Source organism: Pirellulales bacterium (assembly GCA_036267355.1).
GTDB lineage: Bacteria > Planctomycetota > Planctomycetia > Pirellulales > DATAWG01 > DATAWG01.
Map to the genome: position 1 here is coordinate 1 of DATAWG010000043.1, position 57,671 is coordinate 57,671.

The following is a 57,671-nucleotide window of genomic DNA, read 5'->3' on the forward strand; positions in this document are numbered from 1 at the left end:
CGGCGATTTCATCGGACGGAAGCACGGTGGTGTTCACGTCGGCGTCGGGCCGTGATTTCACGATCAAACGCCTGGACAGGCAGACCGAAGTTGCGTGGCCCACCGGGCACGGCACGGCCGTCAAGCGAATTGCCTTGTCGCCGGATGGGCGAACGCTTGCATCCGTGGGCGAAGATTTGACGCTCCGCATTGCAACCATCGAAAGCCGAAAACTGATCCGAGTGGTGGAGCGGCCCAGTGGCGACGACGTACCCGGCAAAATGTGGTTCTCCCCGGACGGCACCAGGCTTTTCACGGTTGCCGCACCACACGCGATATCCATCCGAGTGTGGGGAGCCGCGGACGGCAATTCCCGCGGCGGCTCCGAATCGATACCTGCCGACCCCGACGCCCGTTTGATCGCCGTCTCCATGAACGCCCGGTTATACGCAACGAGGCTCGACTTCTCGGTGGATGTCGTTGACGCTAAGACGGGGGCAAGCATCGTGGGACTGGTGGGCAACACAGGTGCGATCTCCGCGCTATCGCTCTCCCCGGATGGCAAATTTGCCGCATCTGCGAACCCTTATTTCTCTGCGCAGTTACGTGTGTGGAACGTGGCAACGAACAGGCAAATCTGGAGCACACCGTTAGGTGCCTTGTCGCTCGCATTTGCGCCTGATGGACTGATGCTTGCCGCAAAGGACGGGCAGGGACATCTGAAATTTTTCGAGACGACGCGGGCCGCGAAATGCATCCGTTGGAAAACGCCGGGGGCCCGATTGGCCCGTTCGCATTCGCGCCGCGTAGCAAACGCCTCGCCACGGTCGTGCGCTCCGAACTCGTGCTCTGGGACATATGCAACGGTAATCGCGTTTGGTCGAAGGATCTGTCGGACACTGGCTTCAAGCACTTGGCGTTCGCACCTGACGAATCTGCGATCGTATTGTTCGGCACCAAGTGGTTATCAGCTGACGTCGGCGCGTCTGGTGGGGATCGGGGACAGCGAGGTGCCGGATTCGAGTGGGCTGGCCCGTTTTTCAGCGGGATCGGAAGGAGCGAATTCTGGATACAAGTGTGCGCCGGCAGCGATGGTTCGCTCAGACGCAGGGTTGGATGCGATGCGCTGAAATGGATCGGGTTCTCGGGCGACGGCACGCGGTTGTTCGGCGTCGGGACAACGGTCACTGGATGGCAATTCCCGACCGTCGCGTCTCCTGAGACGAGGCAGTTGGGCACGAAGTTCAAAGCGGTCGCCGTCTCGCCGGGTGGTGGGCTTATCGCAACGACCGCCGCAAATGACAGAATTGAGCTGCGCCGGCTCGCCCCGACCGGCGCCGCGATCGCCAGCCTCGGCCGCGGGACGGGGGATCTTTCATTCTCGACAGGCGGGGAACGGCTGGCCGTAGTCGATGATAACGCAATCGTTGTCTGGGACACCCGAGCGTGGCGGGGCAAGTAACGACAGTCACTCGTTGATAATTGGGGCATAATTGATTAATTCGGTCGCGGCGAGAGCCGCTAATTCAAACGGGGATCGTTCCATGAACACGATCTCCTTCATGGGAAGAAACCGCCCCGTGCGGAGGCGGTCGTGTGTGAACAACACAACCGCCCCTGCCACACGGCTGGGGCGAAATAGAAAACGTGGATGGCGAATCGACTACAGTACCGCAGTTGGTTAGGTAAGACCGCGCACCAACTCAGCAATCGCGGCCAGCCACCGCCAGACTTCACCATCGGAGTCTTGTTCCGCCAGCAATTCTGGCGTCATGCGGGCCGCGGCAGCGCGATTGAGCCATTGCTTGGCCTGATTTCGCAACCGCCGCCGGGCTCGCGCTGAAATGGAGAGCCAATCGCGATCGGAGCCTGGAATCAGAAACCGCCTTTGAACGACCACCTCGGCGACGTCGTCGCTGCCGCCAAACTCGGTCTGGATGCCGCTGGCCTCGAAAATGGCTCGCGGGTGAAGATAGTTCTCCCTGAATCTTTTGTCGGTGACGAAGGCGCGGCATCCAAAGCGCTCGACGTCATCATCCGATCGAGCGATGCGGCTCATTGTGCCGCCATCACCGTGATTCCAACGACACGCGCGCCAATGTCGGCCGACCAAGGGCGCCCATTGACCGACGATCGATCCGCAAACTAACGTAGCGATTGGCTAAAGCGAAATTGTTGCTGGGAAGGTTGGTCATGCGTGTAATGCAGTTGGCACGACCGCCAATGGTCGCGCGCATCAAGCTGCTGATCGGCACGGTCTTGATGGGTGCTGCGCTGATGGGTGCTGCGCTGACACCCATGCCGACAGAGCCGCTACTAGCCGACCAGCCGGCCGCTCCTCGCCCAGCTCCAGCGAGCGGCTCCGCATCTGCTGCATCAGCCGGCGACAATCGCCCGTTCGTCCATCCTGGCCTGTTGCACAACGACGACGATTTTCGCCGGATGGCGGCCGCGGTGCATGTCGGGCGGGAACCGTGGATGTCGGGCTGGAACAAGCTCACGGCCAACAAGCATGCGCAGCTGTCGTATCGGCCGCGCCCCGTGGCGATCATCGTTCGCGGCCGTTCCTCGGAACCGGAGAATTATCCCGCGCTTTATAACGACATTGCCGCGGCTTATGCGTGCGCCCTGCGATGGCGAATCTCCGGCGATCGGGCGTATGCCTTCAAGGCGGTCGAAATCCTCAATGCTTGGTCTTCCACATTGACGGAGGTCCGCGGCAGCTCCGACCGTTTTCTGGCCGCCGGCATTTACGGCTACGAGTTGGCTAACGCCGGAGAAATCATGCGCACGTTTGAGGGCTGGAAGCCCGACGACTTTCACCGCTTTCAGCAGATGATGCTCCGCGTCTTTTACCCGCTGAACACGGATTTTCTGGCGCGGCACAACGGCACCGCGGTCGACCACTATTGGGCGAATTGGGACTTGTGCAACATGGCGTCGGAGATGGCCATCGGCGTGCTCTGCGACAAGCGGTCGATCTACAACGAGGCTGTCGAGTATTTCAAAAAGGGCGCCGGCAATGGCGCAATCAAGCACGCAGTGGTTTGCCTTCATCCAGGCGGTCTCGGCCAGTGGCAGGAAGCGGGGCGCGACCAAGGCCACTCGACGATGGGCATCGGACTGATGGGCACCCTTTGCGAAATGGCATGGAAGCAAGGGGACGATCTCTACGGCTACGACGACAATCGCTTTCTCGCAGGCTGCGAATACGTGGCGAAATACAATCTCGGAGAGAACGTGCCGTTCCAAGCGGTGCTCGTCTCTAAAAAGCACTACACGGCCGTTAGCCCGACTGCCCGCGGCATCGTTCGCCCCGTGTGGGCATTGGTTTATAACCACTACGTGAAGCGCGAGGGTCGATCGGCGCCGTATACGACGAAGATGATGCAGCATGTGGCGCCGGAAGGAGGCGGCGGAGATTACGGGCCCAACAGCGGCAGCTTCGATCAACTCGGCTACGGCACGTTGACATGCACGTTGCCCTAATCCAGCCATACCGGTCGCTCGAAAGATCCCTACCTGAAACGTGTGCTGGCGGCGGCGCTTCGGAGTCGCCGCATTGTGCCGCATACGGGGCTTACCTCGGATGCCGACGACGGATGGCACCACGTTGGCACCACGGTGGCACCGCCGTTCGCACGACCAGCCGTCCACGCCACCTGGTTGTTGCGTCCTGAAGCTGTGTCGTACAATAAGCGTTCGCCGTATCAACAGCAGGTCGGGCATAGCGAAGGGTCGACAATGCCGAGCGCCATCGCTTCGCAAGCGATTCGAGCCCTGAGCCTGTTCCAGATCGCGGCCAGCTGGATCGTGGCGCTGGCCGCTCCTGCTCGGGCAGCCGATCAATCTTTCGACGTGATCGTCACGGCGACCTCGGCACGCGTCATGGCCGGCGAGAAGCCGATCGGCGAAGTTCCGACGGACACGCGGCTCACGGTCAGCCAAACCAACGGCGATTGGTATCTGATCAACCTGCCGAGCACGAACCCGCCGCAGCAGGGCTGGATTCGCAAGGGCGACGTTCGCCTGGCAACGGCGGCCGCGGCCGGCACGCAACTCACGCCCGAGGAACAGGAGCAGCTCAAGCTGCGCGACAGGCTGGACCACGAAACGGACCAACTTCGCATTGCCGAAAAGTTCGACGAAGCCATTGTCGCGGCCGAGAAAATGTCGGCCATCGAGCGGACGGTGCCGAGTGGGTTCCTTTCGGGCGTTAGCGGGTCGGTGCGTGCGGGGTGACGCGATCCTGCGGTTCGGTACGAACGAGGGGATAACGATGAATCCGTTCTCCGTTAGATCGCCGATTGGTGCGCCGAGCGGCTGGCTTCCGGCCGGTTTTGCCGCGGCGCTGCTCGGCGCGGCGTGCGGTTTCGCCGCTTTGGGTGTCGGAGGCGCATTCGGCGCGAACGGGTTGCCCGATCCGCCGAAGCGCGTTCGCCCGGCGCCGACGGCCGACCATCCGACGAACCCCGCGGTTCGCGCCCGGCTGAAGTTGGCTGGGCCGCCGGAAAAAGTCGTCGAGCTCGATTTGAGCAACGCCGATCTCAGCGATGCTGACCTCCGGCAGGCACAGCTATGGCTGCTGCATGAAGGCCTGAAGCGAACCGACGAGATGCATGGCTTGGAACTGGCCGCTGAGCCGGGCGAAGCGGTGCCGCAAGTGAACGAACTCTCCCCGCGCTTTTGGGCCGCCTTTGAATTGAGCGGCGATTGGCGCTGACTTGGCCGCCCAGCATCATGCGTCGGTCTCTCGTGTCGGAGGAGGCGGCGATTGCGGCGGCTAGCGATCGGGTTAGGTTTGATACACCCATGCTATGCATGGGCAGTCTCCGCTTGGCGACGACGATCCGCACGCAGCTTGACAAACCAGTCGTGGTTGAACAGATTCAGGAAGCGAACGAACCGACGGCAGCGAGGTTCGACGAACTGCGATTGCGTTTGACGCGTCCTTGGCGCCGCGAGTTTCCGCTCCCACCGCTTTCCCCCCTTCCAGGGCGCATTTGCGCCCTGCCGGCCTGCCCCAGGATCTCGTGCCATGAAGTGCCTTCTCGGCGTCCTGCTCTCTTTCTGGTTCGCTGGCGCGGCTTACGCTGCCGATTATGTATGGTTGGAAGGAGAGAATCCGACTTCCAAGAACTTTCCCTGCGGCCCGGCCGGCGTGGAACGGCCCCAGTTGCTCTCCGGCGAAAAGTGGCTCGCCCTAAGCCTGGATGCCGCCAGAATCGAAAAGGAGTATCCCAAAGAAGGCATCCTCCTCGGCTACAACTTTCAAGCGCCGTCGGCGGGCAACTATGAAATCTGGAACCGGGTCGGCATGGAGTCGTCGCGGACCACGTTTGATTGGCGGATCGATCGCGGCGCATGGCAAACCGTCGGATCGCAAGAACTGAGCAGCGACTTGACGGAAGTCGGATTTTGGAACGACGTCGGTTGGCTTGAGATGGGTCGGGATGAGTTATCGGCGGGCAAACATTCGCTCGAAATCCGGCTGACGCCGAGCTTCAAGGAGGACGGCCGCAAGAAGGTCGCCGACAAGATTCTTTACTACTCCGACGCAATTTGCATTTCAAAGGGCCCTTTTCGGCCGAACGGCAAATTCAAGCCGGACGACGACTGGCAAACGGAATCCGACAAGGAGGCAGCGCGGCACGTGTTCAAGCTCGCTTCCGCTGCATCGGCGGCAGGCGAACGCGTCGATCTACCACTCGATGGCCTCTGGCAAGTGTGCCGCTTCGACGAGCAACAGATCGTCGATCGGGCCGGACCGACGAAAAATCTTCCCGACATGGCCACGGCCCGTTGGATGTCGATTCCCGTGCCGGGCAATAAGTTCGAGGTGCGGCCCGAATTGCGGTTTTGCCATCGTTTTGTTTACCGCACGCGCGTCGACGTTCCGGCCGACTTGAAGCGACGCTCGTTCGTCTTGCGGTTTCCATCCCAGAGCCTGATCAGCAGTGTCATTGTGAATGGAGAGTTTTGCGGTTGGACGAAGGCCCCGTTTGCCACATGGAACTGCGACATTACTCGTGCCGTCCGGCCGGGCCAGATCAATGAAATTGCCGTTGCCGTCAAAGATTCGTACTACGCCTTCAGCGAAAAAAAGGCCGGCAAAAACCCTCGCCTGTTGTTCAACGAGCCCGTGGCCTGGATGGGCGCGCAGAACTGGGTCAACCAGTATTTTGATTTCCCGATCGGGAGCGCCGACTACGGCGGGAAGTCGGGCATCTTAGCCACGCCTCGTCTGATCGTCGCCGGCGAAGTGTATGCCGCCGACGTGTTTGCAAAGCCGTCGGTTCGCAAGAAACAACTCGGCTTGGAGTTGACGCTGGTCAATAATTCGTCGGAGGACCGCACGGTCGATATTGCAAACGTTGCCCGATTGCTTGCCGGCGAACATTCGACGAAGTCGTTTCCAATCCACACGGTCACGATTCCTGCCGGGCGGGAACAGGTCGTCGAGATCGACGAACCGTGGGCAGATCCGCGATTGTGGTGGCCGGATGATCCGGCGATTTACGCCTTGACCACCCGCATCGAAATTCGCGGCCGGGCCATCGACGTTCGGCGAACCAACTTCGGCTTTCGCGAATGGCAGTGGAGCGGCCAGCAGTTCAAGCTCAACGGGGTGCCGTGGCAGCTTTGGGCGGATTGCACCCTCAGCGATGGCGGAAAGAATCCGGAGGGGGCCATCGCCGTGTGGAAATCGCACGGCCAGAACACGTGGCGATTCTGGGGCCGGCAATTCGGCGGCCTCGACGAGCAACAAGCGCTCGATCTCATGGACCAACGCGGCATCATCGTTCGCCGCAGCGGCATCTTCGACGGCGAGGGGGCCAACTATCTCCATCAACTGGCCAACGGCACGGAACTGTTCGACAACTGGATCGACCAGCTTAAGGCAATGGTCAAAGAGGAACGCAATCACCCGTCGATTCTCATCTGGTCGATCGAAAACGAGATCACGTTCATCAATTCCCGCAACCTCGGCTTGCAGCAACAAGTCGAGCCGCAGATCGAGCGAGGCGCCCGAGCAGTGATGGCGCTCGATCCGACCCGTCCGGCAATGACCGACGGCGGCAATTGCCTCGTGGATGAATCGCTGCCGGTCAACGGCGTCCACTATCAGGAGAGCTTCTGGCGCGACTATCCCGACGAAGCATACACCTTGGCAAAGGCCACCATCGCGCATGAAAGGCCCGTGATTGCCTGGGGCAAAGTGCTGTGGCGGCTTGTGCCGGATCGCCCGATTTTCATGGGCGAGTCGTATTTCGTGCGCGGCAATACGCCCGGGGCGTTCAGTCAGTTCGGCGGGGAAGGTTGCTTCGCAGGCTGGGGACCAGCGACGCAACAAGGCGCCGGTCTGTTGGCGAAGATGCTCGCCGAGGGCTACCGCTGGCACGGCGTCGCGGCGCAGCATTTTTGGTTCGGCGCCGACGAAGCCTCGCTCCACTACAACTCTTGGAAGCCGGTGTGCGTGCTCTGTCGCGAATGGAACTGGACATTCGGCGGCGGCAACACCGTTTCCCGCACCCTCAAAGTGTTCAATGACACGCATTACAGCGATCCGATCGAAATGGACTGGGAATTGCGTCTCGACGGAAAACGTGCGGCCGGCGAGACGAAGATATTCAAGCTCGAGCCGGGACAGCATCAAGAAGAGACGATCGCGGTCGCCATTCCCAAGCTGGCCCATCGAACGGCAGGCGAATTCGTGCTCACTTGCCGCCGCAAAGGGGAACAAGTTTTCCGCGAGGTGAAAACCGTGGCTGTGCTGGTTCCCGACGAGGGACCGAAGCCGGCGATCGCTGCCCAAGATTTGGTCGTGATCGATCCCTCGGGTACGGCAAAGGCGCGGCTGCGAAACCGCGGCATCGCATTCACGGAAGCCCAGGGAATTGCCGACGTGCCCGACCACGCGCGTGTGGTGCTGGTCGGCCACGATGCAATTTCTGCGCGCGATGCGACCGACCCGCGTTGGCTTGCTCTCGCGGCGCGCGGAGTCCGGCTGCTTGTGCTCGAACAGGAACATCCGCTTCGGTTCCAAGCGCTGCCCGCCGATCTGACGCCGACCGACTATGTGGGCCGCATCGCGTTCATGGAAAATCCCGAGCATCCCGCGTTCGCCGGTTTGGCGCCGGCCGACTTCATGACATGGTCTGGCGATCATGTGGTTTATCGGAATGTCTACAAGAAGGCCAGTCGCGGCGCCGTGTCACTGGCTCATTGCGATGAGCAGCTTGGTTTCTCGGCAATCGCCGAATGCCCGGTGAATGCGGGGCTGATGGTGCTGTGCCAAATGGTGGTGGGCGAGAAGCTGGCCACGGATCCGGTTGCTCAGCGCTTGTTCGACAACCTGTTGGCGTATTGCGACGGCTACCGGCTCGTGGAGAAAAGCACCGCCGTGGCGATGGAACCGAAAAGTCCGGCCGCGAAAATGTTGGCCGATTCGGGCCTGAAGTTCGATCTCGCCGACGATCCGCTTGCCGCGATGGCCGACGGCAAGCATCAAATCGTCGTCTTTGATGCCACGCCGAAGCATCTCGAGTCGCTGGCGGCGGCGGCCGACCGTGTGCGTGATTTCACGACTCGAGGCGGTTGGCTGATGGCCTGGGGCCTGACGCCCGACGGGCTCGCGGGCTTCAACCGGCTTGTGGGCGTCAAGCATTTGATCCGACCCTTTGAATTGGAACGCGTCAATCTGCCGGCGGTCCGCGATTCGATTTTGTCGGGTGTTACGTCCCGCGATGTGACGATGGAATCGGGCGAACAGATGTTTCCTTGGGCCGGCGACAAATACCTGGTCGACGACGAATTCACGAACATCGTCGATTTGGACGACATCGCTCCCTTCTGCGAAATCCCCGGAGAGAAGGCCGGGGACTTGGCGGCCGCTCGCGCCGCCGGACCCGGCTGGGCTCGCAACGCCGTCAACGGCTTTACCAGTGCCGATAGTTGGAAATTGATCCACTACATGGACACGAAGAATCCATCGATCATGTTGAACCTCCCTCGCGAGGAAACGATCAAACAGTTGCGTATCGTGCTCAACATTCACTATGCGGTGGCCACCAAGCTGCACCTGTTGTTTGACGACGATCCACGGCCGGTCGTGCTGGCGACAAAGCCGACCGCCGAACTGCAGGAGTTCTCGATCGAGCCGCGGAAGTGCCGCCGGCTTGTCGTGCGGTTGGCCGAATTCAACAAAGCGGAAAAGGTCACCGGCATCGACAACCTATGGCTTCGCGTCGAGCGGCCATCGGATTGGCCGCGGCGCGTGCGGCCGCTGTTGAATATCGGCGGCTTGATCAAATATCCAATGGGGCAAGGCGGGATCGTACTCAATCAACTGCGAATCAAGCCATCGGAGGCGGTGCCGGTCAATGCCGAGAAAAAGCAAGCCATCGTGGTCACGCTGCTGCGCAACCTGCACGCAAAATTCGCCGGCGGCCGCATCCTCACCACCGCCAATCTGAAGTTCAATCCGCTCCCGCTGGAAGAGCAATGCAATCAATATCTCACCAAAGATCGCGGCTGGTTTGAGGGCGGGCGCGACATCGCGCATCTTGCCGTCGGAAAGCAGGAGTTTTGCGGAGTGTCGTACCTGATCCGCGACTTTCGCACCTCGCCCGCGCCGGCGTGCGTGATGTTGGCTGGCCCAGGCACCCGCGGACAGCTTCCGCAGCTCGTTCGCGGACTTAAGGCCGATTGCAAGGCCGATGTGCTGTATTTCCTGCACACATTCAATCGCACGGCCGATTGGCATCGTGATCGCCCGGATCAGCCGGCGCCGATGCTTTTCAAATACGTCGTCCACTACAGCGACGGCACGACGGCCGACGTGCCGGTGAGATACGGCGAGGGGGCCGATCACTGGATTTCGCGCGAGCCGACGGGCCTCAGCGCCGCCGCAATCGCGTGGGCGGCGCCGTTTCCCGGCGACAAGTCGGGCGAGCAGGCCGTGGTGTATCAGTTCGCCTGGGCCAATCCCCATCCGCAATCGACAATTTCGAGCATCGATCTTTCGTATGGCCCAGAGGGCAGCCGCTTCGGCGCGCCCGCCTTGCTCGCAATAACCGCCGCTACGGAAGTTAAGTGACCGCTTGGAGCCGACGATCTTTGCGGCGCCCCCCTGTTTTGATCTCGACGATTGAGGAGAGGTTTCGTGAGCTTGCCTGCATCATCCCGTCGTCTCGCTTGGGCCGCTACTTTCTGCCTGATCTTGCTGCTACCCGCCGTTGCGGCAGCCGAAGAGAAATTCGTGCAGTTGGAGCCGATGCAGGCGCGATTCGGCATTGCCGTGGATGCCGAGGGAAAACGCATCACACTCATCGGCAACGACTACCTCGTCTTCGATGCGAACGGGCATCAGCAGAAAACGCTCGGCATTTTTCATTGGGGCACCGGCATCATCAGGTTGGTGCCGCTGGCAGATGGCAGAGCGATTAGCTGCACAAGAGGTCTAAGGCCGAGCGTCGACATGCTCCGCCCCGACGGTTCGACGCAATCGAATCTCGTTTCCGGTGGAGGGGATGATAAATCGCTGCATGGCGATATCAATTGGTCGAGCCCGCACGATATGGCTGTCGACGTAAAGGAGGGCCGCATTTTCGTCGTCGAGGAAACCCATCCCGACAATTCGGGCGGCGGCAAAACACCCGACCCTCAATGGGCGCGCGTGGGGATGTGGGATTTCGCTGGAAAATATCTCGGTGATATTTATCGCTACGACGCCAAATCGCCCCGCGCCGCGCAGGAGGACGATAAGCGTGCGGATCTCGTCAATATGGCCGTCGATCCGCAGCGCCAGCGCGTGTTTCTGACATGCGCGGATAACGCTCACAAGAAGGGCGTGTCGCTACTGGCATTCGACTATTCGGGGCGTCTGTTGGGGCAGGCTCCGGTCCTCAATTTTGCGAACGATAACGGCAGCATGGCCGTTTTGAACAACGGCAATGTGATTTATTCCTATGGCGGAGATAAGCAGATCCACGTTCTTTCACCGGACCTGAAGCCGCTGCCGCCAATCGCATTCCCCGCCAAAGCGATGCGGAAAGACGGCTACGGCCCGGGCGTTCGACAATTCGCCGTCGATGGCGCAGGCCGGCTCTACGCAAGCGTTGCCGCGCCGGAGATCGTCTTCATCCGCTGGTCGCCCGATTTCCAATCCGGCGACGTCTTCTCGATCAAACATCTCCAGATCGACGCATCCTTTCCTGAGACGGCCGAGGCGGGCAAACCATTTTCGATCGCTGCCGACGCAAGCGGCGACCCAAAACCGAGCGGAAACGATTGGACCGTGCTGGCCCGGCCGTGCGATGGCCATGATCTCGACTGGCGGCATCTGGCCGCCCGATACAACGGCAAGGAATTGAGTGTCGAAGCGCCGGCCGCTTTTTCTGGCTTCTACGATGTGGTCGTCCGCTACGGCAAAGGCGAAATCGCTCGCACCAATCGCGAGAACGATCCATTCGTGCAACGGCGCCTCTTGTTCGTCCCGCAGCATGCCGCAGGCTCGGTCGCGGCATTCACTCCCAACGGACGCCGCGCTTTTCGCCAAGGAGAAACCATTCCTTTGCAAATCGTCTGCCGCGGCGCAAAGAATGGCGATCGGAGGGTCGCACTGCGCCTGATCGACGGCAAGGGCGCGGAAATCAAAATTGCCCAGGTCAAAGTCGCGCAATCGGACACCGAGGCGAAACCGGCAAACGCGCATGCCGATCGCCTGAGGGCCGTGGAAATGCCCGCGCCGTTCACGCGGCGATTGCTTCCAGGCACCTACACTCTCGCGCCGCAGTCCGACGGCCTGGCAAGCTATCCTTTGCAACTCGATATTGCCGCCGGCTATGCCGATTCTCCGATGCAGCGCATCCTCTACCACGAATACGGCTTTTCCGCCGTGGCCGGCGCAAGGAGTTATCAGGATACGCCGGAGCGGATGAACTATCTGCGCGACTACGTCAAGGCAGTTCACGATTGGGGCTTCACGCGCGAGACCGATCGCATGGCGGAATCGAAGAAAGGGCAACTCGACGCCTGGCGACGCGACGCACACGGAAACATGAACGATCCATCGCTCGCGCCGCCGGAATACTACGACGTTCTGCCGCAAGGCGGCACGCCCGAAAACGATTACTATCTCGACCGGGCCGTCGCCGCCGGAATCGTTCACGACAGCCATCTTTCCCACCATTGCGAAGCGCTTCGCTTCCGCGACTTCTGGCTGAACCGCTACGACACCGATCTGCAGCGCTTCGTGCAATGGGCTGGGCGGTATCCATCTCATCTCGGCCTGAACTATCACGACGAAGACTTTTGGGGCGATTGGGACAGCTCTTGGACGAGCGATGACAAAGCGTGGCTGGACAATGCCGCGCAAAGGCTTGGTTCGAAAAATGCCGCTTGGGTCGCCGCCTTGCGAACGATGTACGACAGCTACAACGCCGCGGTCCATGCCGCCAATCCAAATTCGCACGTGACCTGCACTCCCATGTGGCAAGGCGGACTCGACGACGGAACCTATCCGCCGCAGAATTTCAAGAACATGTCGGAATCGTTCACGCACTATCTCACCGAGGGCGTGCAGCAGCCGTGGTATGTGCTCCATTCGCTGGAATCGTTCCGCCGGCCAAACCTGCCGCTGATGGGCGTGGTCGACGATGCCCATAACGGCGCGGGCGGCGAAATCGTCATGAAAAACGAAATGCTTTCGCTTTGCCGCGGGGTGCAAGGCGTGGGCATCTCCTTCACCGCGCCGCTGGACGCCCCGGGCTCGAATAACGATGCCCGAGGGGCCGATGTCTACCGCACGATCAATCGGCTGGCAAAGTGGTATGGCCCGATCTTCGCCGAAACCACGCCCGTGAATGAAGCGGCGGTGCTCTATTCCACTACGCAAGCCGGCACCGAGAGGAATCAAAGTTGGGATGGCCACCACTGGGGATCCGTCTATGGCACGCTCGGTGCTCTGATGATGGCCGGCGTTCAGGCGAATATCGTCTACGAAGAAGATGCGATGGCGGGCTGGCTGCTTGCCGACGGGCGGCCGCGTTATCCAATGCTCTTTCTCGTGGACCAAAAAGCCGAGTTGCCCCCAGCGGTCCGGCATGCGATCGATGCTTTCGTGAGCGCCGGCGGCCGGGTGTTCGTCGATTCGGACAGCTCCGATTTTCCGCATGCGACTCGGCTCTCTTTTCCGTGCTTTATTCCGGCGGGTGCAGGATTCGCAAACGATTCGTGCTACGTCACCATGTCGCCGAAGTTCGAGTCGCTGGCGGCCAAGCTGAAACAGGCCGTCGCGCGGTTCCGGAAATTTCCCCTCGACACCGACGATCCGTGGATCGAACGCGGCTTGTTCGATGGAGCAGGGATCCGCTATATCGCCCTGGCAGCCGAAACCCGCCCGTTCCCCTGGTACGGCGGAATGACCTACGATTTCTCCGCGAATTACACGCGCATCGTGCAGCCGCGCACGGTTGATCTCGCATTTCCTGCCCAAGCGGCGAGCGACGCCGGCGGAGGCAAGCCCACGCTCTATGACGTGTTCGATCACGAAATCGTGCAACCGGAAACAGAAGGCGACAAACTTCACCTGAACGTAAACCTGCGGCAGTTTTCCGGCCGATTGTATGCAATCGCGCCGCGGCCGCTTGCGGCGCCCCTGGTGCAGCCGATTCTGCATGGCGACCGGCTGAATCTAAACGTGCGGCTGATGGACCAATCGGGCCCATTGGCAGCGCAAGCGCCGCTACGAATTCGGATTTATAACGAGCGTTCGCGAGCGGTCGACGAATATCGCGGCACGTCGCGCGACGGCACGTTCCACGAGGCCATCTATGTTCCTGCCGGAAATTGGACGCTGACGGTAACCGAGTTGCTTGGCGGCCGAGCCGCCAGCGGCGCATTCACGGTCCGCGAGCCGCTAGCGGAGATGATCGTCGCTCGGCCGGATGTCGAAACATTCCGGGCAAGCCAATTGACAAGCCTGCTCGCTGGCGCGAAATCGGACCGCATCACGCTTTTGCTTCCGTCGAAAGAGCTGCTAAGCGAAAAGCAAGTGGCCGCGCTCTCGGCCGCGCTCGAATCCCGCGGCATTGCGTTGGCTGTCAATTCCCCGCTCGATAAACCGCTGCCGAGTGAACCCCAACGAGGCCTGTTTCTCACGGCTGGAATTGCCGGGAGCAACATGGGGCCATTGTTGAACAATGCGCGTGACGGTGGCTTGGCGCCGCTCTTGATTTCGCGAAACGTTCCCGGCGCCGGCCGAGGGTTCATCACCCCGCTCTATGCCCCGCGTGGGTACGGCGAAAATGCCATCGCCCTTGTCGGAGGCGACGCTGCGGGACTGGGTAAGACAGTCGATGCGTTTTGCGAACAACTCGCGAAAGAAGATTTTGCAGCGCCGGAAGCCATACGGGATTCTGATAAAATTCCCGAGCCCGGGGTTGTGATCAACTGCGAGCCGGATGCCAAGGCGGCGTCGTTGCCCCGGCTCGCCGATATGGTCGGTCCGCGTTTGAGCCGCATCGCGACTTCGAACAACAGTCCGAATATCGCCGTGGCGGCGACGGGTTTCGGCAAGAACCTGGCGGTCGTCAAGGATCTGGGCACAAGCGGGCAGCTCGTTTTCGCGAAGCGAATCGGAGCAAGTGAGACAAACGACAGCCTGTTCGTCAGTCCCGACGGCCGTTACGCGGGCCTTTCGGCACGCGAATTGACGCGCTGCGGAGAGGCGTTTCACCTGGTTGACGCGAATGATCAATCCGAACAGATCTTCGCGGCATTTGGCGATATGGCCTCACGGCACCATCACTTCGCTGCGTCGAGCGATGGCAAGTTCGTCCTCGCGGTCGGCACCTACGGCGTCGTCTGTTGGAAGCGCGGCGCGGGCGAGTGGAAAGAAGCCTGGGCCGACGACTACTGGAAATCGTTCAACAAGCTCTCCTGGCCGATCTCCGACACGGACGAACGAATTCCGACATTTCATGCTTACATTCCCGAAGGGGCAAACTACGCGCTGGTGGTGTTCAGCGAGACCGGCGACAACGGCTGGGTGACTCCCGACCATCACTACAAGGCCTCGCTCGCGGCCTACAACTTGGCCGACGGCCGCAAGCGATGGCAATTCGACATTCCGATTCCCGATGCACAACTCTTCCCGACGCTCTACGCGAGCCCCGACGGCCGGCATCTGCTGGTCAAGATTCAAAACGGAAGTTGGAATGCCGTGTCGTACGCGTTTTACCTCCTGAATCCGGACAGCGGCGCGCAAGGCGCGTCGTGGACCAAGCAAGCCAGCCCGCAGGTGATCGCCGTGGGCAACGACGCCGGAATGATTGCCCAGCTCTTTTCCGGGCGGCAACTGGAATTGCGTGCAAACGACGGAAGCGTGAAATTCGATCAGCTTTGGAGCGGCGCGGATCCGGTAAGCCTGGTGTTTTCGAGCGACGGCAGAGAACTCTACGTCGCCGACGATGCGGACCGCCTGTCGTGCATCTCGCTCGACGGTGAATTGAAGTGGCAGGTCGCCGTGGGTGCGGTGTCGCAGCTTGCCGTCAGCGGCTCGCGGATCTATGCCGCGGGGTGGGATGGGCGGGTACGCGCGGTTTCCGCGGAAGGCAAGCTTTTGTGGACTCTCGACTGCACCCCCGGAATGGATTCGGTCGATCCACTCGGCGAGATTGTTCGAGCCGGCGAAAATAGCCGGGCCGCCGTCTGCGCAGCCGAGCGGCCCTCCACCAGCACCGCCGAAACTCCGCCGGGACAAGATCTCGTCGCCGCGGGATTGGTGAATTTCAGCGGCGAAAAGGTCGAAGGGGATGCGATCGAGGCGCTCCGGAATCGCAAGGCAACGAAGTCCGAAAAGCCGTTGGTTTCCATTAACCAACTCCGGCAAGACATGCTCACCGGTCAACAAGCCCAAATCATTCTCGAATTTGCCAAACCCACCGACGTCGGCACGCTCACGGTGCGCGAAAATCGGCATCATCCCGAGGCGTATCCGACCGATTCGTTCATCGGTGTCTGGAATGAATCGAACAAACGGTGGGAAACGGCAAAACGCGGCGTGTTTCTTCGCGGGCCGGTGAATACCTACGCATTGAACTTAAAGGGCGTAACCAAGCTGCTCTATTGTCCCTGGAACAGCTACGGACACAACTTCTACACCACACACATCGAAGTTCGTCTACCCGACGCTAAAGATGGCTACCAACAAAATTTCGATCGGCTTGCCGCCGGGCCAATTTCGGGGCAAGATTTTTGGAAAGCCGACCCGCGCGATCGCGTGGTCGCCAACCCATCCGGCGGCCAGATGTTGAAAGTGCTCAAAGGCGCCGAACGGCCGATGGCCTTCAACACCGATCCGGCATTCACCAAACAGTCGGTGTCGTTCGATTTCATGTTCAATCGCACGATCAATGATCCCACGTTTGCAGTGAGCAGCGGGGTGCGGCAACTCTTCCACGGGTTCACTCTTTGCGGGCCCGATCCCGAGCAAACGTTCCGCTTCGGCTACGAAGGGGCCAGAAATCCAAAAGAAGCGTGGATCAACAGCCTCCGCCTGGGCAATACCTCCAGCCCGAACACGATCCTTCCGCACGTCTGGTATCGGGCCGAGATCACTCTGGACCGCCAGGCGGGCTCATTCGATTTCAAGGTCACCGAGAAGGACACCGGCAAACTCTACTGGCACCCAAACCCGACGCCGTGCGGTAAATGGCGGCCCGACGGTCGCGGGATGAACGTCATCCAATTCAACGCGCAAGACCATGAGTCGGACGAGGGCGGTTTTTTTATCGACAACATCGAGCTGCGGCCGGTTAAAACGACATCCGCCAAATAATCCCGGGCAGCTTTGCTCCGGTTGCGGTAACGTCTGTCGCTCGGTACTCCGCAGCAGATGAAGATTCCATTCTTGCGAGGATCATCGAATATCACCTCGCGGCCTTGCCGCGACCAAAGTAGCAGGCACACTCCGTGTGCCGTCTGCCCCGCACTTGTGCGTGGCGCACCGCGGAGCGCCGACGGCACACGGAGTGTGCCTGCTACGATGGAGCGGTCTCGGCGCGCATTGCAAAGAATTTGAACCTTAGCAGTATGGGGAGCACGCAAACGAATAAGCAACGCGGCCTTTGGCCGCGACCAAAGTAGCAGGCACACTCCGTGTGCCGTCTGCCCCGCACTTGTGCATGGCGCACCGCGGAGCGCCGACGGCACACGGAGTGTGCCTGCTACGATGGAACAGTCTCGGCGCGCATTGCAAAGAATTTGAACCTTATCAATATAGGGAGCACGCAAACGAATGTGGAAACATGCGAAGTTCGTGATGGGCATTTTGGCTAGCGTGCTGCTCTTCGCCGCCACCGCGTTTGCGGCCGAGCCGACGGCAAAACCGCCCTCTCCGGCCGGCCAATGGGATGCGATGCGGTCGATCGTGCCGCAGCAATATCTTTGCCATTTCACGCGTGAACCGATCGCCGTCGATGGCCGAGCGCGGGAGGCGGCTTGGCGCTCGGCCCCGTGGACGGCAGATTTCGTCGATATCGAAGCCTCCGCGCGTCCACGACCGCGCTTTCGCACCCGGGCCAAAATGCTCTGGGACGAAAAGTGTTTCTACGTCTACGCCGAGCTCGATGAGCCGCATGTCTGGGCGACGATCACCAAGAGGAACGATGTCATGTTTCAGGACAACGATTTCGAAGTGTTCATCGACCCGGAAGGGACAAACCATCACTACCACGAATTCGAGATCAACGCGCTCGGCACGATTTGGGAATTGAGCCTGGACAAACCGTATCGCGACGGAGGCCCGATCCACAATCCCGACAATTTGCCCGGCCTGCGCTCGGCCGTGCACGTGCGCGGCACGCTCAACAATCCTTCGGATACAGATCAAGGCTGGTCGGTCGAAATCGCGTTTCCATGGGCAGAACTCAAGAAATTCGCTCCGCATGCGGCCAGTCCGCCACGCGAAGGCGACACCTGGCGAGTCGATTTCTCGCGCGTCGAATGGATGGCCGATATTATCGACGGCACATATCGGAAGGTTCCAAAACGGGCGGAAGACAATTGGGTTTGGTCGCCGCCGGGTATCATCAACATGCATGCGCCCGAGCGATGGGGCCGGGTGCAGTTTACACGGCTGCCGCCGCGGCAAGGCACCTTCCAACCCGATCCGACGGCGGCCGCTCGCGACCTGCTGATGGAAGTCTACTATCGGCAACACGTTTTCCACGATCAGCATAAACGCTACGCCGCGACGCTCGCCGAGCTACGATATTCTCCAGCGAACGAACCGGGTATTGCCGCCGGCTCGTTGCGAATCGAACCGAGCGCAAGCGGCTTCGTCGCAACCGTAGCCGCAAAGCTGCCCGATAGCTCGACCGTGACGCTGCACATGCGCGACGACTCGCTATTGTGGAGCGATACGGCGGCGTCGAGCAATGGCGCGGTCCACCGATGATGGCCTAAATCAACGTGCTGCAGCCAGCGCGGTGCAGGCGCGGGCGCCGGCGTAAGATCGCCGTCGCCAAATTAGGGTTGTCCGGCAGGTTTGCCGATTTTGATGAGAACCGCGCCGTGGCGAGGCACTGTCGCGGTGTAGGAGTCGGCGAATTCTCCGACGTCCTTTTGCCGCCACAGATCGCGGATCGGCTGCTTGCCGTGCGCGCCGATCTCGTCCCAGCGGACGGTTACCTCCGCCGGGTTGCTGCCGCGATTGAACAGGCCGACGGCGATCGTGCCGTCGGACAACGCTCGGGACCACACTTCGTTCGAGCCCTGCTTCGCCTTGCGGCCGGCCGGCTTGCCGAGCGGGTCTTGATCGATCGACAAGACTTCGTCGTTGCTCAACAGGGCGATCGTGAACGGATCGAGTTTCGACAGATCGCATCCCATTAGCAGCGGCGCGGAAAGAAGCGACCAAAGCGTGATATGCGTCTGCTGCTCGGTCGGAGTCAGTCGCGAAGGATGCGTGTTCCCCCAGCCGACAACGCCAACCACGAGCATGTCGGGATCGTTCCAGTGGCCCGGACCGGCATACTTTTCATGCCCATCCTGCGAGAAACCGATGTTGGCCATGCTGTTCCAGGTGTCTTGAATATCGCCCGTGGTCCGCCAGCAATTGCCCCCGACGCTTTGCCCCCAAGTCCAAACGTCTTCGTCGCCATACTGGCACATACTGTAGGCAATATCGCGGCTCGACCGATCGAGCGCGGCTCGCATGAGCGCGTAGGGAGCGCGGCGGTCTTTGCTTTGGCATGAGCACCAATCGTATTTGAGGTAATCGACGCCCCAGTCGCCGTAGGTCTTGGCGTCTTGTTCCTCGTGGCCGAAACTGGCGGGAAAATTCGCGCAAGTCGTCGGGCCGGGCGACGAATAGAGGCCGAGCTTGAGGCCTTTCGAGTGGACATAGTCGGCCAGGGCTTTCATGTCTCCGAATTTTTCGTTGCCGTGGATTTCGCCTTTGGCGTCGCGCTTGCCTTCCCAGGTGTCGTCGATATTGATGAATTGGAAGCCGTGCCTTGCCAAGCCGCTGGAGACCATGCCGTCGGCCGCCGCGCGGACTTTGGCCGCATCGACCCGGCCGCCCCAGACGTTCCAGGAGTTCCAGCCCATTGGCGGCGTTAGTGCGAGCTGATGCTCGCCGCCGACGATCGTGAGGACCGACGACGTCGCGCCAGCCGAACCTTCGACCGTCAGGCGAACGTCTGTCTTGCCGGCGGTGGCCAGCGATCCGCTGATGATCCCGGTTTTGCCATCGAGCGCGAGTCCAGCGGGAAGATTTTGGGCCGTAAAGGTCAGCGATCCGTCGCCGGTGGCTGGAATCAGGAATAGCAGCGGCCGTCCCGGCGTCGAGCCGACAATATGCGGATTGTGAATTGCCGGCTTCGATTCGTGCGGACCGCCGACCACCGGCACCGGCGGCTTCGGCAAATCGATGGTCTGCGGTTTCGCCTCGGCATCGGGCTTCAAGATCAGCACCGCGCCGGCCCAATCGGCATGGTCGTGTTCGATGCCGTCGTCGGCGTCGTCGATCCACAGACGCAATTGCTTCGCGCCGGCCAAATCGGCGGATAAGAACTTGGGCTCGTCGCCACCGTGCAAGATCGGCGTCGTCGCCACATTCTTGCCATCGACGATTACATGAAAGCGGACCGAGCCCATTCCTTTTTTATCGTCGTCGACGCCCGCAACGGCGGCAAAACGCAACGCGGAGCCGTGCAAGTCGATGAGCACGTCGCTCGAAGCGTGCGTTCCGATGCCATGCCGATAGACGACGCCGTGCAGGGAAATCGGGCCATTGCCGACCGACCGTCCGGCATGAACTTCGCCCCATTCTTGCTTCAGCTTCGAAAGGTCGAGCGAATCGAGCCAGATTCCGTCGTGCGGCGGCTTGTCGCCGCGCAACTCGGCCTCGCTCTGAGCAAAAGCGGGTGCTGCCAACAGACGACATGCCGACAAAGGCACTGCAACAGCGAACGCCACCGAAAACAGAAACATGCTGCGGATCATGGAATGCCTCTTTTTGTTCGATAAGCCCAGCCGGATCAGACTCGCACGGACAAGCATTGTTCAACCGTTGTTGAAAAATGCGTTTGTGCCGCACTGTAGCATAAATACTATCAGGCGATCAGTCGAGCGCCGGCGAACCTGGGTGCGGCAGCTTCGACCGAAAGAGCGCCGGTGCCTAAGACCAAGGATTGCTCCGGATGCCGTCCCACGCGAGGCTGCCGGACCGGAATTTGGGGCGGGGCGACCGCCTTCGCATCATCCGCAATAAATACTTCGCTGGCGAGCGGCGAGAAGCAGCAACAATCCTCAATCACGGCAATGTCGCTTCGACCTTCTCGCGGCAGAATCCCCTACCCTCGCAGTTGCGCAAAACTCGAATCCGAGCCGCGAACCAAAGCACCTCCCTGAGAATACCAACGGACTGCCTTGACGGTAACAAAAATGCTGGTCAGAATCTCGACATTACAGGTGAGTCACTTGTCAACACAGGCACTCGCATGCGGACGCAACCTCGCTCGTTTCGCCGCGGCTTACGACGGTGCAGCAACCGAGCCGGAGCATCGGCGAAGTCGCATTCCGAGCGATGGCCGAACGCATCGCCCAACCCAGCCTCCCCAGCCGAACCCTGACCTTGGCGCCGACACTCGTCGTGCGCGAATCGTGCGGCGCCTATCTAGAACGAAGCTGAGGCGAGCAAGAACAGACAAGCCAGCGGGGGCACCCGACCCACCAGAAAATGGATGGCGCAAAACGATGCCCGGGGCCGCCAAATATGATCGCCCTCCCGCAGGCAAAAGTTTTTGGAGGCATCGCCTCGTTTGGATCGGGGGCGCGATTGTCGGTCTGCTGGCCTTTGTTGCGATCGCAGCGCCTGCGCTGACGCGCGCCGGCTTGCTTCGTCCACCGGACGAACAGGCGTTAGCCGGCCTTGATGAAGATGGGATGCCGGCCCCGCCATCGCGTGCCTTCCCGCTCGGCGCCGATCAAATGGGCCGGGATATCCTCTCCCGTGTCGTCTACGGCGCACGGGTTTCGCTCACCGTCGGCATTGCCGCGATGCTTGTCGCCACGCTCATCGGCGTCGCGATTGGCTTGCTCGCTGGATTCTATGGCGGGTTGCTGGAAACCGGTCTGCTGCGCTTCACGGATATGAACCTGTCGCTGCCCGCGATTCTACTGGCAATTGCCTTTGCGGCCGTGATGGATGGCCGAATCGTTCATCTCCATCCGGCAGCGCTCCCGTGGCATTTCCTGGATATTCGCCTGGAACGCGGAGTCTTCAGCTTGCTGCTAATTATCGGATTCGTCTCCTGGCCGGGCATGGTTCGAGTCGTTCGCGGCCAAGTGCTGGAAATGAAGGAGCGACCGTTCGTGGAGGCGGCCCGGGCGCTCGGAGCGTCGAACGCGCGTCTCATCTGGCGGCACATCCTGCCCAATATCTTGTCCACGATCATCGTGCTGGCCGCGATGAACACCGCCAACACGATCTTGCTGGAGGCGGGCTTGGGCTACCTGGGAATCGGCGTGCCGGAGCCCGCGCCGACCTGGGGCGGCATGATCGCCGACGGCCAGCCCTACTTCGTCACCGCACCGCATATTGTGATCGTGCCGGGGATTGCAATCCTGGTGACAGTGCTGGCGCTGAATCTACTGGGGCAGGGCTTGCAGGAAGCGATGGAGGCGCGGCGCCGATGATCCCCAAATTCGCGATCGTTCCGCTCGCCGTGCTTCTCTGTGCTTCGATCGCCCGCGGCGCCGGCGAGCCGAAAATCGTGCCGCAGCCGGCTCCGAAGCGCGGCGGCGTGTTGCGATTGGACACTTCCTCGGATATCCATTCGCTCGATCCGACGGCGATTTATAGTGCCTTCGAAGGGATCGCGGGTTACATGGTGTATCGATCGCTGCTCGATTTCGATCAGAACGAAAGACTTATTCCCATGATGGCCGAAACGCTGCCGCAGATTTCGCCGGATCGCTTGACCTACACGTTTCCGCTGCGGCACGGCGTGCGTTTCTCGAACGCGCGCGAGGTTGTGGCAAGCGACTGGGTCTACTCGATCGAGCGTCATCTCGATCCGCGGAACAATTCAAGCTATTCGAACTATTACATCAATATTAGCGGCGCGACTGCTTTCACGGCGGCCAGAGAGAAGGAGCAGGCGGCGGGAGCGGCGGCGGCAACCGCGCCGCGAACCATCGAGCCCAAAACGGTGTCGGGGCTGCGGGCCGTCGATCGCTACACTTTGCAGATTCATCTGGAAAAGCCCGACCCGATCTTTTCCGACGTTTTGGCGACGCCCGTGTCGTTCGTCGTCCCGCGGGAAGAAGTCGAACGGCTTGGGCCGGCGTTTGCCGCGCATCCGGTCGGCTGCGGACCTTTCGTGCTGGCCCAATGGTCGCCCGGAATCAAGCTTCGACTCGATCGCAATCCGAACTATTTCCGGCCCGCCGAGCCTTATCTCGATCATGTCGAAATTGCGATCGGACCGGATGCCGCAACGGAAATCATGATGTTCGAGCGGGGAGAATTGGATTATGTCTCGATGGTCTCATCGGCCGACTACTTGCGTCTCAAGCGCAGTCCGGCGCTGCGGCGCTGCATGTATCCTGTCACGGGCGGCGATGTGATTTTCATCTCTCTGAATTGCGAGTTGCCACCGTTCAACGATCCCCGCGTGCGGCGAGCGATGAACTACGCCGTCGATAAGCGCCGCATTCTCAAAGTGATGCTCGATCGAGGATCGATTGCCCACGGGCTGCTGACGCCCGTCAACAGGGCCTACAACGAAAAGATGCTGCCGTATCCTTATGACCCCGATCGGGCCCGGGCGCTCTTGGCCGAGGCTGGATATCCGCAGGGTTTCGACACCGAGTTGGTCGTCGCTTCCGATAGCGAGCTATTCATGAAGGCCGCTCTGGTCGTCGAGCGCGATCTGGCGGCGGTCGGCGTCAAGGTGGAATTGAAGAAGGTCCAAGGTCAAGCGGTCTATATCGGCCAAAAGCGGAAAACCGTTCCCATGGAAGTGTGGGATTGGTCTCCCAATTTCAGCGATCCTGCAGACACGCTGAATACGCTGGTCAACGGCGAGCGCATCGCCGACGACGGTTGCATCAACACGGCTTTCTATTCCAGCGAGAAGGTGAATCGACTCTTCCACCTGGGCACGGAAGAATTCGACTCCGCCAAACGGTTGCGAATTTACGAGCGCATCGAGGAACAGGTGTTCGACGACGCGCCGTATTTGTTTCTCATCCAGGTGGATTCCGACGAACTTCATCAACCCTGGCTCAAGGGCGTCAGACCACGCGCTATCTGGCCCTCGCGGCTCGAGAATGCCTGGATCGAACGATGATTGCTCGACTGCTCGTGCGGATATTCTGGTCGATCATGACGCTCCTGGCGACAGCCGTCTTGACGTTTCTCTTGATCAATGTCGTTCCGGGCGATGCCGCGCATTTGATCGCCGGCCCCAAAGCCAGCCCGGAAGTCATCGCCCAGATTCGCGAAGCTTATCATTTCGACCAGCCGCTGATCGTGCGCCTCGGGCACTATCTGGCACAATTGGCGCGCGGCGATTTGGGGCAGTCGTATGTCACGGGGCAATCGGTGACCCAAGCCATACTCACCCGGCTGCCGGCAACGACCGCTCTGTCTGCGGTGGCGGTGGCGATGTGGATGATCATCGCCGTTCCGCTCGGTGTGTTGACGGCGAGGCTGCGTGGTTCGTGGTTCGATCGGGGCGCGCTGATCGTCGCCACCGTGTCGCTTTCGCTGCCGGCCTTCTGGCTCGCCCGCATGATGCAATACTGGCTGGCCTACAAACTCGGCTGGTTTCCCGTTGCGCTCTTTCGCAGCTTCGTGCATTTGCTGCTTCCGGGAATGGTGTTGGCGATCTTGTTCATCGGGTATTACGCCCGGCTCATCCACACCAATATGTGCGAAGTGCTCCAGAGCGAATACATCCGCACTGCCCGAGCCAAGGGCGTATCGGAGCGAGCGGTGCTTTTCAAGCATGCGCTGCGCAATGCGATGATTCCGGTCGTCACGATCCTGGGGATGGACGTGGCGGGTTTGCTTGGCGGAGTTCTGTTCGTGGAAAACGTGTTCGCACTTCCCGGCATCGGCACGCTGGCGGTGCAAAGCGTGTTTAATCTCGATGTGCCAATGATCATGGGCACGGTGTTGTTCAGCGCGCTGCTGGTGGTTGTCGCCAATTTGATCGTCGACATTTCGTATCGATGGATCGATCCAAGAATCCAAACCGCCGTCTAATGCGGTTGAACCTCGCACTCGAATGCTCCTAAATCACCGAAGCGGCCGAGCGGCGAATCAAAGCGCCTCTCATTCTATCAGTGGTGTCACTGCGGTTTTTCAGCCGGCTTTTCGACCACCGGGCTGATATCGATTTGAAAATCGTTGAGGCTGATCGGAAATCCCTCGGCAGTCCAGCGTTTGCAATCGGCTTCGACGGCCTTGCGAATTTGCGAGCCGATTCGATCGAACCAAGCTTGCCCCTGCGGATTCTTCGAATAGCTGCCGACGATCATGAATCGCTCGCGCCCGTTGATCGACTGGCGCCCGACGCTGACGAAATGCGTTTGACTGCTGTAGTCGCGATAGCAGGCCGTGAGGTAGACGAACGCCCATTCCTCGAAGCTCGGCTGAAAAATTTGCGTCGCCGTCGATTGCGGCAAGTCTGCCCGCACCGCGGACCAGGACCCATGAATGACCAGGACAATCAACAGCGCCAGCATCCCCAACACCATGGCGAGCCACCGATTTCGTTTCATCGCGATTCTCCGCTCGTGCCCATTTGATGCGCCTAGAAACGCACGGTGATTTCGTTGAAGTTCAAGCTTGAGCGTGCCGCCGGCCAACACGCCAAAGCGTGAACTCCAACTTCGTTGATTCGCAGTTTCCTGCCGGCCGCGCCGTCCTGGCGGCCGCGGCTAGCTTCGCAATTCCAAGCCCGAGAGTGTGCCGGTGCTCGAACCGAATCGGTCGGTTTCGATGCCCAGCCTTTGCAGAAGCGATACGTAAAGATTCGACAGCGGCGGCGGGTTTTTCGGATCGCACGCCAGATGTTTGCCGTGTCGAAATCCTCCGCCGGCGAGCAGAACCGGCAGATTTTTCGTCGAGTGGTTGGCCGCGTTGCCGAGATTGCTGCTGAAGAAGAGCGAGGTGCGGTCGAGAAGCGTCGCATCGTGCTCGCGCGTCGTTTTGAGCTTCGCCAGCAATTCGCGCACGGTCTTCATTTTTTCGAGTTCGATCAATCGAAGCTGCGCGATCTTTTTCGGATCCTGTCCATGGTGCGAGAGATCGTGGTGGCCCATCGACACGCCGGCAACCGGCGGCACGAGGCTCGTGCCCAAGAGCAGGATCGTGATAATCCGGGTGGAGTCGGTTTGCAGCGCCAGATGAATCAGATCGAACATCAGCCGAGTCTTGCCGATCAGATCGGCGGGGTTGTTATCGTCTTGCGGCGGTTTGGCGTCGACGTTGGGCTTTGGCTTCTTCGCCCATTCCTCGCTGGTAGCCATGCGGCGCTCGAGTTCGCGGACGCTGCTGAAATATTCGTCGAGTTTCTCGCGGTCGCGCGAACCCAAGGCCGAATGGATCGACTTCGCCTGCCCGCTGACGGAGTCGAGAATGCTTTGTCCGTCGCGCAAACGCTGCGCCTGAGCCCGAACCTCGTCGGGCCGCCCTTCGATAAACAACCGGGCAAACAGCGCGGAGGGAGAAGTGTCGGTCGGGATCAGCGCGCCGCTTCGAGTCCACGACAATCCAAACCCCTCTTCGGAAAGCGACAGGCTGCGAAATCGCGTCTGATCGCCGATCTTCTCAGCCGCAATCTGGTCGAGGCTAATCGCGTTGCGAAATCCGCCGCGGATTTCGGGATGCGGCGCCGCGGTGAGAAAGCTATAGATCGAATCGTGGCTGGCGCCGACATCGGGATGCGAGAGGCCGGAAATCACGCTGAAATCCTCGCGGAATTCGCGCACCACATCGAGATACGGAGTCGATTCATAGTCCGCGCCGGGCTTGGCCGGAAAGAAAAACTCCGGATGCAGCCCCAATGGCGTGCAAATGCAAACCAAGCGGCGAACCGGCGGCGCCGCGCTCGCACCAAAGCCGCGCGGTTGAAAATAATCCAATAGCGGCAGCGCCACCGCCGCGCCGGCGGTTTTCAGCAGACGGCGGCGGCTCAATCGTGCGGCTTCAGCGGCCGCATACGCTGGCGATTTATGGGACATAAAATGAGACTTTGAAGCTTTGAGACTTTGAAACTTTGAGACGTTGAGGCGTTGAGTCGAGATCCTGTAGGACGCGCAGCGTCCGTCATGCTCTCGTACCTCAAACCTCAGAGCCCTCTTACTTCGTTCGGAACAAATCGCTTTCGACGATCTCGTGTATCAACGATCGCAGGCCGTAGTTCTTGCTGCCTACACGGTCGACGATCGCTTCGATTGCGGCGCGATCGCCCGCTTCCGGCGGGCCGCCCGTAGCGTATGTCACCAACTTTTCCGTCAATGCACGAGCGAACTGGCGTTGGTCGACCAAGAGCAGCTTCTTGAAGTCATCGATATTTGCAAACAGCCGACCGTCGGGCAGCTCGCCCGATGAATCGACCTTTGGACCTTTAAGATAAGGCATTCGGCGGCCAGCGACCACCACTTCTTTGCCCAGACCCGTGGTGCGATAGTTTTCCCGCCAGCCGCCGATCACGTCGAAGCTTTCGAGCGCGAAGCCGGGCGGGTCGATCTTGCGGTGGCAAGCGGCACAGGAGGCAAGTTGCCGATGCTTTGCCAATTGCTCGCGGATCGTGGTGGCGCCGCGCGTGTCGGGCTGGATGGCGGGAACATCGGCGGGCGGATGCGGCGGCGGCGTGCCGAGAATGTGGTCGAGGATCCACGCGCCGCGAAGCACGGGCGATGTGGTCGTGCCATTGGCCGTCACCTTCAACACGCTGGCCATCGTCAACACCCCGCCGCGATGTGAATTTGCGGGCAGCGGCACCTTGCGGAATTCCCAACCTTCGACGCCAGGGATGCCATAAAGCTTGGCGAGCCGGCCGTTGAGCATCGAGAAATCGCTGTCGATGAAATTGGACACGCTCAGATCGTGCTTCAGAATTTCGGAAAAGAACAACTCGGTTTCGCGCACCATCGACGCTTTCAGCATGTCGTCGAACTCGGGATATAGAATCTCGCTCGGCTCCGTGGCCTCGATATCGCGCAGCGCGAGCCATTGGCCGACGAAGTTTTTCGACAGCGCCGCGGCTTTCGGATCGTCGAGCATTCGATCGACCTGCCGGCGCAATGTCTCCGGCTTGCCGAGCTCATGCTTTTCCGCGAGCGACATCAATTCTTCATCGGGCATCGTGGTCCAAAGGAAATACGAAAGCCGATTCGCCAGCGCGAAATCGTCGAGCGCCAAACGAGAACGTGCGGTCCCGCTTTTTGCAGCGGCGACCTTGGGCAGCACGCCGGTTTCGTGGAAAAAAAGAAAGTCGGGCGAGATCATCATCGCCAGCAGGCCGCACCGCACGGCCTGCTCGAAAGACCGCTTCTCGACCAGCTTTTCATCCACCAGAGCGAGATAAGGCCGGACCTCGTCGTCGCCCACCGTTCGACGAAATGCCCGGCGGGCAAAGTTGCGCAGGATCCTTTCCGCGTCGGCATGCGCGTTCGGCGAAACAACCTCGAAGCGATCGCCATAATTGGTCATCGATTTCACTTGCTTGAGATCGCCGAAAATCCGCCGATGGCTTTCGGGGGGCCAAACGTCGTTGAGCGGCCCTTCGATTTCCACCCATCGCACGAACAATCCCGCGCCCGGCCATTTGTCGGCGCCGATCTTGTCTACTTCACCGGCATTCGGCAGGCCATAGGGCAAAATCGAAATGCCCGTGTGCCGCTCGACGTGATCGACGAACTCGAATACTTTCGCTTGCTCGATCGGCGCGTCGAAGTAGCCGACCAAATGGCCTGGCGCCCCGCCCATGCCGCCATTGCCGTTCCAAACGCGGAATGTCACCGGCTTCGAGCTTTGGATCGTCGATGCCGAAATGCGGAAGCGATAGCGGCCGCGCTCTTCGGGCCACCAATCGGAGATCGACAAAGCGTCCCAGTGCGACGATGTGAAGAGCACAACACCGTCGCCGACCGTGCGAAACACCTTTTCCTCGGCCTTGAGAATCGGATGCTGGTTTTTCAACACGTAGCGCCGAAACACGGAACTCGGTCGCGGGCGGTTGGCGATCGCCTGATCGAGCGCGATATTGGCGGCATCGAGATATTTCTCGATCAAGAACGACGAAGTGTGCAACGCGCCGCCCACATTGTCGAATCCATTGGCCGACGAGTCCAACGGCAATGCATCCTTCAGGTCCACTTCGACTCCCAGCAGATCGCGGACGGTGTTTTCGTATTCGGTGCGGTTGAGGCGTCGCAACACGACTCTTCCCTGAGTCGGATTCGTCGCTGCCGCAGCCTCGGCCCGGCCGCTGATCCAATCGGTCAAACGAGCGACGTCTTTCGCGGGTGGTCGCGGTTTGGCTTTCGGCGGCATCTCACCGGCCGAAACGCGGTCGAAAACCATCAACCAGCGATCGCAAGTCGCTTCGTCGTCGAAGTCGGGCTTGAGTTGATCCAGCCGAAAATCGCCCTTCGGCTTTTGGCCGCTATGGCATGCCAGACAATTGGCCGCCAGAATCGGGCGGATCACATTGTCGAACTGTCGCGCATCTGTTTGCGGAGCGGCCGCCTCGGCGCCGCTGCAAATCAGGCCCCCGCCGCTGAGTGTGCTGCCGAGAATCGATCCGAGGATCGGCAGCAGAATATTCGTGATTGGCACAAGCCGCTTGCCGCGCATGAAACACATCCTAATCGACCTGCGCGACTCGTCGAAACGCGCGCTCCCGCCGTTCGTTTGCTCGATGCCGCGCAATTTCTCACACGCCTCACGATCGCAATTATACCCCGCGCGAGAGGGCGCGCACCATCGTGCGCATCGAAGGCGCGGCGCGTCTTGCTCGAATTGCCAGTACGGGGTGGCCCGAGCCGTGTTCAGCGTCTTACTTGTCTCGGCGGAATCCACTTTTTCTATCGCAGTTCACACTGGCCGAGCCAGTGGCACACGAGAGCGGCCTTTGGCCGCGCTGTCACCCTGTGGTTTGCCGTTCGCTATATCCGCCTTGACATTCAGTTTATTTGGGCTTAAACGCCTTGCCCTCCACCCGGATCATCCGAGGCAAAATGAGTCTGCCATTCTCTCGACCTTGGCGGGGGCGGTGAGCGGGCAGCGAAGAGATTTGCATTCCACAACGCTGCAACAGCCTCCGCGCATCGAATTCGTCGCGCAATCGTCCGCAAGCGGCCCGGCCCGCAACGCTCTCCGGTGATGCTCCCGAGCGCATCCTTTGGCGAAGGCAGTCGATGGCGAAGGGCCGTGCGCTTCCGCCCAGCCAAGGGCGAGCTTTTGATCGTTGGCCGCTGGCGTTTCAGAACAGTTCGCTGATTGCCGAGCCGTTGTCGACGGCCGACACCGGCCGGCCCGAACGGTCTAAGAATTTGATATACGGATCGACGCCCAAGACTTGATAGATCGTGGCGTGCAGATCCTGCGGCGTAACGGGTCGATGGGCCGGAATTTCTCCTGCGCGATTCGTCGCCCCCACGATTCGTCCTCCCTTCACGCCGCCGCCGCCGATCAGGCACGACATCGCGTTGCCCCAATGGTCGCGCCCCGGCTTCCCTCGGCCAAGGCCGTTGTTCATACGCGGCGTTCGGCCAAATTCGCCGAACATGACCACCAGCACCTTTTCCAAAAGCCCGCGCTGGGCAAGGTCTTCGAACAAACCGGAGACTGCGGCGTCGACTTGCGGTAGGTAATTTTCATAGCCGGCCTGCAAATTCCAGTGATGATCCCAGCCGCCGAAGTGGACCGTGACGAACGTGGCGCCTGCCTCGACAAGCCGCCGGGCCAGCAGCGTGCTCTGGCCAAAGCTCGTGCGCCCATACGTGTCGCGCAGATGCGCGGGTTCGCTCGAGAGGTCGAATGCCTTCCGAGCCGTGTCGCCGGAAATGAACTCGAACGCCTGCCGGTCGAATTTGTCCATGGCGTCCATCGTCTTGGACAAATCCGCGGCCGCGCGCATCCGGTCGAGCTCGAGCCTGAGGCTGCGGCGGCTTTGCAACCGGTCGAGCGTCAGCCCCTGGGGCAAGTCGAAGCGGTTGACCTTGAAATTCGGGCTGTTGGCGTCGCCTTCGGTTTCAAATGGGTTGTACTCGTTGCCCAGGTAGTTGCCGGCAAAATAACCCGGCCGCAAGCCGACCGAGGACGCATAGGGTACCGCGATGTACGGCGGCATCCCATGCTTGCGGGCACCGCAAACCTTCGCAGCAATCGAGCCGAAGCTGGGCGCCCTGCCTGCCGTGCTCGCGCCGTTGACGCCCCCGCGACCGGTCAGCATGCGGTGGGCGCCGCCGAAATGATCGCCGTCGTTGTGGTACAGCGAGCGAACGATCGAGAACTTGTCGGCGACCTTGGCTTGCAGCGGAAACAGCTCCGTGAATTCGATGCCGGGCACATTGGTCTTGATGGGCCGCCACATGCCGCGGAATTCCGACGGCGCGTCGGGCTTCATGTCGTAGGTGTCGAGATGGCTGGGGCCGCCGTCGAGCCATAGCAGGATGACTGCCGTGTCTTTCGGCGGAACGCCCGCTTCCGCGGATTGGGCCTTGGCTCGCAACACGTCGGCCAGGCTAACCGACGCGACACCGGCAACGCCAAGCTGCAAAAAGCTTCGGCGGCTCAAGCCGTCGCAATACGCAGCGGTCCGTCCGTTGTAAATCCGCAGCATTTTCGGCCTCCATCGGAAAGAGCGTAGGCTTGATTTCGAGGCGACAATATCAGGGCCGCCGGGCGGGGCGGCGCAAAGCCGTTAAGGCCATCCGCCGCTTCTTTCGATGGTAGGACTTCCGCAGGCCAACGTCAACAAAATCCGACCTGGCGGTTCTCGATTCTCGGAGTTGCGGACACGCGGAAAAGGCAACCACCGCATTGCCTGCCATCCGCACGGAGCGACCTGCGGACGTTCGATACAGATGCTTTGTTTTGCCGGCTTGGCTCAATCTGCCGACAATCGCCGGGCGAATCTGATTCGCGATGTCGAACCGAAAACAAGCTACCCGGCTAGGACTCGAACCTAGAATGAGGGAGCCAAAATCCCTAGTGTTACCATTACACTACCGGGTATCCATTGCCCATCGGCAAATGAATTGCCGAAAAAGCGACTTGCCGTCGAGCGAGTTTTCTCGCGAAAATGCTCCGCAGGAGTTTAACACCTTTACGCTCGGGCGCGTAGATGCTCGGGCTTGGTCAACGGTCATGCGGCGGCTCGGCCGACGGCTGTTCGCCGGCACAGTCGCTGCGATGCCGGGGCAGTCGATACAGCACGTGCCGACAAATCGGGTGGCCAGGGGGCAGCGCCGGGTGGTCGAAATCGTCGGCCGGGTCGTGCGACATTCCGAGCCGCTCCATAACACGCCGCGAGCGACGATTCGCCGGCACCGTAAACGAGACAAGTTCGTCGAGCTCAAGCTGCTCGAAAGCAAATCGGACCGCGGCCTGCGCCGCCTCGGTTGCAAAGCCGTGGTTCCAATGCTCGAATGCCAACCGCCAGCCGATTTCGACGCACGGCGTAAAATGAGATTCGAACCGCGGCATGCTCAAACCGACGAACCCAATGAACGGCGCGGCGTTCGGAATTTCCACGGCCCAAAGACCGAAACCCCGCGACGCACCACTCTCCCGAATGGCGGCCGCGGCCCGATCGCTTTCCGATCGGTCGAGCAATTTTGGAAAAAACTCCATCACGCGAGGATCGGCGTTGAGGACCGCGAACGCGGGAAGATCGGAATCGCGCCACGGCCGCAGCAGGAGGCGCGATGTCGCGATCGTGGGCATAGTTGGCATTACGCCATTTTAAGCAAAGCGGCTCGAACCAACACTCGTGTCGAGCACGGCGCGGTCCGAATCATTCGCGACAAGAAATCGAGATGGGCGGGCAACGTTGGCGCTAAAAATCGTGTTCCAAGATGAGCGGCTGCTGGCGATCGACAAGCTCTCGGGTCTGCTGGCCGTGCCGGGATTGGGACCGGAGAATCAAGAAAATCTGGCCCATCAAGTGCAGCAGCAATTTCCGCGGGCGCTCGTAGTTCATCGGCTGGATCGCGACACGTCGGGCCTGATCCTGTTCGCCCTCGATCCGCAATCGCAACGGCATTTGAGCCGGCAGTTCCAAGAACGGCTGGTCGAAAAGAGATACATCGGCGTCGTCCACGGGCGCCTTGAAAACGAATCGGGCCGGATCGAGTTGCCGTTGCGTCGGGACTTTGCCAATCCGCCGCGGCATCGGGTCGATCCGGTTCATGGGCGAATGGCCGTGACCGATTGGCGAGTCCTGCGCCGGCAGCCCGATCGGACTCGCCTCGAGCTAACGCCGCTCACCGGCCGGTCGCACCAACTACGGATTCACATGCAGCAGCTTGGCCATCCGATCCTCGGCGATAATCTGTATGCGGGCCCCGATGCCTTGGTGATGGCCGACCGGCTATTATTGCATGCCGAGCGGATCATGATCGAGCACCCGAGCACGGGCTGGCGGTTATGCCTCACGGCGAATTGTCCGTTTTGAAGAAGGAAGGCTGTAAGGCTGTAAGGCTGTGAGCTGTGAGGCTGTGAGGCTGTGAGGACACGGGCGGCCGTTGGCTGCCGGATTTTTGCCGATTGCCACCGGGCGGGCCACGATGCTTCCGACCTCAAAGTCTCGCAGCCTCAAAGCCTCATCGCCTGTTATTCTTACTTGCGAGCCGGGATGGGAGGCGGCGCTGGCCGACGAATTGCAGCGCGTGTTTCCCGATCCGCGGCCGGCTCGAGCGGCGGCGGGTTGGGTCGTCGGCGAGTTTTCTGACGGGGAGCCGAATCGTGCGCCTTGCGTCGCGCTGTGTGCACAGTGTTTGCCGAACGCCCAACCGATTCGCGCCAGCTCGATTTCCGAATGGAGCCGCGCCGTCGGCGAGCGGATGATCGATGGACTTGCCGGGCATGCTGGGCCATGGCGGTTGCACGTGTTCGGCGTTTATCACGACTCCGGCGCCTTGCGACCGCGGCGCTGCCAATTGATCCGCGATAAGATTGGATCGCTTTTGCAGAAGAAACAGCGGCGATTGCTGCGTTCGCTCACTGCCGGCGACGGTCCGTGGCTCCGTGGCGAAGCGCTCGTGCAAGTCGGATTACCGATGCCGGACACGGGCTTCCTGTCTATCTGCGATGCCGATCTGCGGTTCCGCTTGCGGCGGATGGTTGCGCCGTTTTGCGGTGGCATCGCCGGAATTGCCGCGGACCGCCGCGCACCATCCCGGGCCTTTGCAAAACTGATCGAGGCCGAGCTTCGGCTTGGTCGACGAATCGAGGCGGGGCAAACTTGCGTCGATCTGGGAAGTAGCCCCGGAAGTTGGGCCTACGTTGCGCTCGAGCGAGGCGCTCGCGTTTTGGCCGTCGACCGCAGTCCGCTGCGAGCCGATTTGATGGCCCATCCGGCGCTGGCATTCGTGCGCGGCGACGCATTTGGCTATCGGCCCGCGGAACGGGTCGATTGGCTGCTGTCCGACGTGATTGCGCCGGCCGAGAGGATCATTGAATTATTGCAAACGTGGGTCGCAGAACGATGGTGCCGGCGGTTTTGCGTAACGATCAAGTTCCGTGGCACGTCGGATTACGCGATCTTGGAGCCGCTGAAATCCTGGCTGGCCGCAGCCGACGTCGAATTCATCTTGCGACGGCTGACGAACAACAAAAACGAAATCACCGCCATCGGCGAATTGCCGGATGATTTAGCCGACTGCCGAATCGAATTTCCCGAGAATTGAATCCATGACCCAGCATCCTCGGTCGTGATCGGCTGGTTCTCGGCAGTGTTCTTGCTCGCTTACGCGTAGTGACCCTGCGGCGAATCCAATCGAACATCCAGGAAGGATGCTCCGCCGAGAGGCATTCTTCCTCGGTCGTCGGTAAGGTGCGTGACTGCTCGACTCTTGGTGGGCCGATCGGCCGCGAACCGATCCGGCGGCGGTGGTCGGATGGAATCGTTTCTAACTATCGACCGTCGGATGGCGGCGAACGTGCGATATTAAATCAGGCTGGGCCAACCGATCGAGCGCAACAAAAGAGCGGCCGAGTGAGCGTTACACCTCACTCGGCCGCATTTTAGGATCGCTAATTCAGTTGAGAATCTGTCGACTGAGCCGGATCATCCGCTTAGGCGAAGAGTTCCTTGATGACCTTGCCGCTGTTGGCGATCTTCATCGGGCGACCGTTGTTGCTCGTGAAGGTCGTGTCGAGTGAGATGCCGAGCGACTTGACGACACTAGCCATCAGGTCTTGCGAGGTGAAGGGCTCGGTTTCGACCATCGTGCCATCTTCATTGGTTTTGCCGACGGCGATGCCTCGCTTGAAGCTACCGCCACCGACCACGACGCTCCAGCTACGGGCCCAATGGTCGCGGCCGGCGTTGCCGTTGATGCGCGGTGTACGGCCGAACTCACCCATCCAAATGATGACCGTGTCGTCGAGCAGGCCGCGATCCGAAAGATCGCTGACCAAGGCGCTCATGGCCTTGTCGAGTTCGGGCAACTTCTGGTTCTTCAGGCTGGTGAAGTTATTGGCGTGGGTGTCCCAGCCGCCGAGGTCCACTTCGATGAAGGGGACGCCGGCCTCGACCAGACGCCGAGCCATCAAGCAGCCCTTGCCGAAACCGGTGTTGCCGTAGCGTTCGCGGACATCGGCCTTCTCCGAACCGACCTTGAAGGCTTCCATCTGCTTGCTGGTCATCAGATTAACGGTTTTCGCGAGAACCTTTTCGTGCTCGCTGGCGGCCGTGGAACTCCGGCTACCCCGGCGGCCGAACTCGGACGACACGTCCTTGTTGAAGTCTTCTTCGATTGCGCTGAGCATGGCGAGCCGCTGTTGGGCGCGGCCGGATTCGACACCCATGTTCATGTTGCGCACGTCGCCATTGGAATTGACGACGAACGGCGCCCACGACATACCCAGGAAACCCGGGCCTTCACTGGCGCCGCCGACGGATACGAACGGTGGAACTTCGAGTTCCTTGTTGAGCGGCGCTAATTCATGCGCTACCACCGAACCGTAGCTCGGATACTCGATATTCGGATTCGGCACGTAACCGGTGTGCATGTAGTAACGGCCACGGTTGTGGTCGGCTTCTCGCGTGCTCATCGAGCGCACGATCGCCATGTGCTTCATTTCCTTGGCCATCAACGGCAGGTGTTCGGAGATTTCCACGCCATCGGCCGTGGTGGCGATCGGCTTGAATTCACCGCCGGTCGGAGCGCCTGGCTTGAGGTCCCAGATGTCGATCGTGGCCGGACCGCCGCCCATCCACAACATGATGGCCGACTTGTGGCGCTTCTTCATGTCGGCCGAGTTGGCCAGAAGCGTGTTGGTGAACGACATAGCCGGCACAGCCATGGCCGAGGCACCGGCCAAGTGCGTCATGAAATGCCGCCTCGTCATACCCGCAGGAACTTGAAACAGACTCATGGCGTTCTCCCGGCTGATTGCCGTCCTCCTGTTTACCGGCCCCCCCGCAAACGGGCGGGTTTGGCCGAACGATTGAATGAAAGCGGATTTGAATTGACTCGCTTGCCGATAACCCTAACTCGTTTGCAACACCGAAAATTATTCCCCAACGCCAGCCAAAATCCGGGGCCAGGGGGACGGTCCCCATTTTGCTCCGCGGACTCCCAACATAGGGACAGTTCCCCGTCTAATGGCACGGACCTAGTGGTTTAGGATGAATTCGTTGCTATTCAGCACGGCCCACCATACGTCTTGCAGGGCCGCCACGACATTTGCCCGCCGGTCCGAAAGCAACTCGTTTGCCAGTTCCAACTCGAGGTGGTTTGGCTTGCGGGCCAAGCCGGCGAGATAGAGATAGTTGATCTTGTCGGCCGGAGAATAGCGTGGATTATTGGCGACCAAATCGAGCACGCTCCCCTTCTCCGCTGCGGTGGCCCCCTTCATCAGGGTGCCGTTGAACATCATCAGCGTTTGCGGAATGCTTCCGTTGAAGGTAGTCGTCTCACCGCCATCGTCGGTGCCGAAATTGATCACGAACTGCTTGAGCCATTCCTGCTTCGCCTTTTCCTGCTCTTCGCTGTTGCCACGGGTCTTATCGGCACTGGTGGCAGTCAGCAGCGATTGATATAGCTCTTCGGCAGACATCTGGCGGAGGTAGAAGTGGCTGAACTGCGGCTTCTCGCCCAAGTTCGGATCGTCGTTCTTATTGGCCGGGATGATGCGCGACGACAAGCTATATGGCTCGCTCAACACGATCCAGCGCATCAATTGCTTCAGATCATAGCCATCGTTGGCATATTGATGAACGCCGAAGTCGGCAGCCAGGCGGTCGAGCAATTCCGGATTGGACGGCGGGTTGTGCGGACCCATGTCGTCGACGGGCTTGGTGAAGCCGTAGCCCATGAAATGGCCCCACATCCGATTCACGATCTCCCGGCTCATGTAGGGCGAGGCGACGATCATCTTGGCCAATTCGTCGCGCCGATTGATATCCTTCACATAGCCGCTGCGGCTGATTTCGGTGCCATCGACGAACACCGGATAGGCGACCCGCATGATGCCGTTGCGTTGTTCGTAGTACAATTCGGCATTTTGCGGATCGCTCCCCTCGCCGCGAAAATTGACGTCAACCAGCTTCGCATCTTCGACTTTCTTCTTCTTGGCCATGGTCTTGATGACCTTCGTCTGGCGGAAGAAAGCGTTCATTTCCCAGAATTGGTTTTGCTTCCAGTCGTTGAACGGATGGTTGTGGCATTGCGTGCATTGCACTGAGAGGCCCAAGAAGATTTGGGCTGTTTTGGCCGTGGCCTGAATGCCGTCGGCGTCCATCTTGCCGCTGAGGAAGTTAGCGGCTGCGTTGTAGTCTTTGTTTTCGCCGTCGTCCGATTTGATGTCGCCCGTGGCCGACACCAATTCCTTGACCATCGTGCTATAGGGCTTGTTGTTTTCGAACGACCGCCGCAGCCATTGGGCCATCGCCTCGCGATCGACCGGAATCTTGTCGTCGGCCTTAGTGCCGGCGGAACGGCCAATCAAAATCGTCGTCCAGATATTGCTCCAATTGCGGGCATAGTCCTCAACGTATTCGTCTCCCAAGAGTCGATTGACGAGATTTAACTTTCGGTTGGCCGAATGATCGCCGAGGAATTTTTGCAGTTCGTCGACGCGCGGGATGCGGCCGATGGTGTCGAGATACACTCGGCGGCACCATTGTCCGTCGGTGGCGAGGGGAGACGGCGTGAGCTTATGGTCGGTCCAACTCTTGTGAACCAATTCGTTGATTGCGGCAACTTGCGGAATGCCGAAAGAATTCGCGGCGCCCTTGGTGGCCTTGGGCTCAGCCGGTTTCGCGCTCTCCGAGGGAGCAGCCGATTCGGCGTTCGTCTCGGTGCTCGTCGTGACCTCGGCCAATTGATTGCTTGTGGCCTTCGAGCCGGGAGGAGCCGCAGTTGCCAGCATGGAGAAAACGGCCATTCCGCCGACACCGGACCCCCAGCCAAGCCACTTCAACAGGCCGGTTTTCGAGGCGCCTCGTTGTGATAGCGATGCGTTTCCAACACGCCGGCTGCTCGTTCGTCGCGATGTCATCGCAGTCTTCTCCATACCGTTTTGAATTGGCCGTCTTGAAGGGCGTTTTTTGATGAGCCGTGATTATCTGATAAGGAGCCCCCGAACCGAAGCGACCCTCATCCTACCGCATGAACCGATGGTGTCAATTAAACACCGCGAATTAACCGAAGTCTCGATGAATTAACCAATTTCCGCCGATCGATGTTCTTGAAGAGCGACAATGGCTGCAGGACCGAATCGGCAGGCAGCAGGTGGATTATCCCGCTTCGCAATTTCGCCCTGCCGTGAACCAACGGACTATTCGCAGGGGGTGGCCGGCTTTATTCCTGTCTTTCTTCGATTTGCGCCCTACCCGCTCGCCGCATCTCGATCCGATGACTCGGCAGCCCACGGGGCAACTCCCGAATACGGCAAAAAAAGTTCTTCTAAAATATTCGGATTTGCTTTAGTTTGCACCGGTCGCTCGGATTCGAGAGGGCGGCACACTGTCTAGTTTTGCAACACGTGTTTAATTTCGCTACAATTAAAATGAAACAGGCGAGCTGGCGGCCACTTCTATTTGGGCCTCCAACTCGCCTGTAATTTTGAGCCGTCTGTCGCGAAGCGTTGAGTCAATTTCCTGCCGAATTCCGGATTCGACATTCGGTCAACCCTTCTCACGACAGACGCTTCTGCTCGACGAAAGGCGGCAAATTCGCTTGCCGCCCGCACAGAAAAAAGTCGCTTCCCGCCTCTTCTTCTCGCCGGCCCCGACTTCAAAGAATTGCCTCTTCTTTGTTTCGGCCCCGCGAACCTGTCTCAGAAAAAGACGAGCAAGGACGGGCGATGGGATAGCAAAATGCGTGCCGGGGAAGACTGTGAGGCTTGAGACTGTGAGGCTTGAGGTACGGAAGCACGACGGACGCTTCGCGTCCTGGCGGCGGTGAAAGTCGATGCGGTGTGAGATTTCCGGGCTGTGAGGACGCGAAGCGCACCTAATGCCTTCGTACCTCAAAGCCTCACAGCCTCAAACCTCACAGCCTCACGGCCCTTTTTGCCTTATGCAATCTCGCGGAACTGAATCTGGTAGAGCCGCCGGTAAAATTCGCAGCGCGATATCAGTTCGGCGTGCGTCCCCACGTCGATGCACTTGCCCGCTTGCATCACCATGATACGGTCGGCTAAATCCAGCGTCGCCAGTCGATGGGTGATGATGATGGTCGTTCGGCCGCGCGTGAATTGCTCGAGCGCTTTGTGGATCAATTGTTCGCTTTCCAAATCGATCTGGCTCGTGGCTTCGTCGAGGATCAGAATCGCCGGGTCGCGAAGGATCGCCCGGGCCAGAGCGATGCGTTGGCGTTCGCCGCCGGAGAGTCGGCCACCGAGTTGGCCCACCACGGTGTCGTAGCCGTGCTCCAGCCGGTTTTCGATGAAGCGATGGGCATGGGCTTGCTTCGCGGCTTCGATCACTTGCTGCCGTGTGGCGTCGGGCTGGCCGTAGCGAATGTTGTTGAACACCGTGTCGTCGAACAGCACGGGCTCTTGCGTGACGATGCCGATCTGCCGCCGCAGGTCGACAAGCCGGGCGTTTGCGATGGGGGTTCCATCCAGCCGGATCGTGCCGCTCGTGGGATCGAAGAATCGGGGGACGAGGTTGGCGAGCGTCGTTTTGCCGCAGCCATTGGGCCCGACGATGGCCATTGTTTCGCCAAATGGTATCCGCAGATCGAGGCCGTCGAGCACCGTCTGGCCGGGCTTGTAGGAAAAGTGAATGTTTTCGAACGTCAATTCCCGCGAATGCCGTGGCAGGAGGACGGCTTTTAGCGGATTGCGAATGGTCGGTTCCCGATCGAGAAGTTCGTAGACGCGATCGGCGGCCGCGGCTCCCCGTTGCAGCCGGTTGAACACTTCCGACATTTTTCTTGCCGGATCGCTGGCGCCGACCAACATGCCGTAGAACACGAGCAAGCCGGCCAAATCGAGCGGCCGATCGCACATCTTGATGCCCAACAGCCGCGTTTCTTGATTGAGCACCAGATAAGCGCCGCTGAGAATTCCCAAGCAAATCATGGCCACGCCCATCGCTTCGACCATTGGATGGCCGAGGGCGTCGTAGCGCGAGATTTTCATCGCCTTGCGATAAAGTTCCTTGCTGTTTTCGTGGAGGCGGCGGCGTTCGTAGCGTTCCATCGTGAAAGCCTTCACAATCTTGATGCCGCCGAACGTTTCCTGCAGGATCGTATAGAGTTGCGACATTTCTTCCATGGCCCGGCGATTCGCCCGTTTGAGGGCCTTGGAAAGCCGGCCGATGAGAAATGCCGCCAGCGGCGCAACCAGCAGCGACACGAGCAACAGCCGCCAGCAGATCCACGCGGCCCCGACCAGGCAGGCGACCATTTTCAGCGGCTCGCGAATGGCCCGGCCCATCAACACCTGCACGCCGCCGCCGACGCTATCGAGATCATAGGTGAATCGGCTCATCAATTCGCTGCTGCTGTTCTGACCGAAGCCGGCCAGGTCCATGCGCAGCGTGCGGCGATAGAACTGTTTGCGCAATTCGAGCGTCGTCATGAACGTGAGCCGGTCGACCCAAATCGAATTGAGCACCATGCACAAATTCTTGAACAACGTGGCCACCATCAGCACGCCGACGATTAGAATCAGCGTTCGGAACGGATCGTCGGGCAGATAGCGATCGATATAGGGCTTGAGGTGTTGCCGGCCGAGAAGTGTTTTTTGCTCGATATCGCGGGCGGAACGCAGGCCGCTGAGCGCGACCTGCATTTCTCGCCGGCCGGCCTCGGGAGCGTCGGCCAGGGCCTTTTCTTGGCGGTCGATTTGCCCATCGAAATCGACGATCCGCTTGGTCGAATCGGCGATTGCCTCGTTGACCCATTTTTGCAGCGACTGGCCGCCGAAGATCACCTGGATCACGGGATACATGCCGCCGATATTGGCACCCCACAGGAGGGCCACGATGAGCGCGCTGGCGAGCGTGCCGACGAGCGTCCATCGATGCCGCAGAACCAATTTTAGCGCGCGTCCGAAATTGTGCATCAATGAGCCGTCCGTGGCATGATCCCGATTGGTCAACGCGGAAAACGCTGCCCGTACAAGCGACATCCGTACAAGCGACACCGCCAAGATCGCCGCAAGCGAGCGCTGCGATTGCGGCAAGTCAGGTTAGGCAATTTGGCAACGCGGCACCTTGTACCAAATCACCTCGCTGGGGCCAAGAGAGGCACGGCGCTTCGGCCGGGGATCTGCAAGTCTTGCAGTGTTCTAACCAGATCGTTGCCCCGCTCGCCATGCCGCTGATTCAACGCCAGCAGGCGTGGCTGGCCGAGTTTTCGACCGCTGCCATTCTCGCGGCCGTTGCCGGATATTCGGCCGCGGACTGCACACCGCCGCCACGCTCGCAATTCGTCTTGTGGCTCGTTGGTCGTTCGTGTCCAATCGGAAGGCGAATTTGGGCGAGCGTTCGCGACGGGATAGAAATCGGGGGGGATAGCGACGGGAAGCTTCGTCTACCTCGTTTTGTTGGAGCGGCATCGTGCGATTGCCTGTGACAAAGAGCCTTGGACTATTTCTCTTGCTGGCGAGTTTTGCGCATCCGGCCGCGGCTGGGGCGCCGGAGCCGCCGAAGGTGCCGGCTGGTTTTCATGCTTCGCTCGCGGCAGAAGGGCTCGACGCCACGGCGCTGGCCGTCGCGCCGGATGGCCGGGTGTTTATTGCCGAAAAGCATGGCGTGGTGCGCGTCCTCGAACGCGATCGATTGTTGGCCCAACCGGCGGTCACGCTGAAGAACGTCGAAACGGACGACGAGCAAGGCCTCGACGGCATCGCCCTGCATCCCGATTTTGCGAAGAACGGTTGGCTCTATCTGTTTTACACCGTTCGCGGACCGGAAAATCGCGGAGAAGGAAAACTCGGCCGCTCGAATCGGATCAGCCGCTTCGCGATCAACGAAAGAAATCGTGCCGGCGAGGAATCGGTGATTTTCGAAACCGATCGGGCGGAGCATATCCACAACGGGGGAGCGATGTGTTTCGGCCCCGACGGCAAATTGTATGTCGGCTCGGGCGAAGTCACGCTCAACGACGGGGCGCAGCGGCTCACGACCGTGCAAGGCAAGGTGCTGCGGCTCAACGACGACGGCTCGATCCCGGCCGACAATCCGCTCATCAAGCAAACGCAAGGCAAAAACCAAGCAATCTATGCCTACGGCTTTCGACAGCCCTTCAAAGGCTCGTTTCAACCGGGCACCGGGCGATTCTATTTGAACGTCGTCAGCACGACGGCGAAGGAGGCAATCTTCGAGATCAAGCCGGGAGTCAACGGCGGTTGGCCCATGAGCGAGGGCTATACCGACGACTCGCGATTCGTGAATCCAATCTTCGCGTACGGCGGGATCGGCGGCTGCATCACCGGCGGCGCGTTTTGCAACACGCCGCAAACACAGTTTCCCAAACGCTACCAAGGCTTGTACTTTTTCATGGATTACATGTCGAATTGGATTCGCACGCTCGACCCGGCCGACCCGCAAAAGACCGTGCATCTGTTCGCGAGCAATCTCGACCGGCCGGTCGATCTGGCTTTTGCGCCCGACGGCAGCCTCTATTGCCTGAATCGGGGCAATGGCAACGGCAACACGGTCAGCGAGAAGGGCACGCTTTGGCATATCCGCTGCGAAGAGGATGTGCCGGCGTCGCAGCTCGCTTTTCTCGACGGACCGCGCGATTCGTTTCCCGGCGCGCTGCAACCCCGGACCGTAACGGTCGGATTGCAGGATGCGAAAGGGCGACTGCTGCCATTCGCCGACGGCCGAATCCAACTCGCGCTCCATCGCAATGGCCGCTCGTATCCGTATAAAACGGTGGCGACGGTGGATGGCGTCGCCAGCTTTCCCGATCTGACGATCGCCTGGGCCGGCAAGGGATATACGTTGATTGCGACGCGCGAGGGGTTGCCGCCGGTGACCAGCGAGCCGTTTGAGATTTTGGCCAAGGTCGCGCGGCCGGTCATTCGGCCGAGCAGCAATAAGTTCACCGGCCCGGTGACGGCGCTCGTAAGCTCGCCGACCGCCAATGCGGAAATTCGTTACACCCTGGACGGCAGCGCGCCGAACAAAAAGTCGGCACTGTACACAGGGCCGCTCGAATTCAAAGCATCCGCAAAGCTACGGGTGCAGGCATTTCGCGCCGGGCTGGCGGATAGCCAGGATGAATCGGTCGAGTATGCGATCCGGGCAGAAAAGCCGTTCGGTCTGCCGTATCGCGAGCCCCTGCATGGGCTGAAGCTGCCGAGTTCGTCGCAAGAGCAACCGCCGGCCACGCTCTCGGCCACCGGCGTGTTTGCCGACCTCGCGAAATTGCGGCCGCGGGCCGGGTTTGTTCCCTACGACGTGATTCAGCCGCTCTGGTCGGATGGCGCGGAAAAGCAGCGCTGGATTGGCCTGCCGGGCGACCGACGAATCCGCTTCTCGGACAACTGGGCCTGGGCATTTCCAGCCGGCACCGTCCTGGTCAAGAATTTCTCGCTCGCGCAGGCCGCCGGCGCGCCGCGCCGCTTGGAAACCCGGCTACTGATTATCGACGATAGCGAAAACGGCAGCTTCGGTTTCACGTATCGCTGGCGGTCGGATCAAAGCGATGCGGATCTGGTCGCGGAGGCCGGCCGCGACGAAACGCTCTCGGTCGCCAGTGGCGAGGGCACTCGGCACGACCAGGTGTGGCACTATCCAGGCCGATCGGAATGCCTGTCTTGTCACCGTTCGGACGCCGGCCGCGCGCTGGGCGTGAATCAGCGGCAGTTGAACCGGAGCTACGAATATCCTGGCACGCAACGGATCGACAACCAGATTCGAACCTGGTCGTATTTGCAAATGTTCGACGGCGCGCCGCGCGAGGATGAACTCAGCAAGTTTGCGAAACTGGTCGCCCTCAGCGATAAATCGGCGCCGCTGGAATTGCGGATTCGCTCGTACATGGATGTAAATTGCGCGCAATGTCATCGGCCGGGGGGCACTTCCGCCAACTTCGACGCACGCTTCGAAACGCCGTTGGAACGGGCGGATATCGTGCACTCCCCGGTGCGGAATGAATTGAATATTCCGGGCAGCCAAGTCGTGCGGCCGCGCGATCTGACTCATTCGATGCTCTATCGGCGTCTTACGAGCCAGATGCCGACGCAACGCATGCCGCCGCTCGCACGAAACGTGCTCGATCCTTTGGCGGTCGATGCCTTTGCGGAATGGATTGGCGCAATGGACGATAAAGGTCGCACGCCGAACCGATAGTTCACGCTCTCTCTTATCGCGGCCAAACTGCAAGACACAAAGGAGATCCGTGTGGCACTGGCTCTGCTAGTGTGAACGGCGGTAGAACCGATTTTCCCTTTCGACTTGCTTTAGGAAGAGACCGGAACACATACCCATATGCCAAATGGTGCATCGTTTTATCGCTTGATCTGTAAATATCGGGAGCATTGGAAACTCTTCCAACACGTGCCGCGCGGAATCAAGCCATGGGCAAAGGTTGTCGGACCGCAATCGCGTTTGCATTCATTGGATGCTTGTTGGTTTTGTCTTCGAGCGCGGCTCGCGCGGCGGATCCACCGCTCAATTTCAAGCTGAAAATTCCCTCCGCCGTCGCCTACGGCGCTGCGCGCTCGGCCGTCATATCACGCGACGGCAAAACGGCTGGGCCATCAGTCATCCGAAAGACGCGGATTTGTCGTTGGCCCGGTTCGACGCGGTAACCGGTCGGCTGGTGCGCAAATTCCCGTTCACCAAAGGCAACCTCTACGTGATCGGTGAGGTGGCGGTCGCCCCGAATCAGCGGATCCTCGCGGCCGCCGTGATGGTGAACGGCCTGCCCGGGCCACCTCGCGAAGTTTTGCAAGTTCGGCTTTGGAATCTGCTCAGCGGCAAAGAACTGCGCACCATTGAAAATGTCAAAGGAGGCGTCGGGGAGTTTGGCTTTTCTTCCGATGGAAGGATCATGGTCGCCAGCCAAGCCGCCTTCGCCGGCATCGACGACGGCAAAAGCTGGGAAGGACTTCTTCGAGTCTGGGACCTGGCCGCCAATAAGGTCATCTTTTCTCGAGAACAATTCGACGCTGTTCTGCATGCGGCGACGATTTCGCCCGATGGCAAAATGCTGTAGTGGGTGGCGGGAAAAACGCTGCATGCCACCGATCTAGCGACCGGCAAGGAGACAGCCACGGCGGACATGGCGGGCCGCGAGATGCCCAACAGCATCGCGATCTCGCCCGACGGCGCCACGATGGCGATGCAAAGCGTACACATGATCGAGATTTGGGACGTGGGCACGCTCAAGTCGCGAAAGGCCGTGGTGATCAGCCCGATCGGCGGCAATTGGCCGGCGTTCACCGCCGACAGCAAAACCGTCGCCTTTGCTGTTTATGAAAAAGTCTGCTTCTTCAATTCGCAAACCGGTGAGGCCATTGGCGCCATCACGGCCGCGCATCCGAAATACGTTCCTTCGAGCATGTCGATCTCGGGCGACGGCAAGACCATTTCAGTCGCGCAAGACGGCGGGGCGGACGTGGGCATCCAGATCTACGACGCCAGCCAACTCGAACCTCCGCCCGAGTTCAAATCGGCCGTCGACGCGCAAACACTTTTTCCTGCCCACATTCGAAAAACTAAACCGCGACGCGATTCGCTCGCCGACAAGATCGCGAAAGCCGAAGCCAAACGGGCCGCCGAAGCAGCCGCCAAAGCCGCGGCCGACGGCGCGAACACGCCGGCCGCTACCGGCGATTTGCCGGGCACGACTCAGGCAACGCCTGCGCCAACGTCCGGCGCGACATCGACCGACGCGCCGCCGGTGCGGACCACGCCGCCGATCGTCGTTAAGCCACATGCATCCGGGCCGACAAAATCCGGCGCGACCGCCGCCGCCGCGTTTGTCGGCCCGTGGACGGCGAATGAATCGCCGTTTCGCCTCGTCGTTCAGTGCGACCCACGGCTGACGATTGCGAGCGAGACCAGGCCGGCGCCGATGAGAACCGACCCGGCAATGAATCCGGATGAGCCGGCAGTGATATTCTCCATGCTCGACGAGGCAAGATAGAGGAAGCTCAATACCAATCCCCCCACGCCGGCAGCCATCGAGCATACCGCCAAAGCCACACAAGCGATTTGGAAGAAATTGAGTTTCTTGCACTCTTCAATCGGGCTCATGTTTTTCCTGTTCGGTTTTCGCCTGTGAACTGAGCGTCGGGCCTGCTTGGGCTGACGGCGCTGCGATGGCTGCCAGTTAGAGTGTGCCTGCTATTTTGAGCCGGCGATTACGACGTCGGCTTTCCGCTCCGCGGGCGTTACTTGCAGATCGACGACGTGGCCGTTGCGGACTTTGGCTTCGACCACGGTTTGATACGGCGCGTGTAGCTTGAATTCGGCGTTCCAATCGGCCGGCCAGGCGGGAATCAGCAGAATGCGGCGGCCGTTGCATTGCATCAACATCCGCTGCAAGGCGGTGCTGCCGGAGCCACCGTCGTCCATGTCGGGAATCCAATCGTTGCCGCCGCTCCAAAACCATTTGAACCGCTGGCCGCCGTAGTCGACGAACTTTCGGGTAACGAGATTTTGCGCATCGTCGGCCAGCCCGAGACACGCCGCGGTGATCGCATCCCACGCCCAGCAGACATCGCCGTGGAACCGGCGGGTATGGAACGTGTCGATCGCCAGATCCAAGCCCGAGAATCCGACGCCGTACAGCCGGTACGGAAAGATCGCATATTCCTCGGTGTTCTCTCGATTGCTCCTGCCCGCGTATTTCACCGCGGGAAGAAGAACGGGCTTATCGAACTTGAGATCGGCTGCCCGGCCGATGGGAATGGGCGGAAGATCGGCGAGTGTTTTCCGCCACATCGCCCGCTCGTCGGCCGTGGTCAGATCCTCCGGCAGCCCAATGAGCCGGGGCAAAAGGAATCGCAAGCCCGCGATTTCGGGCAGCGGATCGACCGCTTCGTGCCATGTTTCCAGCGATTGGGCGGGCTCAAAGTGGATCTTGCCGTGCGCGTCGCGCGGCCAGTGCTGGTCGTAAAAGGTGGTGATGGCGTCGGCCAGAGGCAAAAGCGTTTTGGCGGCGAAACCGCGATCTTGCGTCGTGTCGTATTCGTCGAGCATCATGGCCGTTAGCTCCAGTCCGCCGGACCAATACCAGCGGACATAGCCGTTGCGCACTTCCGTGCCCGGGTTGTCCCAGCCGAAGTCGCCATTGTTGGCGGTTCCCCAGAAAAACATCGTTTCCTGAAAGCACGCGCCGGCATGATGAAAGTAGAGCCACGTTTTGCCGGTGGCCATGGGCAGCGCATCGACATACATCTTGTACCAAGGGGCCAAAATGTCCCAATCGCCGCTCATCACGGCGGGCCAGTAGAGATGCCGCGTGTTTTGGAACCAGTAGTTGCTTCCCCAGGCGCGAAAGTCGGCGTTTACTTTTCTTCCGGCATGCGTTTCGTCGACGGTGAACAAGGCCCCGTTGAACTTGATCGGTAGATTGCCGCGGCCGCAGCAAGCGATCATGAATCGCTGGATGGCGTAGCTTTGGGCCACGGCTTCGGCGGCCTTCGAGCCCGCCACGTTGATCCAGCTTCGATTCCAGAATGCCTCCCACCAGCGATCGTGGGCTTTGCGCGCCGAATCGGAATCGACGGCGTCGGTCGCGGCGGTGAGTTTTTGCAATTGCGCGACCCATTCTTGCGGCGTGTCGGTTTGGGCGGTGAGCACGGAAATCGACAGGCGCTGGTGTTTGGCCGGCGCGGCGGAGCGGATCGAGCGGTCGCCGGCCGCGATTAGCCCGTCGCCTTTCATGCAGGCGCCGAAGGTCCGATGCTCGAGCGGATCGGGGCATTTTGCCAAGAGCGGCGAGAGATGCTGATTCTTCAGCACATCCGGATAGATCGAATGCACATCGCGGTGATACCAGACGACCTGATTGCCGTGCGGCGGCAAGACTGTGTCCGGATCGAACACGACCGGCACGTGGCCATCGTGAAATTCGAAGCGATCCTTGATTTCCTTGCTCGTGGCATCAAGCGTGATCGGCTTTTGTTCGTTGCGCCATAATTCCAGGCTGGCCTGCATCTCGAACGGTTGCGGCCCGCTGGCGTCGAGTTCGACTACGGGCCGATTCGCGTCGACCCACAGCCGGATGTCGATCGGCGAAGCGTTTCCGGCGTCGATGGCGATTTCGCCATGGCCGAGCCGCAATTCCTGTTTGAACGGCAAGCCCTTGGCGAACGGATTGGGGCTGAACTTGACGCGCACGCGCCCCAGCTTGAGCAGTTGGCTGTTCTCGCTGACGGCGTCGGACTTGGCGATATAGAACAGCAAATCGCCGTCGCTCTCGGCCCAAGCGTTGAGCGCGATGTCGCCGTTGCCGATCGGCATCGAGCCCCGACTGTCTTTGCTCGGCGAATCCCAGACGACATTGTAGCGGTCCGGGCTGCCGCCTGTTGCGGGTAAGCCGTCGTCAGCCCTCGCCGGGCCCGCCATTGCCACGGTGCACACAATCAACCAACTTGGCAAAACACGTTGAAATTTCATTCGTTGTCCGCTCTTTCGGATTGAATGTTGCCGCTCGTCCCACCGCATTCAGTTTGATTGCCCGCACGACTAGGACCAAGTCTTGGAAGTGGATTTTACGTGAATGCCGCGCGAGGGGCGGCGGCCCGGGTCGGCGGCCCGCACGAAGCCATCGGCGCTGAGCCGTTCAACGAGCGGCGCAAATTGTGAACGGCCCCTACCAGGGCCGGGCAACACCATTGCATCTCATTCCCCGGCTACACCGCTGGGCTGGGGGAATGAGCCTTTCAGGCTCGGACACGGCGCCGGGCCACGTCAAACGTCTCCGGTGAATATAGCGCAGCGAAGCCGGGCGACGTCTGTCAGAAATTTCCTTGCTGACGCGTCGGGCTAATGGGCCGATCGGCGAGTTTCGAGCATTATTAACGCAGGGCGGATGTCCGGCCGTCGGCCAACGGCCGTCAAACGGATCGGCCGGCCACTTATGTGGTGGCGTTGATGATTTCGATCATCTTGTCCAATTCGTTGATTCCTTCGATGCCTCCCTTGAGGCGCGTGAAGGGTTCGATGGCGATGCGAAGTTTCTTTCCCTTGGCGTCGAGATCTTCGAACAAGGTCGACGAATCGGCTTTCCATTGGCGAACGACGGAATGATATTTGTTGTCGCCCCCCAACGCTTCGAAGGCTTCGTAATCTTTGAGCAATGCAAGAACAGTCGGCAACCGGCTGCCACCGGCATAGTATTTCAGCTTGAGCTCTGCAAATTTGTCCAACCCGCCGAGGCGATCGAGTTCGTCGCCATTTTTTTCGAGGACTTTGTAGTCTCGCAGCGCGCGGTGCTTCTCGTTCGAACTATTTGCCTTCCATTTTGGAACTCGCGGGTCTTTCCGCGCGGCAAGCCGATTGAGTTCCGCGTCGCCGCCCGCGGCTTTGAAATCGAGATAGGTCGTCATCGCAGTGTGCCGGCTGAAGAAATCGGATTTCGTGTCGACCGTCGTATCGCCGGATTGCAGCATTTCGTTGAAAATGGCGTCGCCGCCCACATCCTTGTACGTTTTATATTTATTCAACGCGTTGATGCGCAGTTCCAAGGAGCCGGTCAGCTTCACCGAACTGTCGCCGGCGGCGATCATTTCCTTGATCGCCTTGTCGCCACCCAATTGCTCATAAACCGCATCTTCCGACGGCTCGTCTCGGTGGACCGCTTGCTGCTGCGGCGGTTGCTGGACGAGCGGTTTGGGCGGCGGATTGGCGCCGGGATCTTGCAGAATCTCGATCTTGCGTTTGAAGTCGAGCTTCAACGCAATATCCGTATTGACGGGCCAGCCGGCGGCCAGAAGGGCCTTGTCGCCTCCTAGCTGGTCATAAATTTGCTGGCGATTCGTCATTTCCGCATCGAAGGCCGGCTTGTCTTTGGCCGTCTTGACGATTTCGTCCATCAAGCTATCGAGGTCGGAATCCTTGGCGTCCAAGATCGTGGCGAAATCGAGGGCGTAGACCAAGGTCAATTGCGCGGGAGTCAGGTGCTTGGCCGCCTTCTGCAAGAATTTGATCGAGCGGCCGACGGCGTCGAAGCATCGCGGATCGACCGTGCCGTTGAGTTCGGGAGCGTCGTTTTCCAAATCGAGCGTGGCCTGCTTCATTTGAGCCACGATCTGGTCGGGCTTCATGTCGGCGATGGCTTTGAGCATCGCCGGGGTGAAGGGCTTGTTCGATTGGGGAAGTTGGCTGACGGCGTTTTCCGCCCCTTTCAGCGCGCGGTTTGGGCCCACCTGGCCGTTGGACGCCATCCCGCCCGAAAATGTCTTGAACAATTCGGGGGTTGGGAAGGAGAAGCCCCCGTCGATGGGCATTAGTTTCTTTTGGCCGCCTTGATCCTGGATCAAGATATTTCCGCAGTTTCGATCCGCCTGCAAGCTGACGAAATCGAGGATGGCGATTTTCTGCACGTCTTCGTCCGGGATCAGGGCCAGTTTCGACGGATCTTCGGTGGCCATTTCCAAGATATTGCCTTCGTTGGGAATGGCGCCTTGCACCGCGCCGACGCGTTTTTTGGCCTTGGAGCGCTCGCCCTTGGAAAATTGATCGCTTTCCAGATGGGCAACCGAGGTGGGGGCCACGCCGAAATCGAGCCCGGTGGAATTCTTGATCAAATCGTTGAATTTCGAGGTCAAAATTTCGCGTGATGCGCCGCCGCCTTCCACCATGCCTTCCTTGACGTTCTCGCCTTCCTTCGGCTTGAAGATGTGCGTCGGCTTGCCATCGGGGCCATTGACGAAGAACGAGTCGGATTCCCCCTTGCCCTTCGGCGGCTTCGCGCCGCCGCGGCGCAATCGGATCGCGATCTTTTCCTTTTCGCTGAGCGACGGGTCGGCCAGTTCCTTTTGCATCTGGGCCGCCAGCGCCAGCCGGGCCGTTTTTACGGCGTTTTGCACCTGCGCCTTGAGCGCCGAGTCGAGCGTCCGAGTCTTCTCCGCCGCCGCCAACGCTTCTTCGACGTTCTCGATCATATTGCCGGTCAGGTCGTTGCCATTCATGGTTTCGAGCGGCTTCGAGATTTTCAGCAGCCTGGCATCTTCGGCCGTATCGAGCCGTTTCTTCGCTTCATAGACTTGGAATTGGCAGATCGACTTGGTCGCCGGGAGGAGATGCGGCGATGATTGTTGCATTTCGTCGACTTTGGCGATCATCTCGTAGGTAAGACCGTCGCCGGCGGCGGCCTTGAGCACATGAGCCGCGGCAATCGCCTGATCGTTGGCGGATTTGACGGTTTCCAAAACCGTCTTTGCCCGAGTGAGCATGTCTTCGGCGGCAGCGACGCGCGTCTTGCCTTCCTTGGTGAGCGCGTTCTTGTGTTCGGCCAGATACTTCTGTGCCGCCGTTTGCAAACCGGTCACGGCCGTCGAAAGGCCGGCGATCGTGCCGGTGCCGGACTTCAGTTTTACTTGCTCGGCCAACACATTCTTCATCGCGGCGGTCACGGCCGCGAGTTTGGATGCTCCGCCATCCGTATTGGCGTCGTGCCCATCGATGGCTTCCTGGGTGATCGTTCCGTCGATCGTGGCTTTGATCTCCGAAAGATTGGCCCCATCGATCGCGGATTGGATGGCGGCGTTGTTTTTCTCGTTTTGCGGCGTCTTGTTGGCGGCGAACGCCTTGAAGATGTTTTCCATTTCGCCGACGCGTTTGCTGGATTCGGCGACCGCGAGCTTCGAGCTGAGGATCTCGACTTTAGCGATTTCCGATTCGGCCAAATCGTAGTCGGCGCCTTGCATCGCGCCGGCCAAGGTTTGCTTGGCGGTGTGCAGCGAGGCCAAGGCGCGTTGCAAATCGTCCGTGTCTTGCGGCGCCTTCTCGGCGCGTTTGAGATCTTCCTTGATCGCCTCGAGCCGGGCGGTAATCGCTTTCTTTCGCTCGTCGTTCGATTTCACCGGCTGCTTGTCTTTCGACCCACTTTGTCCCGGCAGCGGCTGATCGTCTTTCGGCTTCAGGTCCTCCGTCGAAGCCACGCGCAGCTTTTGCACCGCCTTCGTCAGCACTTCCTGCTCGAATTTTTGCCGCTCAGGGGTGAGATTCTTGGCGTCCTTCAGAAACTGCGTGGTCGAACGCAGCGACTCGTAGATCTTGGCGTAGGCACCGGCACGCTGATCGCCGGGCAGCTTTTTCACGTCGCCGATTTGCTGTTCCCAACTCGAAAGCGGCGGATATGGAGCCACTTTGCGCGGCAAGGCCCGCGGTTTTCGCTTAAGCGCTTCGTCGGTCTCGAAACGCAGTTTGCGAGCCATCCGCGGATCGAGACCGTAAAACTTGTTGTTCCACTCGAGCATGACCGAGGGATCGACCTTCGTGTCTTTCTGCGGTTGCTTTTGGTCGGTGGCCATGATCGGGTTCCTTATCGGGAGCGATTGGAGAGTGCGGAGGACATGCGGCGCCGCGGGCACACCGCTTCGGCACGATTTCAATTTCGCGAAATAGCGAAGACCAGCATGCCCCGCAAAGCCGCGAGCTTTGCAACCGGCGTCCGACTACTTCTTGACGGCAATCAGCACTTGCTTGAGCGCCTCGGTCAGCGGGGCGCGGATTTGCACGGCCACGCCGAAAGGGTTGTTCTCGCAGCCGTCGAACGTCTTGGCGTTGTTGCCCAGATAGGCCAGGGCGGCCTTGATGGCGATTTCCGACTTGTTGCGACCCATCTCCGCTTCGGGAGCCCGGCCGGCCTTCGCGGCGGCAACAAGCCCCGTCAGCGCGTCGTCGACGGTGTCGGGGAAATCGGCTTGCGCTTGTTGAATGATTCCAGAAATCCCCAACGCCAGATCGTCGCCGGTCGCCTCCAGCGAACTGACAAGCTTATCGACCGACGACATCGCCGCGGCGGCGGCCTCTTCCCACGTTTGCAACGCGGCTTCATACTTCTGCGTGTCGGGCAATGGCCCGAGCGGGCCCTTGGAGGCCGACTCGTTTTTGGCGTCGGTCGCTACGGACCCGGTTTGCGTGGGGGGCTGTGCGCCTTCGCCCACCACATCCGGATTCGTGCTCAGGCGGAATTCGGGATTGACGGACTGGCCGGCGCAATGCTTGGCGATGTTTTTCACGGCGTTGGCCACGGTAGCCGCCGGCAGCTTGGCGACCTCGAACACCAACTTACCGTCTTCGCCGAAACAGGCGCCGGTGATAAGAGCCGAGCCACCGGTCCGTTTCTTGGCGTCGGCGATCTCGGCCGGGGGAATTTTTTGTTTGCCGATCATCAGGGCGCCGTCGGTGCCACCTTTCAGCACGAGGGCGAAGTACAACCGTTTTCCCTTGGCCTGCTTCAGGCCGTCGACCAATTTTTCATCGATTTCTTGAACTGCCATGGCGGATTCCCTGGGCCAAATTCCGAATTGCAAGATACCGAGCACCGCTCACGGTCAACGCTGAGCGGCGACACAATCTAGCGCCGGTAATCGTACGGCTTCCGGCGGAATTCTATACTCGTCTTTGCCGGAGCGATTGTCAATCAGGCCGATCGCATCTTGATCGCCTAACACATCCCGGCGTGCTGTGCCTGCGCGGGTCTAAACGTCCGACCCGGCTTGGCGCGATTATTGCTATGTATTGCTATGTATTGAGGGTAATCGGCCTGCGGGCCGGTTTGGGATTTGTAGGAGCCTGATTTCTGAATTTTTGAAAGGCAGACCAATGGCTAAATATGGCAAGAAGGCCGGCGCCGAGGTTAAAAAGGCCCTGCACAAAAAGAAAAAGGGGACGCAGCATAGCGGCAAATCTGGCAAGAAAGCCAAAAGCAAGAAGCAAGCCATCGCAATCGGACTTTCCAAAGCACGGAAAAAAGGCGCGAAAGTGCCAAAGAAAAAGAAGAAAAGTTGAGCGGTCGGCAACCGCAATCTCGCTTTCGGATGCTGCCGCTTATTCCATCCACACGGTCGACGGTTTTGCGATTCGCAACGCGTCGGAAGCCGACGGGAAATTCAGCCATATCGCGGCGCGAGCAGAATCCGATCGCCGCGGCGAAGTCATTTTTCGGCCGAGCCTTAGGCGCAGCCAAACCGAGCCGGCTCAACGTGGCGGCCTAGCATCTATTGGAAGGTCCAAACGCACCGGCGATGGCGCGGCAAGCCTAAACGTTGGATTTGAACGCATCCCGTCGCCCACATGGAAGAGGAAGATGCCGACACGAAGATTAGCCGATCAGCCTGTTATCCACAATTTGCCGGTTATAACGCCTTCCGGCGACGGGCGAGGACGAATAAGCCGACGGCGTCCGAGCCGAACAACACGATCGAGGCAGGTTCCGGGACCGCCACGATTTGGAAGCCATTCACGTAGCCGTTGGCCGTTGCCGTGTCGAAGATCGTCAGCGAGGGGCTTGTCAGGCCGGTAAACAACGCGTAATCACCACCGGGCGTCCCAGATCCCGTCGTGTCGACGCTCTGCGTGTACAAATAGGTGTTGGCCGTTCCCCTGTCATGGTTGGCGTCTTGAGCGCCGGCGGCCTGACCGTAAACACTGGTGGCTGTGTTGCCGTTGATATACGTCTGTTCCACACGGCCTGACGCATCGTTCAGTTCATAGACATACACGTCGTATTGGGCATATGGAATATTCGTGATGTTGATCGTCGTATTGCCGTAGACAAATCCGTCGTTGAGTTCTTGATCGCCCCCGACGGGGCTGGCTTGGCCGACCGTGTAGGTGCCCGCTCCTGCAAACGTCAACTCGGCGGTGGTTGGCGTGCCCGTGCCGTCGTTCAGCACGAGATTGCTCCCGGAACCGCCGGTTTCGTTATTGAAATTCGTCTGGAGGATTACGCCGGCAGAATCGGTCGGCGCCAGGCTCACCGCGCCGACATTGTTGCCGCCGCCTTCGAAGTTCACGCCAATGATGCCTGCCTGTGACGCCGCAGCCATGCCCAGCCATGCCACACCGGCGGCGAATAGTTCCCGCAGCAAAAGCTTTGAATTCATCGGCGTCTCGCCACGTTTGTGAGATGGAGCCAAAAACAGGCAATGCCCCCCGCATGCCCTACTTGGGTCCCGCAATTCCTCGCACCCCCCCTCAGACGTCGTATAGTAAGTACAATCTGAAACGGCAGCAAGGAAATTTTCGGCGATTCTTGGCTGATTTTCAGATGAATCAGGGCTCGCCCGAAAAATAACTTCTCCACAGACCCTTTCCCCCGGCGGGAGAGGGCAGGCTGAGGGGCCGAGTATCGCCGAGAAGCAGCACTTTCGTTCGAACCCTGCAACGCTCCGCAGCGGCGGATTGCCCCGCTTGGGCTCCCCTTTACGTGGCGCAAGCCTTTCCGGATAATACCGATGCGCCGGTGGTCGCGAAAATACCAACTGGCCGGGCCAAACTTGGCGTGGCGGCGTAGAGTTTTTTGAATGGCCAGACGCATGCTTCCGCGGCGCTGAGCTTTCGCATCGCGCAAAACGATTGTCCGAGCCGCCTGGTCGGTGAGTCAAATCTTAGTAGTCATCGGCCCCGGTGCGGCGAGCAATCGGCGTCAAAAAAACCGTTTGGGCGACGATCCAGAAAGGGATGTGAGCGTATGGCACGAGGAGAAATCACTCGATCGAAAGGCCGCCAAGGCGGCACCGGCTCGTCGCGTGCCAACGGCGCTAATGATGAAGAAAACGGGGCTGTCGAGGCCGACGTACCCGCGGCCGACGGCTCTCCTGGGGACGCTGATCTCATCGATTCCGACTCGGCCGACCAAGCGGTGCCCGATCCGGATGCGACCGAGGAAGAAACGGCTGGCGAGGTGTCCGACGATAGTTCCGCGACCGGTGAAGAAATCGCCACCGACGAAGCATCTGGTGATGAATCGTCGTCCGATCAACCTGGGGACATTGCCGCTGCATCTGCGGCCCCCGACGACGACCCCGCCGAAACCGAAGAATGGCTCGAATCGCTGCGCTACGTGCTCGAGAGCAAAGGGCCGGAGCGGGTCAGCTATCTGCTTACAGTGCTCGAGGAAAAGGCCTACCGCTCGGGCGTCGAGTTGCCGTTCTCCGCCACGACGCCTTATATCAACAGCATCCCCGCCGATAAGCAGCCGGCCTATCCCGGAAATCGCGAGATCGAGCGCCGCATCAAAAGCATCATCCGCTGGAACGCGATGGCGATGGTCGTGCGGGCGAATAAAGAGCATCCCGGCATCGGCGGCCATATTTCGACGTTCGCCTCCGCCGCCACGCTATATGAAGTCGCCTTCAACCACTTCTTCCACGGCAAAGGCGACAATTTTTCCGGCGACCAGATCTATTTCCAGGGCCATAGTGCCCCAGGCATTTACTCCCGGGCCTTCTTGGAAGGCCGGCTGAGTGAAGAACAGCTCACGAACTTTCGCCAGGAGCTCGCTCCCGGCGGCGGGCTGTGCTCGTATCCGCATCCGTGGCTGATGCCGCATTTCTGGGAATACCCGACCGTGTCGATGGGTCTCGGGCCGATCATGGCCATCTATCAGGCGCGGTTCAACAAATATCTGCACGACCGGGGCATCAAAGACACGAGCAATTCGCACGTGTGGTGCTTCATCGGCGACGGCGAAACCGACGAGCCCGAAACGCTCGGCGCGATCACGCTCGCCTCGCGCGAAAACCTCGACAACCTGATCTTCGTCATCAACTGCAATCTGCAGCGGCTCGACGGCCCGGTTCGCGGCAATAGCAAGATTATCCAAGAACTGGAAGGCATTTTCCGCGGCGCCGGATGGAATGTGTTGAAAGTGCTCTGGGGCGACGATTGGGACGAATTGCTCGAGCGCGACAAAACCGGCCTGCTCGCCAAGCGGATGGGCGAGGTGGTCGACGGCGAATATCAAAAATACGTCGTCATGCCCGGCTCCTACATTCGCCAGCACTTTTTCGGCAAATATCCCGAGCTGCTCGAATTGGTCGCCCACTTGTCCGACGAAAAGCTCAAGAAGCTCCGCCGCGGCGGCCACGATCCGGAAAAGGTGTATGCGGCCTACAAGGCGGCCGTCGAATGCAAAGGCCGGCCGACCGTCATCCTCGCCAAGACGATCAAGGGCTATGGCCTCGGCGAAATCGGCGAAGGCCGCAACGCCACCCACCAGCAAAAGAAGCTCAACGAAGAAGAGCTGCGCGAGTTCCGCTCCCGATTCGGAATTCCGATATCCGACGAGGAAGTGGCCAAGGCGCCGTTCTATCGCCCGGCCGACGACACGCCGGAAATGAAATACCTGCACGAGCGGCGCGATGCGCTCGGCGGCTATGTGCCCGGCCGGCCGATGCTCCCGTTGGCTCTCAAGACGCCGAAGCTCGAAGAATATCAACCGTTCATCGCCAAGAGCGTCGGTCGCGAAGTGTCGACCACCACCGGCGTGGTGACGCTTATGAGCACATTGCTCAAGGACAAGAAGATCGGCAAATTTATCGTGCC

General features: G+C 60.1%; 31 protein-coding genes and 1 tRNA gene (1 of these 32 running past the window's edge). 17 read left to right on the top strand and 15 right to left on the bottom strand.

The annotated features are described in order from the left end of the window. Window positions 1-1,109: hypothetical protein (locus tag VHX65_07450; GenBank protein HEX3998367.1), on the top strand; the 1,109-nt coding region annotated here is incomplete at its 5' end. Window positions 1,110-1,660: 551 nt separating this feature from the next. Here the strand turns inward: VHX65_07450 and VHX65_07455 are convergent. Then, entirely contained in the window at window positions 1,661-2,038 is a 378-nt protein-coding gene (locus tag VHX65_07455) for a hypothetical protein (GenBank protein HEX3998368.1), read from the bottom strand. Window positions 2,039-2,172: 134 nt separating this feature from the next. On the opposite strand from VHX65_07455, the gene VHX65_07460 reads away from it, so the two are divergent. From VHX65_07460 to VHX65_07485, 6 genes are all read left to right on the top strand, one after another. Next, complete coding sequence (locus VHX65_07460; protein HEX3998369.1) at window positions 2,173-3,468, top strand: alginate lyase family protein; 1,296 nt, start codon at window positions 2,173-2,175, stop codon at window positions 3,466-3,468. 255 nt (window positions 3,469-3,723) lie between these two features. Then, the gene (locus tag VHX65_07465) at window positions 3,724-4,221 is read left to right on the top strand and encodes a hypothetical protein (GenBank protein ID HEX3998370.1); all 498 of its coding nucleotides are present in this window, start codon (window positions 3,724-3,726) and stop codon (window positions 4,219-4,221) included. 37 nt (window positions 4,222-4,258) lie between these two features. After that, entirely contained in the window at window positions 4,259-4,702 is a 444-nt protein-coding gene (locus VHX65_07470; protein ID HEX3998371.1) for a hypothetical protein, read from the top strand. 315 nt (window positions 4,703-5,017) lie between these two features. After that, the gene (locus VHX65_07475; GenBank protein ID HEX3998372.1) at window positions 5,018-10,078 is read left to right on the top strand and encodes a glycoside hydrolase family 2 TIM barrel-domain containing protein; all 5,061 of its coding nucleotides are present in this window, start codon (window positions 5,018-5,020) and stop codon (window positions 10,076-10,078) included. Between the two features lie 66 nt (window positions 10,079-10,144). Beyond that, window positions 10,145-16,822, top strand: a complete 6,678-nt coding sequence (locus VHX65_07480; protein HEX3998373.1) for a PQQ-binding-like beta-propeller repeat protein — start codon at window positions 10,145-10,147, stop codon at window positions 16,820-16,822. Between the two features lie 459 nt (window positions 16,823-17,281). Further along, window positions 17,282-18,442: a carbohydrate-binding family 9-like protein gene (locus VHX65_07485; protein HEX3998374.1), complete on the top strand. Its 1,161-nt coding sequence runs from the start codon at window positions 17,282-17,284 to the stop codon at window positions 18,440-18,442. Window positions 18,443-18,513: 71 nt separating this feature from the next. Here the strand turns inward: VHX65_07485 and VHX65_07490 are convergent, their stop codons facing one another. Further along, window positions 18,514-20,493 (bottom strand): NPCBM/NEW2 domain-containing protein, encoded by a 1,980-nt coding sequence (locus VHX65_07490; protein HEX3998375.1) that lies wholly within the window; start codon window positions 20,491-20,493, stop codon window positions 18,514-18,516. An 891-nt stretch (window positions 20,494-21,384) separates the two neighbouring features. Between VHX65_07490 and VHX65_07495 the strand changes: the two genes are divergently transcribed. The 3 genes from VHX65_07495 to VHX65_07505 are packed head-to-tail and all read left to right on the top strand — an operon-like array spanning window position 21,385 to window position 24,766. Continuing rightward, window positions 21,385-22,188, top strand: a complete 804-nt coding sequence (locus tag VHX65_07495; protein ID HEX3998376.1) for an ABC transporter permease — start codon at window positions 21,385-21,387, stop codon at window positions 22,186-22,188. Further along, window positions 22,185-23,846, top strand: a complete 1,662-nt coding sequence (locus VHX65_07500) for an ABC transporter substrate-binding protein (protein HEX3998377.1) — start codon at window positions 22,185-22,187, stop codon at window positions 23,844-23,846. The genes VHX65_07495 and VHX65_07500 overlap by 4 nt, the downstream gene beginning before the upstream one ends. Continuing rightward, complete coding sequence (locus VHX65_07505; protein HEX3998378.1) at window positions 23,843-24,766, top strand: ABC transporter permease; 924 nt, start codon at window positions 23,843-23,845, stop codon at window positions 24,764-24,766. Before VHX65_07500 ends, VHX65_07505 begins: the two co-directional genes overlap by 4 nt. Before the next feature lie 86 nt (window positions 24,767-24,852). Here the strand turns inward: VHX65_07505 and VHX65_07510 are convergent, their stop codons facing one another. From VHX65_07510 to VHX65_07535, 6 genes are all read right to left on the bottom strand, one after another. Next, complete coding sequence (locus VHX65_07510) at window positions 24,853-25,284, bottom strand: hypothetical protein (GenBank protein HEX3998379.1); 432 nt, start codon at window positions 25,282-25,284, stop codon at window positions 24,853-24,855. A 159-nt stretch (window positions 25,285-25,443) separates the two neighbouring features. Further along, window positions 25,444-26,748 carry a DUF1552 domain-containing protein gene (locus VHX65_07515; protein HEX3998380.1) on the bottom strand — a complete coding sequence of 435 codons (1,305 nt, stop codon included), beginning with the start codon at window positions 26,746-26,748 and terminating at the stop codon, window positions 25,444-25,446. A gap of 118 nt (window positions 26,749-26,866) precedes the next feature. Then, on the bottom strand, window positions 26,867-29,368 hold the full coding sequence (locus VHX65_07520) for a DUF1592 domain-containing protein (GenBank protein HEX3998381.1): 2,502 nt from the start codon (window positions 29,366-29,368) through the stop codon (window positions 26,867-26,869). Between the two features lie 628 nt (window positions 29,369-29,996). Further along, complete coding sequence (locus VHX65_07525; protein ID HEX3998382.1) at window positions 29,997-31,358, bottom strand: DUF1501 domain-containing protein; 1,362 nt, start codon at window positions 31,356-31,358, stop codon at window positions 29,997-29,999. A gap of 324 nt (window positions 31,359-31,682) precedes the next feature. Next, window positions 31,683-31,753: transfer RNA gene (locus VHX65_07530), tRNA-Gln, on the bottom strand. 123 nt (window positions 31,754-31,876) lie between these two features. Beyond that, the gene (locus tag VHX65_07535) at window positions 31,877-32,464 is read right to left on the bottom strand and encodes a GNAT family N-acetyltransferase (GenBank protein HEX3998383.1); all 588 of its coding nucleotides are present in this window, start codon (window positions 32,462-32,464) and stop codon (window positions 31,877-31,879) included. A 106-nt stretch (window positions 32,465-32,570) separates the two neighbouring features. On the opposite strand from VHX65_07535, the gene VHX65_07540 reads away from it, so the two are divergent. Both VHX65_07540 and VHX65_07545 read left to right on the top strand, forming a co-directional pair. After that, window positions 32,571-33,194, top strand: a complete 624-nt coding sequence (locus VHX65_07540; protein ID HEX3998384.1) for an RluA family pseudouridine synthase — start codon at window positions 32,571-32,573, stop codon at window positions 33,192-33,194. Window positions 33,195-33,306: 112 nt separating this feature from the next. Further along, window positions 33,307-34,428, top strand: coding sequence for an SAM-dependent methyltransferase (locus tag VHX65_07545; GenBank protein ID HEX3998385.1), 1,122 nt, complete (start codon window positions 33,307-33,309; stop codon window positions 34,426-34,428). Window positions 34,429-34,816: 388 nt separating this feature from the next. On the opposite strand, the gene VHX65_07550 is transcribed toward VHX65_07545, so the two are convergent. The 3 genes from VHX65_07550 to VHX65_07560 form a co-directional block, all read right to left on the bottom strand. After that, complete coding sequence (locus VHX65_07550; GenBank protein HEX3998386.1) at window positions 34,817-36,121, bottom strand: DUF1501 domain-containing protein; 1,305 nt, start codon at window positions 36,119-36,121, stop codon at window positions 34,817-34,819. Between the two features lie 240 nt (window positions 36,122-36,361). Next, window positions 36,362-38,134, bottom strand: coding sequence for a DUF1549 domain-containing protein (locus VHX65_07555; protein HEX3998387.1), 1,773 nt, complete (start codon window positions 38,132-38,134; stop codon window positions 36,362-36,364). Between the two features lie 1,134 nt (window positions 38,135-39,268). After that, window positions 39,269-41,386: an ABC transporter ATP-binding protein gene (locus tag VHX65_07560; protein HEX3998388.1), complete on the bottom strand. Its 2,118-nt coding sequence runs from the start codon at window positions 41,384-41,386 to the stop codon at window positions 39,269-39,271. 376 nt (window positions 41,387-41,762) lie between these two features. Between VHX65_07560 and VHX65_07565 the strand changes: the two genes are divergently transcribed. From VHX65_07565 to VHX65_07575, 3 genes are all read left to right on the top strand, one after another. Further along, the gene (locus VHX65_07565; GenBank protein HEX3998389.1) at window positions 41,763-44,507 is read left to right on the top strand and encodes a PQQ-dependent sugar dehydrogenase; all 2,745 of its coding nucleotides are present in this window, start codon (window positions 41,763-41,765) and stop codon (window positions 44,505-44,507) included. A 271-nt stretch (window positions 44,508-44,778) separates the two neighbouring features. Continuing rightward, the gene (locus VHX65_07570; protein HEX3998390.1) at window positions 44,779-45,375 is read left to right on the top strand and encodes a WD40 repeat domain-containing protein; all 597 of its coding nucleotides are present in this window, start codon (window positions 44,779-44,781) and stop codon (window positions 45,373-45,375) included. 3 nt (window positions 45,376-45,378) lie between these two features. Beyond that, on the top strand, window positions 45,379-46,308 hold the full coding sequence (locus VHX65_07575) for a WD40 repeat domain-containing protein (protein ID HEX3998391.1): 930 nt from the start codon (window positions 45,379-45,381) through the stop codon (window positions 46,306-46,308). A gap of 200 nt (window positions 46,309-46,508) precedes the next feature. Here the strand turns inward: VHX65_07575 and VHX65_07580 are convergent, their stop codons facing one another. The 3 genes from VHX65_07580 to VHX65_07590 form a co-directional block, all read right to left on the bottom strand. After that, window positions 46,509-48,788 (bottom strand): DUF5703 domain-containing protein, encoded by a 2,280-nt coding sequence (locus tag VHX65_07580; protein ID HEX3998392.1) that lies wholly within the window; start codon window positions 48,786-48,788, stop codon window positions 46,509-46,511. Window positions 48,789-49,249: 461 nt separating this feature from the next. Next, window positions 49,250-52,648 (bottom strand): hypothetical protein, encoded by a 3,399-nt coding sequence (locus tag VHX65_07585; protein ID HEX3998393.1) that lies wholly within the window; start codon window positions 52,646-52,648, stop codon window positions 49,250-49,252. A 144-nt stretch (window positions 52,649-52,792) separates the two neighbouring features. After that, on the bottom strand, window positions 52,793-53,620 hold the full coding sequence (locus tag VHX65_07590) for a hypothetical protein (protein ID HEX3998394.1): 828 nt from the start codon (window positions 53,618-53,620) through the stop codon (window positions 52,793-52,795). A 325-nt stretch (window positions 53,621-53,945) separates the two neighbouring features. On the opposite strand from VHX65_07590, the gene VHX65_07595 reads away from it, so the two are divergent. Then, window positions 53,946-54,131: a DUF6496 domain-containing protein gene (locus VHX65_07595; GenBank protein HEX3998395.1), complete on the top strand. Its 186-nt coding sequence runs from the start codon at window positions 53,946-53,948 to the stop codon at window positions 54,129-54,131. Between the two features lie 347 nt (window positions 54,132-54,478). Here VHX65_07595 and VHX65_07600 read toward each other — a convergent pair whose 3' ends face one another. After that, entirely contained in the window at window positions 54,479-55,228 is a 750-nt protein-coding gene (locus VHX65_07600; GenBank protein HEX3998396.1) for a PEP-CTERM sorting domain-containing protein, read from the bottom strand. Between the two features lie 587 nt (window positions 55,229-55,815). Here VHX65_07600 and aceE point away from each other — a divergent pair. Further along, window positions 55,816-57,671, top strand: the 5' portion of a protein-coding gene (gene aceE / locus VHX65_07605; GenBank protein ID HEX3998397.1) for a pyruvate dehydrogenase (acetyl-transferring), homodimeric type. The gene runs 1,117 nt beyond the window's last position; 1,856 of the gene's 2,973 nt are visible here — the first part of the coding sequence; its start codon is at window positions 55,816-55,818; its stop codon lies beyond the right edge, outside the window.

What these genes read in the sequence shown, in the direction of transcription:
- VHX65_07455 (HEX3998368.1), bottom strand. Translation starts at nt 2,038, where the DNA reads ATGAGCCGCATCGCTCGATCGGATGATGACGTCGAGCGCTTTGGATGC.
- VHX65_07460 (HEX3998369.1), top strand. Translation starts at nt 2,173, where the DNA reads ATGCGTGTAATGCAGTTGGCACGACCGCCAATGGTCGCGCGCATCAAG.
- VHX65_07465 (HEX3998370.1), top strand. Translation starts at nt 3,724, where the DNA reads ATGCCGAGCGCCATCGCTTCGCAAGCGATTCGAGCCCTGAGCCTGTTC.
- VHX65_07470 (HEX3998371.1), top strand. Translation starts at nt 4,259, where the DNA reads ATGAATCCGTTCTCCGTTAGATCGCCGATTGGTGCGCCGAGCGGCTGG.
- VHX65_07475 (HEX3998372.1), top strand. Translation starts at nt 5,018, where the DNA reads ATGAAGTGCCTTCTCGGCGTCCTGCTCTCTTTCTGGTTCGCTGGCGCG.
- VHX65_07485 (HEX3998374.1), top strand. Translation starts at nt 17,282, where the DNA reads ATGTGGAAACATGCGAAGTTCGTGATGGGCATTTTGGCTAGCGTGCTG.
- VHX65_07490 (HEX3998375.1), bottom strand. Translation starts at nt 20,493, where the DNA reads ATGATCCGCAGCATGTTTCTGTTTTCGGTGGCGTTCGCTGTTGCAGTG.
- VHX65_07500 (HEX3998377.1), top strand. Translation starts at nt 22,185, where the DNA reads ATGATCCCCAAATTCGCGATCGTTCCGCTCGCCGTGCTTCTCTGTGCT.
- VHX65_07505 (HEX3998378.1), top strand. Translation starts at nt 23,843, where the DNA reads ATGATTGCTCGACTGCTCGTGCGGATATTCTGGTCGATCATGACGCTC.
- VHX65_07510 (HEX3998379.1), bottom strand. Translation starts at nt 25,284, where the DNA reads ATGAAACGAAATCGGTGGCTCGCCATGGTGTTGGGGATGCTGGCGCTG.
- VHX65_07515 (HEX3998380.1), bottom strand. Translation starts at nt 26,748, where the DNA reads ATGTCCCATAAATCGCCAGCGTATGCGGCCGCTGAAGCCGCACGATTG.
- VHX65_07520 (HEX3998381.1), bottom strand. Translation starts at nt 29,368, where the DNA reads ATGCGCGGCAAGCGGCTTGTGCCAATCACGAATATTCTGCTGCCGATC.
- VHX65_07525 (HEX3998382.1), bottom strand. Translation starts at nt 31,358, where the DNA reads ATGCTGCGGATTTACAACGGACGGACCGCTGCGTATTGCGACGGCTTG.
- VHX65_07535 (HEX3998383.1), bottom strand. Translation starts at nt 32,464, where the DNA reads ATGCCCACGATCGCGACATCGCGCCTCCTGCTGCGGCCGTGGCGCGAT.
- VHX65_07545 (HEX3998385.1), top strand. Translation starts at nt 33,307, where the DNA reads ATGCTTCCGACCTCAAAGTCTCGCAGCCTCAAAGCCTCATCGCCTGTT.
- VHX65_07550 (HEX3998386.1), bottom strand. Translation starts at nt 36,121, where the DNA reads ATGAGTCTGTTTCAAGTTCCTGCGGGTATGACGAGGCGGCATTTCATG.
- VHX65_07555 (HEX3998387.1), bottom strand. Translation starts at nt 38,134, where the DNA reads ATGGCCGTTTTCTCCATGCTGGCAACTGCGGCTCCTCCCGGCTCGAAG.
- VHX65_07570 (HEX3998390.1), top strand. Translation starts at nt 44,779, where the DNA reads ATGCTTGTTGGTTTTGTCTTCGAGCGCGGCTCGCGCGGCGGATCCACC.
- VHX65_07580 (HEX3998392.1), bottom strand. Translation starts at nt 48,788, where the DNA reads ATGAAATTTCAACGTGTTTTGCCAAGTTGGTTGATTGTGTGCACCGTG.
- VHX65_07585 (HEX3998393.1), bottom strand. Translation starts at nt 52,648, where the DNA reads ATGGCCACCGACCAAAAGCAACCGCAGAAAGACACGAAGGTCGATCCC.
- VHX65_07590 (HEX3998394.1), bottom strand. Translation starts at nt 53,620, where the DNA reads ATGGCAGTTCAAGAAATCGATGAAAAATTGGTCGACGGCCTGAAGCAG.
- VHX65_07595 (HEX3998395.1), top strand. Translation starts at nt 53,946, where the DNA reads ATGGCTAAATATGGCAAGAAGGCCGGCGCCGAGGTTAAAAAGGCCCTG.
- VHX65_07600 (HEX3998396.1), bottom strand. Translation starts at nt 55,228, where the DNA reads ATGAATTCAAAGCTTTTGCTGCGGGAACTATTCGCCGCCGGTGTGGCA.